This window comes from Variovorax beijingensis (genome assembly GCF_007828835.1).
Taxonomy (GTDB): Bacteria; Pseudomonadota; Gammaproteobacteria; order Burkholderiales; family Burkholderiaceae_C; genus Variovorax; species Variovorax beijingensis_A.
In genome coordinates, this window is the sequence record NZ_VIVL01000016.1 from 1 (window position 1) to 54,091 (window position 54,091).

The 54,091-nt window shown below is 68.0% G+C and carries 59 protein-coding genes (1 of these 59 cut by a window edge); 33 read left to right on the plus strand and 26 right to left on the minus strand.

All coding sequences use genetic code 11. The annotated features are described in order from the left end of the window. The coding region (locus tag FB547_RS29785; RefSeq protein ID WP_145747234.1) for a dienelactone hydrolase family protein at positions 1–658 on the minus strand (658 nt) is incomplete at its 3' end. A 61-nt stretch (positions 659–719) separates the two neighbouring features. Here FB547_RS29785 and FB547_RS29790 point away from each other — a divergent pair. Continuing rightward, positions 720–1,388 carry a DedA family protein gene (locus FB547_RS29790; protein ID WP_012748562.1) on the plus strand — a complete coding sequence of 223 codons (669 nt, stop codon included), beginning with the start codon at positions 720–722 and terminating at the stop codon, positions 1,386–1,388. Positions 1,389–1,446: 58 nt separating this feature from the next. Here the strand turns inward: FB547_RS29790 and FB547_RS29795 are convergent, their stop codons facing one another. The 3 genes from FB547_RS29795 to tsaE all read right to left on the minus strand — a co-directional run bounded on the left by FB547_RS29795 (position 1,447) and on the right by tsaE (position 3,931). Further along, positions 1,447–1,737 carry a glycine zipper domain-containing protein gene (locus FB547_RS29795; protein ID WP_225613234.1) on the minus strand — a complete coding sequence of 97 codons (291 nt, stop codon included), beginning with the start codon at positions 1,735–1,737 and terminating at the stop codon, positions 1,447–1,449. A gap of 131 nt (positions 1,738–1,868) precedes the next feature. Continuing rightward, positions 1,869–3,425, minus strand: a complete 1,557-nt coding sequence (locus tag FB547_RS29800; protein WP_145747235.1) for an N-acetylmuramoyl-L-alanine amidase — start codon at positions 3,423–3,425, stop codon at positions 1,869–1,871. Beyond that, the gene (gene tsaE / locus FB547_RS29805) at positions 3,422–3,931 is read right to left on the minus strand and encodes a tRNA (adenosine(37)-N6)-threonylcarbamoyltransferase complex ATPase subunit type 1 TsaE (protein ID WP_145747236.1); all 510 of its coding nucleotides are present in this window, start codon (positions 3,929–3,931) and stop codon (positions 3,422–3,424) included. Before tsaE ends, FB547_RS29800 begins: the two co-directional genes overlap by 4 nt. Between tsaE and queG the strand changes: the two genes are divergently transcribed. Then, positions 3,917–4,993 (plus strand): tRNA epoxyqueuosine(34) reductase QueG, encoded by a 1,077-nt coding sequence (gene queG, locus FB547_RS29810; protein ID WP_145747237.1) that lies wholly within the window; start codon positions 3,917–3,919, stop codon positions 4,991–4,993. The genes tsaE and queG overlap by 15 nt on opposite strands. A gap of 6 nt (positions 4,994–4,999) precedes the next feature. Here the strand turns inward: queG and FB547_RS29815 are convergent, their stop codons facing one another. Continuing rightward, positions 5,000–5,917 (minus strand): AEC family transporter, encoded by a 918-nt coding sequence (locus FB547_RS29815; RefSeq protein WP_145747238.1) that lies wholly within the window; start codon positions 5,915–5,917, stop codon positions 5,000–5,002. A gap of 107 nt (positions 5,918–6,024) precedes the next feature. On the opposite strand from FB547_RS29815, the gene FB547_RS29820 reads away from it, so the two are divergent. From FB547_RS29820 to FB547_RS29850, 7 genes are all read left to right on the plus strand, one after another. Further along, entirely contained in the window at positions 6,025–6,999 is a 975-nt protein-coding gene (locus FB547_RS29820) for a tripartite tricarboxylate transporter substrate binding protein BugE (RefSeq protein WP_145747239.1), read from the plus strand. A 66-nt stretch (positions 7,000–7,065) separates the two neighbouring features. Further along, entirely contained in the window at positions 7,066–7,977 is a 912-nt protein-coding gene (gene xerD / locus FB547_RS29825; protein WP_145747240.1) for a site-specific tyrosine recombinase XerD, read from the plus strand. Next, positions 7,952–8,716 carry a DUF72 domain-containing protein gene (locus FB547_RS29830; RefSeq protein ID WP_145747241.1) on the plus strand — a complete coding sequence of 255 codons (765 nt, stop codon included), beginning with the start codon at positions 7,952–7,954 and terminating at the stop codon, positions 8,714–8,716. Before xerD ends, FB547_RS29830 begins: the two co-directional genes overlap by 26 nt. A gap of 23 nt (positions 8,717–8,739) precedes the next feature. Continuing rightward, complete coding sequence (locus FB547_RS29835; protein WP_145747242.1) at positions 8,740–9,711, plus strand: Bug family tripartite tricarboxylate transporter substrate binding protein; 972 nt, start codon at positions 8,740–8,742, stop codon at positions 9,709–9,711. A 44-nt stretch (positions 9,712–9,755) separates the two neighbouring features. Continuing rightward, positions 9,756–10,346 carry a TetR/AcrR family transcriptional regulator gene (locus FB547_RS29840; protein WP_145747243.1) on the plus strand — a complete coding sequence of 197 codons (591 nt, stop codon included), beginning with the start codon at positions 9,756–9,758 and terminating at the stop codon, positions 10,344–10,346. A gap of 95 nt (positions 10,347–10,441) precedes the next feature. Next, a complete protein-coding gene (locus FB547_RS29845; RefSeq protein ID WP_145747244.1) occupies positions 10,442–11,575 on the plus strand; it encodes a thiolase family protein in 1,134 nt (377 codons plus the stop codon). A gap of 42 nt (positions 11,576–11,617) precedes the next feature. Beyond that, positions 11,618–12,094 carry a MaoC family dehydratase gene (locus tag FB547_RS29850; protein ID WP_145747245.1) on the plus strand — a complete coding sequence of 159 codons (477 nt, stop codon included), beginning with the start codon at positions 11,618–11,620 and terminating at the stop codon, positions 12,092–12,094. A gap of 9 nt (positions 12,095–12,103) precedes the next feature. Here FB547_RS29850 and FB547_RS29855 read toward each other — a convergent pair whose 3' ends face one another. After that, complete coding sequence (locus FB547_RS29855) at positions 12,104–12,916, minus strand: ferritin-like domain-containing protein (RefSeq protein ID WP_145747246.1); 813 nt, start codon at positions 12,914–12,916, stop codon at positions 12,104–12,106. A 37-nt stretch (positions 12,917–12,953) separates the two neighbouring features. On the opposite strand from FB547_RS29855, the gene FB547_RS29860 reads away from it, so the two are divergent. Then, on the plus strand, positions 12,954–13,478 hold the full coding sequence (locus FB547_RS29860; protein WP_062366495.1) for a gamma carbonic anhydrase family protein: 525 nt from the start codon (positions 12,954–12,956) through the stop codon (positions 13,476–13,478). A gap of 34 nt (positions 13,479–13,512) precedes the next feature. After that, on the plus strand, positions 13,513–14,511 hold the full coding sequence (locus tag FB547_RS29865; RefSeq protein ID WP_145747247.1) for an Hsp33 family molecular chaperone HslO: 999 nt from the start codon (positions 13,513–13,515) through the stop codon (positions 14,509–14,511). A 48-nt stretch (positions 14,512–14,559) separates the two neighbouring features. On the opposite strand, the gene FB547_RS29870 is transcribed toward FB547_RS29865, so the two are convergent. The 8 genes from FB547_RS29870 to FB547_RS29905 are packed head-to-tail and all read right to left on the minus strand — an operon-like array spanning position 14,560 to position 21,347. Beyond that, positions 14,560–15,525, minus strand: a complete 966-nt coding sequence (locus FB547_RS29870) for a hypothetical protein (RefSeq protein ID WP_145747248.1) — start codon at positions 15,523–15,525, stop codon at positions 14,560–14,562. A 3-nt stretch (positions 15,526–15,528) separates the two neighbouring features. After that, positions 15,529–16,233 carry an AAA family ATPase gene (locus FB547_RS29875; protein WP_145747249.1) on the minus strand — a complete coding sequence of 235 codons (705 nt, stop codon included), beginning with the start codon at positions 16,231–16,233 and terminating at the stop codon, positions 15,529–15,531. Beyond that, positions 16,230–16,856 (minus strand): nicotinamide riboside transporter PnuC, encoded by a 627-nt coding sequence (gene pnuC, locus FB547_RS29880; protein WP_145747250.1) that lies wholly within the window; start codon positions 16,854–16,856, stop codon positions 16,230–16,232. The genes FB547_RS29875 and pnuC overlap by 4 nt, the downstream gene beginning before the upstream one ends. 52 nt (positions 16,857–16,908) lie before the next feature. Next, positions 16,909–17,187, minus strand: a complete 279-nt coding sequence (locus tag FB547_RS29885) for a septum formation initiator family protein (protein ID WP_145747251.1) — start codon at positions 17,185–17,187, stop codon at positions 16,909–16,911. Positions 17,188–17,204: 17 nt separating this feature from the next. Continuing rightward, a complete protein-coding gene (eno, locus tag FB547_RS29890) occupies positions 17,205–18,488 on the minus strand; it encodes a phosphopyruvate hydratase (RefSeq protein ID WP_018905898.1) in 1,284 nt (427 codons plus the stop codon). Positions 18,489–18,526: 38 nt separating this feature from the next. Further along, positions 18,527–18,817, minus strand: coding sequence for a DUF1330 domain-containing protein (locus FB547_RS29895; RefSeq protein ID WP_124961069.1), 291 nt, complete (start codon positions 18,815–18,817; stop codon positions 18,527–18,529). Further along, entirely contained in the window at positions 18,814–19,671 is an 858-nt protein-coding gene (gene kdsA / locus FB547_RS29900; RefSeq protein WP_145747252.1) for a 3-deoxy-8-phosphooctulonate synthase, read from the minus strand. Before kdsA ends, FB547_RS29895 begins: the two co-directional genes overlap by 4 nt. Then, positions 19,668–21,347, minus strand: coding sequence for a CTP synthase (locus FB547_RS29905; RefSeq protein WP_145747253.1), 1,680 nt, complete (start codon positions 21,345–21,347; stop codon positions 19,668–19,670). The genes kdsA and FB547_RS29905 overlap by 4 nt, the downstream gene beginning before the upstream one ends. Before the next feature lie 123 nt (positions 21,348–21,470). On the opposite strand from FB547_RS29905, the gene coaBC reads away from it, so the two are divergent. From coaBC to FB547_RS29925, 4 genes are all read left to right on the plus strand, one after another. Further along, the gene (gene coaBC, locus FB547_RS29910) at positions 21,471–22,694 is read left to right on the plus strand and encodes a bifunctional phosphopantothenoylcysteine decarboxylase/phosphopantothenate--cysteine ligase CoaBC (protein WP_145747254.1); all 1,224 of its coding nucleotides are present in this window, start codon (positions 21,471–21,473) and stop codon (positions 22,692–22,694) included. Next, positions 22,694–23,143, plus strand: a complete 450-nt coding sequence (locus FB547_RS29915; RefSeq protein ID WP_145747255.1) for a hypothetical protein — start codon at positions 22,694–22,696, stop codon at positions 23,141–23,143. The genes coaBC and FB547_RS29915 overlap by 1 nt, the downstream gene beginning before the upstream one ends. Before the next feature lie 2 nt (positions 23,144–23,145). Continuing rightward, complete coding sequence (gene dut / locus FB547_RS29920) at positions 23,146–23,592, plus strand: dUTP diphosphatase (protein WP_145747256.1); 447 nt, start codon at positions 23,146–23,148, stop codon at positions 23,590–23,592. Between the two features lie 174 nt (positions 23,593–23,766). Next, positions 23,767–24,267, plus strand: coding sequence for a glycine zipper 2TM domain-containing protein (locus FB547_RS29925; protein WP_145747257.1), 501 nt, complete (start codon positions 23,767–23,769; stop codon positions 24,265–24,267). A 79-nt stretch (positions 24,268–24,346) separates the two neighbouring features. Here FB547_RS29925 and FB547_RS29930 read toward each other — a convergent pair whose 3' ends face one another. Further along, positions 24,347–24,871, minus strand: coding sequence for a peptidylprolyl isomerase (locus FB547_RS29930; protein ID WP_145747258.1), 525 nt, complete (start codon positions 24,869–24,871; stop codon positions 24,347–24,349). A 14-nt stretch (positions 24,872–24,885) separates the two neighbouring features. Here FB547_RS29930 and FB547_RS29935 point away from each other — a divergent pair, with 14 nt between their 5' ends. From FB547_RS29935 to FB547_RS33720, 3 genes are all read left to right on the plus strand, one after another. Further along, complete coding sequence (locus FB547_RS29935) at positions 24,886–26,031, plus strand: JmjC domain-containing protein (RefSeq protein WP_145747259.1); 1,146 nt, start codon at positions 24,886–24,888, stop codon at positions 26,029–26,031. Further along, positions 26,021–26,536 carry a hypothetical protein gene (locus FB547_RS29940; protein ID WP_145747260.1) on the plus strand — a complete coding sequence of 172 codons (516 nt, stop codon included), beginning with the start codon at positions 26,021–26,023 and terminating at the stop codon, positions 26,534–26,536. The genes FB547_RS29935 and FB547_RS29940 overlap by 11 nt, the downstream gene beginning before the upstream one ends. A gap of 93 nt (positions 26,537–26,629) precedes the next feature. Then, on the plus strand, positions 26,630–26,905 hold the full coding sequence (locus FB547_RS33720; RefSeq protein WP_145747261.1) for a hypothetical protein: 276 nt from the start codon (positions 26,630–26,632) through the stop codon (positions 26,903–26,905). Between the two features lie 81 nt (positions 26,906–26,986). Here the strand turns inward: FB547_RS33720 and FB547_RS29950 are convergent, their stop codons facing one another. The 6 genes from FB547_RS29950 to FB547_RS29970 all read right to left on the minus strand — a co-directional run bounded on the left by FB547_RS29950 (position 26,987) and on the right by FB547_RS29970 (position 31,940). Further along, positions 26,987–27,763 (minus strand): MBL fold metallo-hydrolase, encoded by a 777-nt coding sequence (locus tag FB547_RS29950; protein WP_145747262.1) that lies wholly within the window; start codon positions 27,761–27,763, stop codon positions 26,987–26,989. Between the two features lie 5 nt (positions 27,764–27,768). Further along, a complete protein-coding gene (gene bamC / locus FB547_RS29955) occupies positions 27,769–28,863 on the minus strand; it encodes an outer membrane protein assembly factor BamC (protein ID WP_145747263.1) in 1,095 nt (364 codons plus the stop codon). Positions 28,864–29,004: 141 nt separating this feature from the next. Continuing rightward, a complete protein-coding gene (gene dapA, locus FB547_RS29960; protein WP_370878963.1) occupies positions 29,005–29,931 on the minus strand; it encodes a 4-hydroxy-tetrahydrodipicolinate synthase in 927 nt (308 codons plus the stop codon). 43 nt (positions 29,932–29,974) lie between these two features. Further along, positions 29,975–30,544, minus strand: coding sequence for a class I SAM-dependent methyltransferase (locus FB547_RS29965; RefSeq protein ID WP_145747264.1), 570 nt, complete (start codon positions 30,542–30,544; stop codon positions 29,975–29,977). A gap of 8 nt (positions 30,545–30,552) precedes the next feature. Beyond that, a complete protein-coding gene (locus FB547_RS33425) occupies positions 30,553–30,693 on the minus strand; it encodes a hypothetical protein (RefSeq protein WP_186454299.1) in 141 nt (46 codons plus the stop codon). 23 nt (positions 30,694–30,716) lie between these two features. After that, a complete protein-coding gene (locus FB547_RS29970) occupies positions 30,717–31,940 on the minus strand; it encodes an MFS transporter (RefSeq protein WP_145747265.1) in 1,224 nt (407 codons plus the stop codon). Between the two features lie 180 nt (positions 31,941–32,120). Between FB547_RS29970 and FB547_RS29975 the strand changes: the two genes are divergently transcribed. The 5 genes from FB547_RS29975 to FB547_RS29995 are packed head-to-tail and all read left to right on the plus strand — an operon-like array spanning position 32,121 to position 38,831. Continuing rightward, entirely contained in the window at positions 32,121–34,118 is a 1,998-nt protein-coding gene (locus FB547_RS29975) for a DNA topoisomerase IV subunit B (protein ID WP_145747266.1), read from the plus strand. A 26-nt stretch (positions 34,119–34,144) separates the two neighbouring features. Next, positions 34,145–35,035, plus strand: a complete 891-nt coding sequence (locus tag FB547_RS29980) for a lytic transglycosylase domain-containing protein (RefSeq protein ID WP_145747267.1) — start codon at positions 34,145–34,147, stop codon at positions 35,033–35,035. Between the two features lie 43 nt (positions 35,036–35,078). Further along, positions 35,079–36,200, plus strand: a complete 1,122-nt coding sequence (locus tag FB547_RS29985) for a Kelch repeat-containing protein (protein ID WP_145747268.1) — start codon at positions 35,079–35,081, stop codon at positions 36,198–36,200. Between the two features lie 46 nt (positions 36,201–36,246). Further along, positions 36,247–38,643: a DNA topoisomerase IV subunit A gene (parC, locus tag FB547_RS29990; RefSeq protein WP_145747269.1), complete on the plus strand. Its 2,397-nt coding sequence runs from the start codon at positions 36,247–36,249 to the stop codon at positions 38,641–38,643. Beyond that, entirely contained in the window at positions 38,643–38,831 is a 189-nt protein-coding gene (locus FB547_RS29995) for a hypothetical protein (RefSeq protein ID WP_145747270.1), read from the plus strand. The genes parC and FB547_RS29995 overlap by 1 nt, the downstream gene beginning before the upstream one ends. 11 nt (positions 38,832–38,842) lie before the next feature. Here the strand turns inward: FB547_RS29995 and FB547_RS30000 are convergent, their stop codons facing one another. Continuing rightward, positions 38,843–39,946: an MBL fold metallo-hydrolase gene (locus tag FB547_RS30000; RefSeq protein WP_145747271.1), complete on the minus strand. Its 1,104-nt coding sequence runs from the start codon at positions 39,944–39,946 to the stop codon at positions 38,843–38,845. 198 nt (positions 39,947–40,144) lie between these two features. Here FB547_RS30000 and FB547_RS30005 point away from each other — a divergent pair, with 198 nt between their 5' ends. Further along, a complete protein-coding gene (locus tag FB547_RS30005; protein WP_145747272.1) occupies positions 40,145–41,737 on the plus strand; it encodes an esterase/lipase family protein in 1,593 nt (530 codons plus the stop codon). Between the two features lie 69 nt (positions 41,738–41,806). Then, positions 41,807–42,337, plus strand: a complete 531-nt coding sequence (locus tag FB547_RS30010; protein ID WP_145747273.1) for a cysteine hydrolase family protein — start codon at positions 41,807–41,809, stop codon at positions 42,335–42,337. Positions 42,338–42,341: 4 nt separating this feature from the next. Here FB547_RS30010 and FB547_RS30015 read toward each other — a convergent pair whose 3' ends face one another. After that, on the minus strand, positions 42,342–44,042 hold the full coding sequence (locus FB547_RS30015; RefSeq protein ID WP_145747274.1) for a hypothetical protein: 1,701 nt from the start codon (positions 44,040–44,042) through the stop codon (positions 42,342–42,344). Positions 44,043–44,177: 135 nt separating this feature from the next. Between FB547_RS30015 and FB547_RS30020 the strand changes: the two genes are divergently transcribed. From FB547_RS30020 to FB547_RS30055, 8 genes are read left to right on the plus strand one after another with little or no spacing between them, the layout of a single operon-like run. After that, positions 44,178–44,849 (plus strand): amino acid ABC transporter permease, encoded by a 672-nt coding sequence (locus tag FB547_RS30020; protein ID WP_145747275.1) that lies wholly within the window; start codon positions 44,178–44,180, stop codon positions 44,847–44,849. A gap of 29 nt (positions 44,850–44,878) precedes the next feature. Then, positions 44,879–45,532 (plus strand): amino acid ABC transporter permease, encoded by a 654-nt coding sequence (locus FB547_RS30025; protein ID WP_021008076.1) that lies wholly within the window; start codon positions 44,879–44,881, stop codon positions 45,530–45,532. Between the two features lie 49 nt (positions 45,533–45,581). Then, complete coding sequence (locus FB547_RS30030; RefSeq protein ID WP_145747276.1) at positions 45,582–46,388, plus strand: transporter substrate-binding domain-containing protein; 807 nt, start codon at positions 45,582–45,584, stop codon at positions 46,386–46,388. A gap of 32 nt (positions 46,389–46,420) precedes the next feature. Continuing rightward, positions 46,421–47,176, plus strand: coding sequence for an amino acid ABC transporter ATP-binding protein (locus FB547_RS30035; protein ID WP_145747277.1), 756 nt, complete (start codon positions 46,421–46,423; stop codon positions 47,174–47,176). Continuing rightward, positions 47,176–47,919, plus strand: coding sequence for a sugar phosphate isomerase/epimerase family protein (locus tag FB547_RS30040; RefSeq protein WP_145747278.1), 744 nt, complete (start codon positions 47,176–47,178; stop codon positions 47,917–47,919). The genes FB547_RS30035 and FB547_RS30040 overlap by 1 nt, the downstream gene beginning before the upstream one ends. A gap of 10 nt (positions 47,920–47,929) precedes the next feature. Then, on the plus strand, positions 47,930–48,883 hold the full coding sequence (locus FB547_RS30045; RefSeq protein ID WP_145747279.1) for a sugar kinase: 954 nt from the start codon (positions 47,930–47,932) through the stop codon (positions 48,881–48,883). 2 nt (positions 48,884–48,885) lie between these two features. Further along, a complete protein-coding gene (locus FB547_RS30050) occupies positions 48,886–49,869 on the plus strand; it encodes a 2-hydroxyacid dehydrogenase (RefSeq protein WP_145747280.1) in 984 nt (327 codons plus the stop codon). Positions 49,870–49,900: 31 nt separating this feature from the next. Further along, positions 49,901–50,926, plus strand: a complete 1,026-nt coding sequence (locus FB547_RS30055; protein ID WP_145747281.1) for a LacI family DNA-binding transcriptional regulator — start codon at positions 49,901–49,903, stop codon at positions 50,924–50,926. Positions 50,927–50,937: 11 nt separating this feature from the next. On the opposite strand, the gene FB547_RS30060 is transcribed toward FB547_RS30055, so the two are convergent. The 3 genes from FB547_RS30060 to FB547_RS30075 all read right to left on the minus strand — a co-directional run. Continuing rightward, the gene (locus FB547_RS30060; protein WP_145747282.1) at positions 50,938–51,396 is read right to left on the minus strand and encodes a RidA family protein; all 459 of its coding nucleotides are present in this window, start codon (positions 51,394–51,396) and stop codon (positions 50,938–50,940) included. Next, a complete protein-coding gene (locus FB547_RS30065) occupies positions 51,393–52,379 on the minus strand; it encodes a transglutaminase N-terminal domain-containing protein (protein WP_145747283.1) in 987 nt (328 codons plus the stop codon). The genes FB547_RS30060 and FB547_RS30065 overlap by 4 nt, the downstream gene beginning before the upstream one ends. 129 nt (positions 52,380–52,508) lie before the next feature. Next, positions 52,509–54,091, minus strand: partial view of a circularly permuted type 2 ATP-grasp protein gene (locus tag FB547_RS30075; protein WP_145747285.1) — the 3' portion only. Its footprint extends 1,150 nt past the window's final position; 1,583 of the gene's 2,733 nt are visible here — the last part of the coding sequence; its start codon lies off the right edge, out of view; it ends in the stop codon at positions 52,509–52,511.

The window sequence follows — 54,091 nt, forward strand, 5'->3', positions numbered from 1 at the left end:
TGAGGGCCGAGGGCTTGTGGAAGTGCTCGCCGCCGGCGCGGGCGAAGGCATGGTCGACGCCGGGGTAGACGTGCAGCGTCACGCCGGGGCGGCCCCGCAGCGCCTGCACGATGCGCTCGCGGGCTCCGGGCGGGCAGAACTTGTCGAGCTCTGCGATGTGCAGCGTCAGCGGCCGCTTGATCTGGTCGGCCTCGTCGAGTGCGGCCTCGATGCCCACGCCGTAGTAGCCCACCGACACGTCCGCGTCGGTGCGGCAGGCCGCCAGGTAGGCCAGCTTGCCGCCCAGGCAGAAGCCGAGCACACCGACCTTGGCGCCGCTCACTTCGGGCCGGGCACGCAGCGCGCTGATGGAGGCCTGCATGTCTTCCATGCCACGGGCCTCGTCGAAGCCCTGGTAGAAGCCGAAGGCGCGCTGCCAGTCGGCCTCGCTGTAGCCGAGCTCCACGTCGGGCTGCTGGCGCCAGAACAGGTCGGGCACGAGCGTCACGTAACCTTCCTCGGCGTAGTAGTCGGCCACCTCGCGCATCGTGTGGTTGATGCCGAAGATCTCCTGCGCAATCACGAGGCCGGGGCCGCTGCCCGAGCGTGGCACGGCCAGGTAGCCGCGAAACGTGCCGCTGCCGTCGGTGGCCTCGATCTGGATGTATCGACCTGTCATGTTGGATCTCCGAATTCGTCATGGGACGCCATGCGGCGCGCAGCAAGGATAATCCGCGACCATGGAAATCATCAGCTTTCTCGTCGACTTCATCCTGCACGTCGACAAACACCTCGAGGCCTTCGTCGTGGCCTACGGCCCCTGGGTCTATGCGCTGCTCTTCCTGATCGTGTTCGTGGAGACCGGCGCGGTGGTGATGCCCTTCCTGCCCGGCGATTCGCTGCTGTTCATCGTGGGCGCTCTGTGCGGCGTGGGGCTCATGAGCTTTCCGCTGGCTTGCGCGGTGCTCATTGCCGCGGCCATCCTGGGCGATCAGTGCAACTACAGCATCGGCCGCTACTTCGGGCCCAAGGTCTTCAAGTGGGAGGACTCGCGCTTCTTCAACCGCAAGGCCTTCGACCAGGCCCACGCGTTCTACGAGCGCTATGGCGGCATCACGATCATCCTTGCGCGCTTCATGCCCTTCATTCGCACCTTCGCACCCTTCGTGGCCGGCGTGGCGGAGATGAGCCGCGCGAAGTTCACCATGTTCAATGTGGTGGGCGGGCTGATCTGGGTGCTGGGCATCGCGACGGCGGGCTACTTCTTCGGCAACCTGCCGTTCGTGCGCGAGCATCTGGACAAGATCATCTGGGCGCTGATCTTCGTGCCGGGCCTGATCGCGATCTTCGGTGCCTGGCGTGCATCGCGCGCAGAGAAGGCGCGCGCGCAATTGCCTTCGAAGGCTTGATCGGTACCGGAAAAAAAAAAGCGCGCCCGTGGCGCGCTCCGATGAGAGTGGAATCGGATCAGTATCTCGGCCCGTTGTAGGGGTAATAGCCGCTCGGCGGATAAGCGCGCTGGCTCTCGTAGTAGTTGCGTTCGTCCACACTGCGACCCACTTGATTGCCGATCACACCACCAATGGCTGCACCACCCAGCGTGCTGCCGGTGTTGCCGCCGATGGCGTGGCCCACCGCCGCACCGCCAAGCGCGCCAATGCCGGTGCCCAGGTTCTGGTTGGGACCGGATGCGCAACCCGCCAGCGCCATGACCGCGGTTGCCGCTGCCGCGGTCATCCAGATTCGTGCCTTCATCATCATGGTGTCCACCTTTCTAGAGTGATGCAGCCATGATGGACAAAAGGCACCACCCCGCCGTGTAGGAGCCTGCCGCGCCTGGCTGTGCGTTGCCACGGGCCGCTCGGCGTGGGACAGCAGGGCGAGCGAGCCTAGAGCTGGCGGCTGCGCGCGAGCGGCGGGTTCTGCGCAAAGTAGCGCTGGATGCCGCGCATCAGCGCATCGGAAAGGCTCTCCTGGTAGCTGACGCTGCGCAGGTTCGCTTCTTCTTCGGGGTTGCTGATGAATGCCGTTTCGACCAGCACACTGGGAATGTCGGGCGCCTTGAGCACCGCGAAGCCGGCCTGCTCGACCGCGGGCTTGTGCAGCCGGGCACCGATGCCGCGGATCTCGCCGAGCATGGCGCCGCCGAGCTTGAGGCTGTCGTTGATCTGCGCCGTGGTGCTCATGTCGAGCAGCGCGCGCTGCACCTGCACTTCATGGTTGCCGACGTTCACGCCGCCCACTTTGTCGGCTTCGTTTTCCTTGTTGGCGAGCCAGCGCGCGGCGCTGCTCGAGGCACCGCTCTGGCTGAGCGCAAAGACGCTCGCGCCGCGCGCGGCGGGCGTGGTGAACGCATCGGCGTGGATGCTCACGAAGAGGTCGGCCTGCACGCGCCGCGCCTTCTGCACGCGCACACCCAGCGGCACAAAAAAATCGGCGTCACGCGTGAGAAACGCGCGCATCGGGTTGCCGTTGACGCTGCTGGCGTTGATGCGGTCGCGCAGGCGGTGCGCGATCTGCAGCACGATGTCTTTTTCGCGCGTGCCGTTGGGGCCGATGGCGCCCGGATCTTCGCCGCCGTGGCCGGGATCGAGCGCCACGATGATGATGCGGTCGGTGCGGCTTGCGGTGGCGCCGCCGCGCGCGGACGCGACGGGCGCGGGAGGTGCCGCAGGTACGGCAGCCGCAATGGGCGGTGCGGGCGGCACGACGGGGCCGGGCCGCGTCGACTGCTGCGCCATCAGCTCGCCCAGCGGGTCGGGTGCGGGCCCGGCCGCCGTGGCCGGCGGGCGGGCCGGAGATGGTGCGATGCTGTCGGGCACAGGGCGCGGCGCGGGCACGTTGGGCGAAGGCCGCACGAGAATCGGCGGCCCGCCGTCGGGTGCGAGGCCCGAGGAGGGCGCGGCCGGCGGCGGCACCGCGGGCGCGCTCGCCACGGCACCGTTGTTGCCGCCGGAGCTGCTGCCGCGCGGTGCTTCGCGCAGGCGCTCGGTGATCAGCGCTTCCATCGGGTCGATGGCTTTTTCGGGGTAGAGGTCGAGCACCAGCCGGTGCTTGTACGCGGCAATGGGCGCCAGCGAGAACACCTGCGGCACCACGGCCTGCTTGAGATCGAACACGATGCGCACCACCTTGGGTGCGTTCTGGCCGACGCGCAGGCCGTTGATGTACGGGTCGCCCGGCTTGATCTTGCCGACCAGGTCGCGCAGCTCGGGGTTGAGGTCGATGCCTTCGATGTCCACCGCCAGCCGCGGCGGACTGCCCACGACCAGCTGCTGCGAATGCAGCCGCGCGTCGGATTCGATGGTCACGCGCGTGTAGTCGGCCGCGGGCCACACGCGCACCGCGAGGATGGTGGCGCCGCGCGCGATCTGGTGCACGCCGAGCATCAGCGCGATGCTGCCGCCCTGCAGCAGCACACGCCGTTTGAGGCCGCTGGCCTTCATGCGCCGAGCTGCGTCAGCAGGTCGCTGCCGCGGGGAGTGTTCGCCAGGAGGGTCACGCTGCGTGTGTCGTCTGTCATCGCTTCTATTTTAATAGCGAGGTCGGCAATTGGTGTGCGGCCGGCAGCGTTTTCTGGCCACTCCGCGAGCTTGAGGCCCGGTCCCGCGAAAATGTCACGGAAGCCGGCGTCGTCCCACTCGCGCGGATCGTTGAAGCGGTAGAAGTCGAAATGGAAGATGGCAAGGCCGTCGGGCGCTTCGTGCGGCTCGACCACGGCATAGGTCGGGCTCTTGATGCGGCCCTCGATGCCGAGCGCGCGCAGCAGGTGCCGCACGAGGGTGGTCTTGCCGGCGCCGAGGTCGCCGTGCAGCGCGATGAATGCATCGCGCAGCGCGGGCGAGGCCGCCAGCGCGCGCGCGAAGGCGCCGGTGTCGTCCTCGCTGCGCCAGTGCAGCGTGCGGCCGGCATTCTTCGGCGTTTCTACAATCGGCAAGTGATCGTCAGCCATCCACTCGTTGCTCGTATTCAGGCATTGGCCCGGGAACTCGGATTCTCCCAAATCGGAATCGCGGGTGTCGATTTATCGAGCGCCGAGGAAGGTCTGATGCAATGGCTGGCCCATGGGTTCCATGGCGAGATGAAATACATGGCAACGCACGGCACGCGCCGCGCCAGGCCGGCCGAGCTGGTGCCGGGCACGGTGAGCGTCATCACGGCGCGCATGGACTACCTGCCGCGCGGCACGCCGCCGGGTGACTGGCAGGCCGTGGAGTTCGATCGCCTCGCGCGCCCCGGCGAAGCCATCGTCTCGGTCTATGCGCGCGGCCGCGACTATCACAAGGTGATGCGTGCGCGGCTGGCCAAACTGGCTGCGCGCATCGCCGAGGAAGTGGGCCCGTTCGGCCATCGCGCCTTCACCGATTCGGCGCCGGTGCTCGAAGCCGAGCTTGCCTCGCGCAGCGGCCAGGGCTGGCGCGGCAAGCACACGCTGGTGCTGGACCGCAGCGCGGGCTCGATGTTCTTCCTGGGCGAGATCTACGTCGACATGGCGCTGCCCGAGAGCGAGCCGGTCAGCGCGCACTGCGGCAGTTGCAGCGCCTGCATCGACGTGTGCCCGACAAAGGCCATCGTCGCGCCATACCGGCTCGATGCGCGGCGCTGCATTTCGTATCTCACCATCGAGCACGGCGGCCCGATCTCGCTGGAGCTTCGGCCCCTGATGGGCAACCGCATCTACGGCTGCGACGACTGCCAGCTGATCTGCCCCTGGAACAAGTTCGCGAAGAAGAGCGCGCTGCCCGACTTCGATGCGCGCGAAGGGCTGACCGGCCAGTCGCTGGCCGCGCTCTTTGCCTGGAGCGAGGAAGATTTCCTGCGCTTCACCGAGGGCAGCCCGATCCGCCGCATCGGGCATGAACGCTGGCTGCGCAACATCGCCGTGGCCCTCGGAAACGCACTGCGCGCGGGCGAGAGCGGCGCCGCAGAGGCACTGGCCACGCGGGCATCGGACCCGAGCGAACTGGTGCGCGAGCACGTGGCGTGGGCGCTGGCGCAGCGCCCCGGGCGCTGAACCAACTCAGCGCGGCAGCGCCAGCGCAAACGGCAGGCTCGCCACGCCCAGCAGCGTGGACAGGGTCACGAGACCCGCCACGTACGGACCGTTGTAGCCCATGCGCGCCGCCAGCACATAGGCGCTCGAGGCCGTGGGCACGGCGGAAAACGCCATCAGCACGGCGGCCTGTGTTGCGTCCAGCCGCAGCGCGAGAGACAGGCCCCACGCCACCAGCGGCAGCAGCAGGTGCCGTATGGACAGCACCGACACCGCAAGCACCTTGCCGCGCCCCAGGCTCGCGAACTGCATGCCCGCGCCGGCGGCCAGCAGGCCGAGCGCGAGCGATGCGGCGCCGATGCGCGCGAGCGTGGGCGTGGCCCAGTTCGGAACGGTGAAGCCCAGCACGTTGGCCAGCAGACCGGCCAGCGTGGCGACGATCAGCGGATTGCGCACCAGCTGTCGCGCGAAGCCGCTCTGCGCATGCCGCGCCATCGGCCAGACGGCCGCGATGTTGAACATCGGCACGCACACGCCGATCAGCACCGCGATCAGCAACAGGCCCTGCGCACCGGCCAGCCGCTCGGCGAGCGCAAGGCAGATGAAGGAGTTGAAGCGGAACCCGATCTGCGCGCTGGCCGCATGGTCGCGGCGGTCGATGTGAGAGCGCAGGCCGGGCACATGGGGCAGCGCGTAGGCCATCGCGATGCCGCTGAGGCCGATGCCCACGCCCGCAGTGAGCAGGCTCGAGGTGGCGGCAAAATCGAGCGGGCTGCGCACGATGGAGTGGAACAGCAGCACCGGAAATAGAAAGTAGTAGACCAGGCTTTCGACCTGGTCCCAGACGCGGCGGTCGAGCGCCGTGTAGCGGCAAAGCAGCCAGCCGATGGCAATGAGCGAAAAATCCGGAAAGAGCAGCTGTGCGAAGTTCACCGCCTCGAGCATAAACCGCGGCGGACCATGGGTAATCCACAGCACCGGCGAGGTGCGAAGCCGCTAGCATCCGGGGCTTTGGTTTTTCGACAATCAATCAGTCAATCAAGGAGTTATAGATGCAACGTCGTCAATGGGGCGCCATGGTGGGAGCCGCCGCGCTGGTCGCGGCTGCGGGCCAGAGCTTCGCGCAGGGCTACCCGAACAAGCCGGTCGAACTGAGCGTGCCCTTTGCTCCGGGCGGCACGACCGACATCGTGGCGCGCGTGATTTCCGACCCGCTCGGCAAGGTGCTGGGCCAGCCGGTGGTGGTGATCAACCGCGCGGGCGGCGGCGGCATCGTGGGCGCGGCCGAAACGGCGCGCGCCACGCCCGACGGCTACAAGCTGGGCGTGGCCACGGTATCGAGCACGGCCGCCAACCCGGCCATCAACCCCAAGGTGCCGTACGACCCGATCAACGACTTCACGCCGATCATCAACATCGCGGCCACACCCAACATCATTGCGGTCAACCCGAGCTTCCCGGCCAAGAACTACGCGGAGTTCGTGGCCGAGCTCAAGAAGAACCCCGGCAAGTACTCGTATGCCTCGTCGGGCACGGGCGGCATCGGCCACCTGCTGATGGAGCTCTACAAGAGCCTCACCAACACCTTCGTCACGCACATTCCCTACCGCGGCGCGGGCCCTGCGCTCAACGACGTGGTGGCCGGCCAGGTGCCGATCATGTTCGACAACATCCCCTCGGCCATGCCTTTCATCCAGAGCGGCCGGCTGGTGCCCATCGTGGTGTCGGCGCCGCAGCGCCTGGCCGCGCTGCCCAACGTGCCGACCTTCAAGGAAGTAGGGCTCGAGCCGGTCAACCGCATGGCGTACTACGGCATCCTCGGCCCCAAGGGCCTGCCGAAGGAAGTGGTCGACAAGATCAGCGCCGGCGTGAAGAAGGCGGTGGAAGACCCGGCCGTGAAGAAGCGCATCGAAGACACGGGTTCGCTGATCGTGGCCAACACGCCCGAGCAGTTCGCCGCGCAGATCAAGGCCGAATACGAGGTCTACAAGCAGGTCGTCGCCAAGCAGAAGCTCAAGCTGGACTGAGCCTCGCCAACCCTGCCGAAGCCGCCCGCGCCACGGGCGGCTTTTCTTTTTGTTATCTTGCAGCGCATGACCGAGGCCGCCGCCACACAAACCCCCGAGATCGACGACTTCATCGATGCCCTCTGGCTCGAGGACGGGCTGTCGAAGAACACGCTGGCCGCCTACCGCCGCGACCTCGCGCTGTTCGCGCAGTGGCTTGGCAGACAGCGCAGCGGCGGCGCGCTCGATACGGCGCAGGAGTCCGACCTGCAGGCCTACATGGGTGCGCGCCTGTCGACCAAGGGCAAGGCCACCTCGGCCAATCGGCGGCTCACGGTGTTCAAGCGCTACTACCGTTGGGCGCTGCGCGAGCGCCGCATCGCGGCCGATCCGAGCATCCGGCTTGCGCCCGCGCGGCAGATGCCGCGGGCCATCAAGACGTTGTCGGAAAAACAGGTGGACGACCTGCTGGCCGCACCCGACGTGGAAACCCCGCTCGGCCTGCGCGACCGCGCGATGCTCGAGCTGATGTATGCGAGCGGCCTGCGCGTGAGCGAGCTGCTGGCGCTCAAGGTCATCGACATGAGTTTGAACGACGGCGTGCTGCGCGTGCTCGGCAAGGGCAGCAAGGAGCGCCTCGTGCCCTTCGGCGGCGAGGCGCGGCGCTGGATCGAGCGCTACCTGGAAGAGTCGCGCCCCGCCATCCTCGATGGGCAGCAGACGCCCGACCTGTTCGTGACCGCGCGCGGCGCGGGCATGACGCGCGTGATGTTCTGGATCATCGTGAAGAAGCAGGCCGCCGCGGCCGGCATCCACGTGCCGCTGTCGCCGCACACGCTGCGCCATGCCTTCGCCACGCACCTGCTGAACCACGGCGTGGACCTGCGCGCGGTGCAGCTGCTGCTCGGCCATGCCGACATTTCCACGACCACCATCTACACCCACGTGGCGCGCGAACGGCTCAAGCAACTGCATGCCGCACACCATCCACGCGGCTGAGCCGCTGTCCGCATCGCAGCGCATCGGTTGCGCGGGCTGGAGCCTGCCGCGCGCGCTGTGGAGCGAGTTCCCGCCCGAGGGCTCGCACCTGCAGCGTTATGCACAGCGCTTTGGCGCGGCCGAGATCGACACCTCGTTCTACCGCCCGCACCGGCGCGAGACCTACGCGCGCTGGGCCGCGAGCACGCCCCCGGACTTCCGCTTCGCGGTCAAGCTGCCCAAGGCCATCACGCATGAACGGCGGCTGGCCGGCGCAATGCCGGCCTTCGATGAATTCCTGGCGCAGGCCATGGGGCTGGCCGAGAGGCTCGGCTGCCTGGTCGTGCAGCTGCCGCCGAGCCTGGTCTTCGACGAGCGCGTGGTCCGCCGGTTCCTTGCCGACCTGCGGCGAAGGCACGGCGGGGCGGTGGCGCTGGAGCCGCGGCACCGCAGCTGGTTCGTGCCCGCGGCAGAGTCGCTGCTGGCGCGCTGGCGCATCGGGCGGGTGCTGGCCGATCCGGTGCTGTTCGACGAAGCGGCCGCGCCCGGCGGATGGCCCGGCCTCGTCTATCTGCGGCTGCACGGATCGCCGCGGCGCTACTGGTCGGCCTACGACAATGCGCTGCTCGCGCGGCTCGCACAGCGCTTGATGCAAGCGCGGGAGGAGGGCGCCGCGTGCTGGTGCATCCTCGACAACACCGCGGGCGGCGCGGCGGTGGGCAATGCGATGACGCTCGCGCGCCTGGTTCAGAATGGCTGATCCGTTCAGCTTTTTTCGAGATCATGTATTTTCCGTTCAAGCCTTCGTGGCTCTTCGCCGCCGCGACGCTCTGCACTGCCGCCGTGGCCCAGGCCCAGGCCGTTCCCAAGACCATCCGCCTCATCGTGGCGTATCCCGCAGGCGGCGTCAGCGACGTGGTCGCGCGTGCGCTCGGCGACAGGCTCGCCGCGCAGATGGGCACCACGGTGGTGGTCGACAACCGCGCCGGCGCCAGTGGCGCCATCGGCATGGATGCCGTCGCCAAGGCGGCACCCGACGGTGCCACGCTGGGCTTCTCGGCCATCAGCCCGCTGGTGCTGAGTCCGCACCTCGGCAAGCTGCCTTTCGATCCGCTGAAGGACATCGCACCGGTGGCGAGCGTGATGTATTCGCCGGTGTTGTTGATCGCCACGCCGGCCAGCAGGGCGCGCGACTTCCGCGCGCTGATCGCCGATGCCAAGGCACAGCCCGGCGCGGTGCGCTGGGCCACCTCGGGGCCGGCATCGCTCGGCCACATCGTGCTCGAGCAGGTGAAGGCGGCCACGGGCGTGGACATCACGCACGTGCCCTACAAGGGCGGCGGCCAGCAACTCAACGATGCGCTTGGCGGCCAGTTCGAGATTCTCTCGAGCAACGCGAGCCCCACGCTCACTTCGCACATCCGGTCGAGCAAGCTGCGTCCGCTGGCCGTGGGTGCGCCGGCGCGGCTCGAGAGCCTGCCGCAGGTGCCCACGCTGGGCGAGCTGGGCTTCAAGGCGGCGAACATCAATTCGGTGTTCGGCGTCTTTGCGCCCGCGGCCACGCCGCCCATATTGATCGAGAAGTACAACGCCGAGATCAACAAGGCCCTGGCCAGCCCCGAGCTGCGCGCCAAGCTCACGGCCACCGACAACGTGCCGACCGGAGGCAGCCCCTCGGCCTTCGCCGCGGAGATCGCCTCGGAGTTCGAAGGCAATGCGCGCATCGTGAAGGCCGCGAACATCAAGGCCGATTGACCCTGCGGCTTGCGCGCTCAATTTCCCTACCTTATAGTAGGTAGATGAGCAGCGCCATCGCCTCCTCGACTGCACTCGCCGCCGGCAGCACCCGGGAGCAGATCCTCGGGGTGGCGCGGCACCTGATCGAAACGCGCTCCTACCTGGGTTTCAGTTTCCAGGACGTGGCCGATGCGGTCGGCATCCGCAAGGCGAGCCTGTACCACCACTTTCCGACCAAGGAAGCGCTCGGCATCGCGGTGATCCGCCAGGCCACGCAGCTCTTCAAGGACTGGGACGCGGTGCGGGTGCGCACGCCGAAGGACGCGCTCGAATCCTATTTCCGCATGTACCGCGACACGCTCAAGGCGGGCTCGGGCATGTGTCCCGCGGGGGCACTGACGCCCGGCTGGGACTGCATCGACAAGGAACTGCGCCAGGCCGTGCAGGAACTGCGCAACACGCAGGTGTTGTGGCTCACCGGCGTGCTGGGCACGCTGGCGCCGACCCGGCAGAAGAAGGGTGCATCGCTTGCATCGCAGGCGGCCTATGTGTTTGCGGTGTGCCAGGGCGCGCTGCTCGCATCGCGCATGACGGGACGCGTCGAGGACTTCGACGAGGCCATTGCGCAGCTCAGGAGTTCATTGCCTGGCTGATCGCCGGGCGGCATCGCGGGCACGCAGCGCGTGCCTATTTTTTGACCTCGTTGCCTACCGATTGGATGGTAGGGTTTTGATCAAGGAGCGTTCCCATGAAAGCCGTCATTTCCGCCTATGCGCGCTCGCCTTTCCACTTCGCGAAGAAGGGCGTGCTCGCCGAGGTGCGCCCCGACACGCTGGCCGCCGGCGTGGTTCGCGGCCTGCTGCAGCGCACCGACCTCGATCCCGCGCTGCTCGAAGACATCATCCTGGGCTGCGCCTACCCCGAGGCCTCGCAGGGCAACAACCTCGCGCGCATCGTCGGCCTGTTGGCCGGCCTGCCGCACGAGGTGGGCGGCATGACGGTGAACCGCTTCTGCGGCTCGTCGATGCAGGCGGTGCACATTGCCGCGGCGCAGATCGAGGCGGGCATGGGCGAGGCCTTCCTGTGCGTGGGCGTGGAGTCGATGACGATGGTGCCGCAGGGCGGCTTCAACTTCTCGCCGAACCCGGAGCTGAAGGAAAGCACCGATGCCTACATCTCGATGGGTGACACCGCCGAGAACGTCGCGCAGCGCTGGAACGTGAGCCGTGCCGACCAGGAGGCCTTCGCCGTCGAGTCGCACCGCAAGGCCGCCGCCGCGCGCGCGCAAGGGCGCCTGGCGGGCGAGATCGTGCCGGTGCGCCTGGCTTCGGGCGAGGTGGTCGATGTCGATGGCTGCATCCGCCCGGCCACCTCGGCCGAGGCGCTGGCGGGCCTCAAGCCGGCGTTCCGTGCCGATGGCGTGGTGACGGCCGGCACCTCTTCGCCGCTCACCGACGGCGCCGCCGCCGTGCTCGTGACCAGCGATGCCTTCGCCGCGAAGCACGGCCTGCAGCCGCTCGCGCGCATCCGGTCGTTCGCGACCGTGGGCGTCGATCCGGCCGTCATGGGCATCGGCCCGATTCCCGCAACGCGCAAGGCGCTGGCGCGCGCCGGGCTCGGGGCCGCCGACCTCGACGTGATCGAACTGAACGAGGCCTTCTCGTCGCAGGCGCTGGCCTGCATCCGCGATCTCGGCCTCGATGCGGCCAAGATCAATCTCGACGGCGGCGGCCTTGCCATCGGCCACCCGCTGGGCGCGACCGGTGCGCGCATCACGGGCAAGGCGGCGTCGCTGCTCGCGCGCGAGAAGGGCCGCTATGCGCTGGCCACGCAATGCATCGGGGGCGGGCAGGGCATTGCCACGATTCTCGAGCGCGTCTGAGCGCTTGTTCGAGAATGCGCGCAGGCACTACAAGGAACTCCCATGGCGGCACTCCCTGACGACACGGACGCCAAGCGCGCGCTGTATCTCGAAGACCTGTCGGTCGGCGACCGCTTCCAGAGCGGCGAACACGCGCTGGACGCGGCGCAGATCAAGGCCTTTGCATCGCAGTTCGATCCGCAGCCTTTCCACACCGACGAAGAGGCCGCGAAGGACACCTTCTTCGGCGGCCTTGCGGCCAGCGGCTGGCACACGGCGGCGCTCACCATGAAGCTGATGGTGGAAAGCGGCATTCCGCTGGCTGAAGGCATCATCGGCTCGGGCGGCGAACTGCAGTGGCCCAAGCCGACGCGGCCCGGCGACGTGCTGCACGTGGTGAGCGAGGTGCTCGACATCACGCCCTCGCGCTCCAAGCCCGGCCGCGCGATGGTGACGATGCGCTGCCGCACGCTCAACCAGCGCGGCGAGGTGCTCCAGTACTTCACGCCCAAGCTGGTGGTGCACGCCAGGCCCGCGTAGGCCTCCCGTTCAGTCCTTGGCGGCGGCCGAGAGCGCGCGCAGCTCCTCGGCACTGAAGCCCGCCCGGCCGCGGGCTTCGAGGTTGAAGGGTGGCTTCAGGCGCGGCGCTTCGTAGCGCGCCACGAGTTCGGGATAGGTCGTCTCGGGGTCGCGGCCCGCGCGCTCGCAGAGCCAGCGGTACCAGCGATTGCCGATGGCCACATGGCCCACCTCGTCGCGCAGGATGATGTCGAGGATCTCGACCGCGCGCAGCGCATCGGGCGTGTCGACGCGCCTGAGCTTGGCCTGGATGAGCGGCGTGGCGTCGAGCCCGCGCGCTTCGAGCGTGCGCGGCACCAGCGCCATGCGCGCGAGCACGTCGTCTTTCGTCTTCTCGCACATGCTCCAGAGCCCGTCGTGGCCCGGGAAGTCACCGTAGCGCCAGCCCATGTCTTGCAGGTGCGCATGCAGCAGCGTGAAGTGCTGCGCTTCCTCGTCGGCCACGCGCAGCCAGTCGCGGTAGTAGGCCTCGGGCATGCCGTCGTAGCGCCAGACGGCGTCGAGCGCGAGGTTGATGGCGTTGAACTCGATGTGGCAGATCGAATGGATCAGCGCGGCGCGGCCTTCGGGCGTGAAAGGCGAGCGCTTTTGCACGGCGGTGGCGGCCACGCGCAGCGGCCGTTCGGGGCGGCCCGGCACGCCGATGTCATCGCCCACGACGCGCAGAGGGTCGGTTGCTATGGAATCGGTAGCGGCGAGGGCAGCGGTGGCGCGCGTTGCGGCCACCTTCTGTTCAGGGTCGGTGAGTCGCAGCGCGGCCAGCGCGCTCAATCGGGGGTGCATCCCTACAATTCTAGGTTTTGCCCCCGGAGACTCCACGATGGCCCTCTATGAACTCGACGGCGTTGCGCCGCAACTCGGCACCGGTGCATGGGTCGCCGACAGCGCGGAGGTGATCGGCAACGTGCAGTTGGGCGACAACGCGAGCATCTGGTTCGGCGCGGTGCTGCGCGGCGACAACGAGAAGATGACCATCGGGCGCAACAGCAACGTGCAGGACATGTCGATGCTGCATTCCGACCCCGGCAGCCCGCTCACCATCGGCGAGAACGTCACCATCGGCCACCAGGTCATGCTGCATGGCTGCACCATCGGCGACAACTCGCTGATCGGCATCCAGGCCGTGGTCTTGAATAACGCGAAGATCGGCCGCAATTCGATTGTTGGCGCCGGCAGCGTCGTGACCGAGGGCAAGGAGTTTCCCGACAACTCCCTGATCTTCGGCTCGCCCGCCAAGGTGATGCGCACGATCAGCGACGAAGACGCTGCCCGACTGCGGCACGGCTCCGACCATTACGTAGCAAATGCCATTCGCTATGCGAAGGGCTTGAAGAAAATCGCCTGACACTGCGCAGGCCCAACAGAAAGAAGAATCCGTTTTGAGCGAGCTGCACAAATTCCTGTTCGATGGCTTGCCGGTGCGCGGCATGATCGTGCGCCTGACAGATGCGTGGCAGGAAATCCTGGCGCGGCGCGCCTCCAACACCGCCACCGGCGCCTACCCGCCGCCGGTGGCCGAACTGCTCGGCGAGATGACGGCCGCGGCCACGCTGATGCAGGCCAACATCAAGTTCAACGGTGCGCTGATCCTGCAGATCTTCGGCGACGGCCCGGTCAAGGTGGCCGTGGCCGAGGCCAAGCCCGACCTGAGCCTGCGCGCCACCGCCAAGGTGATCGGCGACCTGCCGGCCGATGCGCGCCTGCCCGAGATGGTCAACGTCGGCAACAAGGGCCGCTGCGCCATCACGCTCGACCCCAAGGACAAGCTGCCGGGCACGACGCCCTACCAGGGCGTGGTGCCGCTGTTCGACGACGAGGGCGAGAAGCTCGGCCGGCTTAGCGACGTGCTGCAGCATTACATGCTGCAGAGCGAGCAGCTCGACACCACGCTGGTGCTCGCGGCCGACGACCAGGTGGCGGCCGGCCTGCTGATCCAGCGCCTGCCGATGAAGGGTGAAGGCAATCTCGAAGGCACGTCCGGCAAGGACCACGACCAGACCAACCAGGACCAGATCGGCCGCAACGAGGACTACAACCGCATCTCGATCCTCGCCTCGAGCCTCACGCGCGACGAACTGCTCACGCTCGACATCGAGACCATTCTTCGCCGCCTGTTCTGGGAAGAAAAGCTGCTGCGCTTCGAGCCGCAGGCGGGCCTGCTGGGCCCGCACTTCGCGTGCACCTGCGGGCGCGACCGCGTGGCGCAGATGATCCGGGGGCTCGGCGTCGAGGAGGCGGAGGAAATCCTGGCCGAGCGCGGCGACATCGAGGTGGGCTGCGACTTCTGCGGCAAGCAGTACCGCTTCGATGCAGTCGATGCAGCGCAGATCTTCAGGCCGCCGACGGATCAGATTCCGGGCAGCCCGATCGTCCAGTAACGCTCTTCGCCGGGCGAGGTTCGGCGCGCCGGTGTGCCGGCCGCTCGCTCAGCGCGGCGCCTTGTCGTCGAAATCGCTGAACGCGATGTCGGGTGCGCTGGTGTTGTGGCGCGAAGGCAGGCTGCGGCCGAAGCGCACCTGCGTGGCGTTCAGCGTCTTCACCTCGGGCAGCGGCAGAACCTGTTCCGCGGCCCCGGGCGATTCCTGCCAGCGCAGCTCGCTCACGTCGGCGTTGTCGGGCGCCACGTACATCGAGCGCAGCACGGCAAAGGGCCGCGCGCTGGCCGTGGGCTTGGAAAGCGTCACGTCGAGCGCGGTGCGCTCGCGGCTGATCTCGGACACCTTGGCCACGGCGCTGCCGCCGCCGACGAAGCGCAGGTGGATGGCCAGCGGCTTCGGCACGATGCGGATCGACGCGATGTCGACCACCGGCCGGCTGCCCTGTTCGACCGGGCCGAGCAGGAACGACGAGCCATACACCCCGTCGCCGAAGCGCGCCTGCGGCAGCGGCTTGATGCGCCAATAGCCGTCGGCCGGGTAGAGCACCAGCGCTTCGAGCGCCTTGCCTTCTTCCTTGCGGAAGATCTGCAGCAGGTGGAAGCCGCGGTCCGTGCGCGCACCCACGCGCACCGGCACCTGCTGCGGCCGCCAGAAGCTGGGCAGCGTCATGCCGACGATGCGCCACTGCGCGTCGTCGAGCAGCACCACGCGGCGCGGCTTGAACTTGTGCGCGGGATCGGTGGGATGCGCGCCGCCGTCGAAGTTGCAGCCCGAGAAATCGGGCGCAGTGGTGTCGTTGCCGATGCTGTCGAGATAGGCCGGCTGCAGCGCCTCGATGCGCATGCGCCGGATGCCTTCGCCGCGCAGCACCAGCGAGACATTGTCTTCCTCGGCGCAGGCGGTGGCCGTGGTGGCGTTCTCCACGGTGGCCGCGACGGGCGCGGCCGTGGCAGCCGTGGCCAGCAGCGCGGCCAGGAGGAAGCCGCAAGGGCGAGAGAAACGAGGCGGGAACATCGATCAGGTCTCCGAACTGGGGGTTGAAGGCGTGTCGTCGCGGCGTCCGATCAGGTCGCTGAAAAGCCGATGCTCGCATTCCGGATCGGAGCATTTCTCGCAAGGCCATGACCAGGAGGCGGGTTTCGATTCGGCGCGGCCGCGTGCGCGGGTCCGGCCTTCGCTGCCGGCGATGGAATTGATGGCGTTCCACGCATTGGAGAGCCTTTCGCTGCCGGTGCCATGCACCACGGCGAAGGAAAGCCCCGCACGCGCCAGCGCCGCGCGCACCAGCGCATCGGTGGGTTCGCGCGCGTGGTCGCCATCGCGCAAGGGGTCTGCGATCCACGGGATGTCGAGCGCGGTCAGCAGGGTGATCGCGCAGCGCGCCTGCGCTGCCAGCGCGTCGGCGTGCAGCGAGGTGTCGCCGAACAGCAGTTCGCTGTAGACCGCGGTCATGAGAGCCGTGGTGTCGGCCACCACCACCACACCCGAAACGGCCGCGGCTTCGATGCGGCGCGTCTGCTCCTGCGCGATGGCCTGCTGTTCGTCAGGGCGCGGCGTGCGGCCTTCGCGCTCGCACCATTCGCGCAGGTATTCGCCCACCAGCGTGGTGGCAATGCCGCGTTCCTGCAGGCGCTGCGCGAGCGCGCCGGCGAGTTCGGTCTTGCCGGTGCTCTCGGCCCCGAGCAGCGCGATCACGCATCCGGACGGCAGGGTGGGCGTCATGCGCGCGCTGCCGCCCGGCCGTGCATGCGCGCGCGCCACGCAAGAAAGCCCGCCACGCTGAGCACCGCGAACACGGCATAGAGCCCGACCGTGAGCCACAGGCCCTTGTGGATGAACAGGCCCACGCTCGCGACGTTCACCGCCAGCCACACCAGCCAGTTCTCGATGAACTTGCGCCCGAGCAGGAATTGGCCGACGAGGCTGAGCCCGGTCGAGAACCCGTCCCACCAGGGCACGTCGGTGTCGGTGAAGCGGCGCAGGAAGAGGGCGACCGCGGGCCATGCCAGCGCGCAGGCTGCGAGTGCCAGCGCGATGCCGCGCGGCGAAAGCCGGCTGACCCGCAATGCGCTGCCATCGGCACGGTGGCCGCGCAGCCATTGCGCCCAACCCCAGAGCGCGACCACGGCGAAGAAAACCTGCAGCGAGGCGTCGCCGTAGATGCGCGCCTGCGCGAACACGGCCACGTAGAGCAGCGAACTGATGATTGCCAGCGGCCAGCCCCAGTGGATCTCGCGCATGTTGCAGCCGACCATCGCGAGCGCCAGCACCGCGGCCACGAGTTCGAGCCAGCTGACCGGTGAGCCCCAGAGCGCAAATGCGGGGGCCGAGAAGAACTCGGGCATCAGCGCACCAGCGGTCGGCCCCGTGCAAACATACCGAGTGTGGGGGTCATGTTCAGTGGGTGACCTGAACGAATACTTCGTTGGGCTTGACCATGCCCAGCTCTTGCCGCGCACGCTCTTCGACCATCTCGAGGCCGATCTTGAGATCGTTGACTTCGGAGGCCAGCCGCTCGTTGTTGACCACGGCCTTGGCGTTGGCCGCTTTCTGGTCCGCCAGCTTGGACTGCAGCTGCGCCACGTCGCGCACGCTGCCGCGCCCGTTCCACAGCTGCCACTGCAGGATGGCCAGCAGCAGCAGCAGCACGATGGGTGGAACGAGGCGCGAGCGCATGCCGCCGGCTTCGCGTGCTACTTCAGGTTGTAGAACGCGCCGCGGCCGGGGTAGCTGGCGATGTCGCCGAGGTCTTCCTCGATGCGCAGCAGCTGGTTGTACTTGGCGATGCGGTCCGAGCGCGAAAGCGAGCCGGTCTTGATCTGGCCCGCGTTGGTGCCCACCGCGATATCGGCGATGGTGCTGTCTTCGGTTTCGCCCGAGCGGTGGGAGATGACGGCCGTGTAGCCCGCGCGCTTGGCCATCTCGATGGCGGCGAAGGTCTCGGTCAGGGTGCCGATCTGGTTGATCTTGATCAGGATCGAGTTGGCAATGCCCTTGTCGATGCCTTCCTGCAGGATCTTGGTGTTGGTGACGAACAGGTCGTCGCCCACCAGCTGCACGCGCTTGCCCAGGCGGTCGGTCAGCAGCTTCCAGCCGTCCCAGTCGCCTTCGTGCATGCCGTCCTCGATGCTGATGATCGGGTACTTGTCGACCCAGGTGGCCAGCATGTCGGCCCAGTTGCCGGCCGACAGCGTGAGGTTCTCGCCGGAGAGCACGTAGTTGCCGTCCTTGTAGAACTCGCTGGCGGCGCAGTCGAGGCCGAGCGCAATCTGCTCGCCCGCCACGAAGCCGGCCTTGTCGATGGCTTCGAGGATCAGCTGGATGGCCGCTTCATGGCTTTCGACGCTGGGCGCGAAACCGCCTTCGTCGCCGACTGCCGTGCTGATGCCGCGGTCGCCCAGGATCTTCTTGAGCGCATGGAACACCTCGGCACCGTAGCGCACGGCTTCGCGGAAGCTCGGCGCGCCCACGGGGATGATCATGAACTCCTGCAGATCGAGGCTGTTGTTGGCGTGCGCGCCGCCGTTGATGACGTTCATCATCGGCACCGGCAGCTGCATGCCGCCCATGCCGCCGAAGTAGCGGTACAGCGGCAGGCCCGACTCTTCGGCCGCGGCGCGTGCCACGGCCATCGAAACGGCGAGGGTGGCATTGGCACCCAGGCGGCCCTTGTTGTCGGTGCCGTCCAGGTCGATCATCGTGCGGTCGAGGAAGGCCTGCTCGCTGGCGTCCAGGCCGAGCACGGATTCCGAAATCTCGGTGTTGATGTTCTCCACCGCCTTGAGCACGCCCTTGCCAAGATAGCGCTTCTTGTCGCCGTCGCGCAGCTCGATGGCTTCGCGCGAGCCGGTCGACGCGCCCGAGGGCACGGCCGCGCGGCCCATGGTGCCCGATTCGAGCAGCACGTCGCACTCGACGGTGGGATTGCCGCGGCTGTCGAGGATTTCGCGGCCGACGATGTCAACGATTGCACTCATGCGTTTCTCTTCTTTCTTTTCAGTCTCTATTCAATTGATCAAAGGCCTTCGACTGCGACCATGCGCATCACCGCGGCACCGGCACGGGCTTCGCGCGCCTTCAGGTATTCGGGCGTTTCGTAGAAGGCCTTGGCCTTCTCGAAGCTCGGAAATTTCAGGATGACGAGGCGCGAGGGCGACCAGTCGCCCTCGAGCACTTCGACCTGGCCTCCGCGCACGCACACTTCGGCGCCGTGCGCCTGCATGGCGGCACTCGACCACTTCTTGTATTCCTCGTACTGCGCCGGGTTCGTGACCTCGACGTGGGCGATGACATAACCACTGCTCATGATTGAAAGACGTCCTCTAGAAATGCGTTCTTCTTGGTGACCTGGTCGAGCGCGAGCAGCGTTTCGAGCAGGGCCTTCATGTGCTTGAGCGGCACGGCATTGGGGCCGTCGCTCAGTGCCTTGGCGGGATCGGGGTGCGTTTCCATGAAGAGGCCGGCCACGCCCACGGCCACGGCCGCGCGCGAGAGCACCGGCACCATCTCGCGCTGGCCGCCCGAGCTCGTGCCCTGGCCGCCCGGCAGCTGCACCGAGTGGGTGGCGTCGAACACCACGGGCGCGCCGGTCTCGCGCATGATCGCAAGCGAACGCATGTCCGACACCAGGTTGTTGTAGCCGAAGCTCGCGCCGCGCTCGCAGGCCATGAAGCTGTCTTCGGGCAGGCCGGCTTCCTTGGCGGCAGCGCGCGCCTTGTCGATCACGTTCTTCATGTCGTGCGGCGCAAGGAACTGGCCCTTCTTGATGTTCACCGGCTTGCCCGACTGCGCCACTGCGCGGATGAAGTCGGTCTGGCGGCACAGGAAGGCGGGTGTCTGCAGCACGTCGACCACCTTGGCGGCCTCGGTGATGTCTTCCTCGGTGTGGACGTCGGTCAGCACGGGCAGGCCGAGCTGGCGCTTCACCTTGGCCAGGATCTCCAGGCCCTTTTCGCGGCCCGGGCCGCGAAAGCTGGTGCCCGAGGAACGGTTGGCCTTGTCGAAGCTGCTCTTGAAGATGAACGGAATGCCGAGCGAGGAAGTGATTTCCTTCAGCGTGCCGGCCGTGTCCATCTGCAATTGCTCGGATTCGACCACGCAGGGGCCTGCAATTAAGAAAAAGGGCTGGTCGAGCCCGATGTCGAATCCGCAAAGTTTCATGCCACCGCCTTCAGGTTCTTTGCACCGCCCGCGCTCTGGGCCTTGTGGTCGAGCGCCGCCTTGATGAAGGCGTTGAAGAGCGGATGGCCGCTCCACGGCGTCGATTTGAATTCGGGGTGGAACTGCACACCCATGTACCACGGGTGCACGTCCTGCGGCAGCTCGACGATCTCGGTCAGGTGCTCGCGCTGGGTGAGCGCCGAGATCACGAGGCCGGCAGCGCGCAGTTCGTCGAGGTAGTTGACGTTGGCTTCGTAGCGGTGGCGGTGGCGTTCGGTCACCACGTCGCCGTAGATGCTGTGGGCCAGCGTGCCGGCCGAGACGTCGGAGCTTTGCGCGCCCAGGCGCATGGTGCCGCCGAGGTCGGACTTCTCGTTGCGCGTCTTCACGGTGCCGTCGGCGTCCTTCCACTCGGTGATCAGCGCGATCACGGGGCAGGGCGTCTCGGGGTCGAATTCGGTGCTGTTGGCGTTCTTCAGGCCCGCCACGTGGCGCGCGTATTCGATGGTGGCCACCTGCATGCCCAGGCAGATGCCGAGGTAGGGCACCTTGCCTTCGCGCGCGAAGCGGGCGGCCGAGATCTTGCCCTCGACGCCGCGCTGGCCGAAGCCGCCGGGCACCAGGATCGCGTCGTACTTGGCGAGCCGCGAAACATCTTGCGGGGAGATGGTTTCGGAATCGATGTAGTCGATCTTCACGCGCGCATGGTTCTTCATGCCGGCGTGGCGCAGCGCTTCGTTGAGCGACTTGTAGCTGTCGGACAGGTCGACGTACTTGCCGACCATCGCAATGCTGACTTCCTGCTGCGGATGCTCGACCTCGTACACCAGCTCGTCCCAGCGCTGCAGCTTGGCCGGCGGCGTGTTGATGCGCAGCTTGTCGCAGATCAGGCCGTCCAGGCCCTGCTCATGCAGCATGCGCGGCACCTTGTAGATGGTGTCGACGTCCCACATGGAGATCACGCCCCATTCGGGCACGTTCGAGAACAGCGAGATCTTGGCCCGCTCGTCGTCGGGGATCGGGCGGTCGGCGCGGCACAGCAGCGCATCGGCCTGGATGCCGATGGCGCGCAGTTCCTTGGCGGTGTGCTGCGTGGGCTTGGTCTTGAGCTCGCCGGCGGCGGCGATCCAGGGCACGTAGCTCAGGTGCACGAAGGCCGAGTTGTTCGGGCCCATGCGCAGGCTCATCTGGCGCACGGCCTCGAGGAAGGGCAGCGATTCGATGTCGCCCACCGTGCCGCCGATCTCGACGATGGCCACGTCCACTTCATGCGCGGTGCCGAGGCCGGCGCCGCGCTTGATGTATTCCTGGATCTCGTTGGTGATGTGCGGAATCACCTGCACCGTCTTGCCGAGGTAGTCGCCGCGGCGCTCTTTCTCGAGCACGGTCTTGTAGATCTGGCCGGTGGTGAAGTTGTTGGCCTTGCGCATCCGCGTGGTGATGAAGCGCTCGTAGTGGCCGAGGTCGAGGTCGGTCTCGGCACCGTCGTCGGTGACGAACACCTCGCCATGCTGGAACGGTGACATCGTGCCGGGGTCGACATTGATGTACGGATCGAGCTTGATGAGGGTGACCTTGAGGCCGCGCGATTCGAGGATCGCGGCGAGGGAGGCGGAGGCGATTCCCTTGCCAAGGGAAGATACGACACCACCGGTGACGAAGACAAATTTGGTCATGCCAGTTCCGGACCAGAGATCCGGGCAGTGGGAAATTGCGATTATAGGTGTCCCCTTTGCGCCCCTCCGGGCCAAGGGCATCCCGTTCCTGATCTTGTCGGTATGTGAGCAACAATATGACTCATGCAAGATCTCGCCGGCAAACACATCGTCCTGGGCCTTACCGGTGGTATCGCCTGCTACAAATCGGCGGAGCTGTGCCGACTGTTCGTGAAGGCCGGCGCCACGGTCCAGGTCGTGATGACCGAGGCGGCCGAGCAGTTCATCACCCCGGTCACGATGCAGGCGCTCTCGGGGCGTACCGTCTACACCTCGCAGTGGGATGTGCGCGAGCCCAACAACATGCCGCACATCAACCTGAGCCGCGAGGCCGACGCCATCGTGCTGGCGCCCTGCAGCGCCGACTTCATCGCACGGCTGGTGCAGGGCAGGGCCGACGACCTGCTGAGCCTGATGTGCCTCGCGCGGCCGATGGACCGCGTGCCGCTCTTGATCGCGCCGGCCATGAACCGGGAGATGTGGGCGCATCCTGCCACCCAGCGCAACCTGAAGCAGGTGTCGGCCGACGGTGCCACGGTGCTGGGCGTGGGCAGCGGCTGGCAGGCCTGCGGCGAGACGGGGGACGGCCGCATGCTCGAGCCGGCGCAACTGCTCGAGGACATCACGGCCTTCTTCGTGCCAAAGCTCCTCGCGGGCCAGAAGGTGCTGGTGACCGCGGGCCCCACCTTCGAGCCGCTCGATCCGATACGCGGCATCACCAACCATTCGTCCGGGAAGATGGGATTTGCCATTGCGCGCGCCGCGCGCGAGGCCGGCGCCGAAGTCACGCTGGTGGCCGGTCCGGTGCACCTGCCGACGCCGCGCGGGGTGAGCCGCATCGACGTGCTTTCCGCGCAGGACATGCTCGAAGCCACCCTTCATGCCGCGCAGTCCGCTAGCATTTTTGTAGCGACGGCCGCGGTCGCCGACTGGCGGCCCGCCACCCACAGCGAGCAAAAGATCAAGAAGGACGGCAGCGGCAAGACGCCCGTGCTCAATTTCGTCGAGAACGCCGACATCCTGCTGGCGGTGGCCCAAAGCGAGCGCGCGCAGTCCCGCAAGCTGTTCTGCGTGGGCTTTGCGGCCGAGAGCGAGAACCTGGCCGAGCACGCCAAGGCCAAGCGCGAGCGCAAGGGAATTCCGCTGCTGGTCGGCAACATCGGTCCGCTGACCTTCGGGCAGGACGACAATGCGCTGCTGCTGGTGGACGCAACGAGCACGCGCGAACTGCCGCGTGCGCCCAAGCTCACCCTGGCACGCGAACTCATGACCGAGATTGCCGCCCGGCTGCCTGACTGGAGAGTCTGATGAACCCCCAATGGAACACGCCGCCCAATGGCGATTTCGCCAGCTACGTCGAGCGGCTGTCGGCCCAGGCCGCGTTGCCGAAGCGGGCAGCGCACGAGGGCGACCACGGGCTGGACGTGGGCATCACGCCCGCCCCGGGCGCGCAGGGCGCGGCGGCCGCCGCCGCCCAGCGGCGCGAATCGTCAAACGGCGATACCTCCGCGCCAGGCGCCGGAGCGTTGCCACCCGCGGCGCTCAAGATCATGGCCGCCGTGGGGGCTGTGGTGCTGCTGGCGCTGTGGTCGGCCGGCGTGTCGCTCGTCGTGCTGGTGTTGCTGGCGGGCGCGGCTTTCTGGCTCGCCAGCAAGTTGAAGGGGCTGAAGCTTTCACCCGGCGTCGCCAAGTGGCAGCAGGTGCTCGAGGAAGCCGCCCGCAAGCAAAGAGAACAGCAACAGAAGCAAGGCAAGTAGAAGTGAAAGTAGACGTTCGTATCCTCGACCCACGCATGGTGGACCAATTGCCCGCCTATGCCACCCCCGGCAGCGCAGGGCTCGACCTCAGGGCCTGCCTCGATGCGCCGGTCACGCTGGAACCCAACGCCTGGCAGCTCGTGGGCACCGGCATTGCGATCCACCTGGCCGACCCGGCCTATGCGGCGCTGATCCTGCCGCGCTCGGGCCTGGGCCACAAGCACGGCATCGTGCTCGGCAACCTCGTGGGGCTGATCGACAGCGACTACCAGGGCGAACTCAAGATCAGCGCCTGGAACCGCAGCGACACGCCTTTCGTGCTCCAGCCGATGGAGCGGCTCGCGCAGCTCGTGATCGTGCCGGTGGTGCAGGCGCAGTTTCGCGTGGTCACAGAATTTGCAGCTTCGCAACGCGGCGAAGGGGGCTACGGCTCCACCGGCAAGCACTGACCGTTCCTCGTCCTCGCCCGGCTTGGTGTCGGGCCCGTAAAGACCGGAACTGACGGTTCGCGGCGCGCTCTTACGTTTCGGTGTGTGTCTTGCGTCATCCCCACAGCGGGCAAGACGTTGGATACAGGCTTTGGCGCATCGGGATGCGCCGATTTATCCGAGGAGCCTCTCAACATGAAAATTTCAACGCGCTTCGTTTCCATTGCCGCTTCCGTGGTGGCGCTTGCCACGCTCACGGCCTGCGTTGCTCCCGCGCCGGTCTATCACACCACGCGCTATCCCTACCAGGCGCCGCCGCAGGCCGTTCCCTACCAGGAGGCGGCCTATGTCGAATACGGCCACGTGGCCAACATCGAGGTGCTGCGCAGCGAAACCGCGGGCACCGGCACCACCGGCGGCGGCGCCGTGGCGGGCGGTGTGCTCGGCGGCGTGGTGGGCAACCAGTTCGGGCACGGCAGCGGCCGCGCCGCGGCCACCGCCCTGGGCATCGTGGGCGGTGCGCTGCTGGGCAACACCATCGAGGGACAGGCCAGCGGGCCGCGCGCCTACGAGAGCTACCGCATCTCGGTGCAGACCGACCGCGGCGGCTACCGTGCCTTCGACGTGCAGCATCCGGGCGACCTGCGCATCGGCGACCGCGTGCGCATCGACAACGGCCAGATCTCGCGCATGTAGCAGCGGGTGTGCCGCAGCAAGCAAAAAGCCGGGCACTGCCCGGCTTTTTGCTTGCTGCCGTGGTTTGCTCAGCCGGCAGTCAGTGCAGCAGGTCGTTGCCCGGCGCGGTTGGCGGCACCTTGAAGAAGGCTGTGCCCGCCGTGCCGCGGCCGACTTCTTCTTCGGTGGCCTCGCGCACCGAGCGAACCGTGATGTCCAGCCGGACAGCGATGCCGGCGAGCGGATGGTTGCCGTCGAGCACCAGGTGGTCCGGATAGATCTCGGCCACCGTGTAGATCACGTCCTTGGGCATGGCGTCGCTCACGCCTGCGGGCAGGGCGGCACCGTCGAAGGTCATGCCTTCCTCGGTGCCTTCGGGGAACAGCGAGCGCGGCTCCAGAAAGAGCAGCTGGTCGTTGAAGTCGCCGAAGCCCTGTTCGGGCTCGAGCTGCAATTGCACCCGTGCGCCGGGCTCGTGGCCCATCAGGGCAGCTTCGATCACGTCGAAGAGGTCATCGCCCCCCACCATGAATTCCACCGGTTCGTCGAGCACGTCCAGCACTTCGCCCAGGGTGTCTTTCATCGTCCAGGTCAGGCCGACCACGCATTGTTCAGAGATTTCCATTGCAGAATTCTCCCATGGAGATTACACAACCGCTGCCGTTGCTCGGCGGCCTGAGCGCCGCGCAGTTCATGCGGCGGCATTGGCAGAAGAAACCGTTGCTGGTGCGCCAGGCCATACCCGCCATGGTGCCACCGATAGAGCGCAGCGCGCTCTTTGCCCTGGCCGAGCGCGAGGACGTCGAATCGCGCCTCATCCGCCACGGCAAGGCCGGCTGGACGCTCAGGCACGGGCCGCTCGCACGGCGCGCGCTGCCGCCGCGCAAGCAGCCGGCCTGGACGCTGCTGGTGCAGGGCGTCGACCTGCATCACGACGGCGTGCATGCGCTGCTGCAGCAGTTCCGCTTCCTGCCCGATGCGCGGCTCGACGACCTGATGATCAGCTATGCGAGCGATCAGGGCGGCGTGGGCGCGCATTTCGACAGCTACGACGTGTTCCTGCTGCAGGCGCAGGGCAGGCGGCGCTGGTCGATCGGCCGGCAGAGCGACCTGCGCCTGCAGCAGGGCGTGCCGCTCAAGATCCTCGAGAACTTCGAGCCCGAGCAGAGCTTTGTGCTCGAACCGGGCGACATGCTGTATTTGCCGCCGCGCTATGCGCACGACGGCGTGGCGGTCGGCGACGACTGCATGACCTGCTCCATCGGCCTGCGATCCTCCGCGGCCGGCGAGCTTGGCGCCGACCTGCTGGCGCGCGTGGCGCAGGCGTATGCGGAGGCCCTGGAAGATGCAGGGCCCGCCGAGCTGGCGCGCTACCGCGATCCGACGCAGCCCGCGGTCGAGGCGCCGGCCGCCATGCCGGCCGCGCTGCAGGCTTTTGCGCGCAAGGCGGTCGATGCCGCGCTGCGCGATCCGGACGCCGTCGACCGCGCGCTAGGCGAATCGCTGACCGAACCCAAGGCCAATGTCTGGTTCGATCCGCAAGGCGCCGAGGTGCCGGCCGAACTGCACGCCGTGGCGCTCGACCGCCGCACGCGCATGCTCTACGACGCGCGGCACCTCTACATCAATGGCGAGAGCTTTCGCGCAGGCGGCGCCGATGCAACGCTGATGCGGCGGCTGGCCGACCGGCGCGCGCTCGGGCCGCGCGAACTGGCGCGCGCGAGCGACGGCGCACTCGCACTGCTGGCCGAGTGGTGCGAAGCGGGATGGGCCCATGCCGAGTGAGAGTTCCGCAGCGGCCGCGCCGGCCTTGCCCGAAGGGCGCTTCGATGGCCCCGAAGCCTTCGCAGGCATGGTGCGGGCCGCGCTGTCGAGCGCAGCCCGGCAGGGGTGGAGGGAGCTGGTCTTCTGCGATCCCGACTTCGCCGACTGGCCGCTCGGCGAGCGGGCCAGCATCGAGGCGCTCCAGGCCTGGTCGGCCACGGGCCGCCGCTTCGTGCTGCTGGCGCAGCGCTTCGATGCGGTCGAACGTTCACATGCGCGCTTCGTCGCATGGCGGCGCACCTGGGATCACATCATCGAATGCCGCGCGGTGCGTGCAGAGGCGGGCAGCACCGCGCTGCCGAGCGCCATCTGGACGCCCGGATGGTTCGCCCACCGCACCGATGCCGAGTACAGCCGTGGCCTGTGCGGCGCCGATCCGCGTGCGCGGCGCGAACTGCGTGAAACCATCGATGAGTCGTGGCGAGCGGGCGTTGCCGCATTTCCGGCGTCGACACTGGGCTTGTAAGCCAATGCCGCGAATGAGGCCACGAGACACAAACGGGCAGCGATGCGGGTCTAGAATTTTTTCGTTCTGACATCCATTGCCAAAGGAGTTTCCATGAAGAAGTCATCGTCCGTCCTGCTCGCTTCGTTGATCGCCGCTGCCGCGCTCGTGGCCTGCGGAAAGAAAGAGGACGCCGCGCCGGCGGTTGTGACACCCCCGCCCGCTCCGGTGACCGAGCCGGCACCGCCGCCGCCGGCAGCTGCGCCGGCCCCGTCGACCAGCACCGATTCGTCGGCCGCAACCACGCCTTCGCCGGGTGCATCCTCGGCGCTGGACGCCGCCAATGCCGCGACCGAGGCTGCCAAGAAGAACGAAGCACCGAAGCAATAAACCGGGTGTTCATTCACCCCAGCAAAAAGCCGCCTCGTGGCGGCTTTTTGCATGGAGGCGCGGAACAGGGCCGCACCGCGATCAGACGTCCAGCCAGGGCGAGCCTTCCGACGCACTGGCCGTGAGCATCTCGGCCTCGTGCCCGCCGAGGGCTTCGGCCATCAGGCGCCGCACGATGTCGGGACGGTTGTTCTGCTCGCTCAGATGGGCCGCGACCACGTGGCGCAGACCGTCGTGGCGCACCGCGCGCGCGATTTCCGCAGCCGCATCGTTCGAAAGGTGCCCGTGCCTGCCGCCGACGCGCAGTTTCAGGAAGGCCGGATAGGCCGAATTGGCGAGCAGTTCGCTGTCGTGGTTGAACTCGAGCAGCAGCGCATGCACGCCGTGGAGGCGGGCCAGCACATGTGCGGTGGCATGGCCCAGGTCGGTCAGCACGCCCAGCGTGCGCGCGCCGTCGGAGCAGCGAAGCTGCAGCGGCTCGCGCGCATCGTGCGGCACGGTGAAGGGTCGCACCGCAATGTCGCCGACCGCAAACTCGGCATCGTCCCGCGCCAGGTTGAGCCGGCCTTCGAAGTCGCGCGCCCCGGTGGCCAGCCAGGTGCCTTCGCTCATCCAGACGGGAATGCGGTTGCGCCGCGACAGCGAGTGGGCGCAGCCGATGTGGTCGCCGTGCTCGTGGGTGACGAAGACCGCATCGATGTCGCCGGCTGCGAGGCCGGCCCTGGCAAGCCGCAGATCGAGTTGCCGCAGGCCGAATCCGCAATCGATCAGCAGCCGCGAGGTGCGGCCGCCGCTGGTGGATTCCACCACCGCGGCATTGCCCGTGCTGCCGCTGCCGAGGCTTCGGAAGCGGAGCATGCGGCTTACTTCAGGTCGTCGGCAATGACCTGGACGATGCGCTGCGCGTTGGCCGAGGTTTCGGGCGCGCCGTTCGCGTTCAGCACCGAGACCGTGGTGCTCTCGCCCCGGCCGCCCTTCACGAGGATACGGAACTTGATCGGTGCTTCGTTCTTCTCGGAGCTGCCGAACAGCTTGCCGAAGAAGCCGGGCTCCTTCTTGTCGGGGTTCGGGGTCACGTAGCGCACGTAGTAGATGCCGGCGCTGCGGTCGCGGTCTTCCACGGTGAAGCCGGTGCGGTCGAGTGCCAGGCCCACGCGGCGCCATGCGCGGTCGAAGCCTTCGCTGATCTGCACGACCGGCTGGCCGCCCACGTTGGCGACGGCGGCGGTCTTGGACGGTGCGGTGGTGGCGGCCAGGATCTTCGACTGCTCTTGCGTCACGCCGAGCTTGACCATCAGGCGGCGCAGGAACTCGGTCTCGAGTTCAGGGTCGCTCGGACGGGGCTGCCACACGGTCTGGTCCTGGCGGCTGTTGTTGTAGACCTCCTGCATGCCGCGGTGGCTGATGAAGATCTCGGTGCCCGTGGGCGTGCGCTCCAGGCGCGTGCGGAAGCGGTCGAGTTCGCCGGTCGAGTAGACCGAGTCGACCAGCTTGCCCAGCGTGCCGCGGATGATGTCCTGCGGCAGCTTGGCGCGGTTCTCGGCCCAGTCGGTTTCCATGATGCCGAGGTTGCGCTGCTCGGTGGTCAGGAGGAAGCCGCTTTCCTGCCAGAAGTCCTTCACCGGGTCCCAGAGCTGGTCGGGCGAGCGGTTGATGACGATCCAGCGCTGCGTGCCCGAGCGCTCCATGCGCACGTCGCCGATGTTGGCCACCGCGGTGGGAATGCCCGGCGCGTTGGCCGCGCCGGCCTGGTAGGCGTTGGCCGTGACCGCACCGCCCGGCACCGCGTAGCGGTTCTCGCGCGAGAGCTGCGACAGGTCGGGCGGGACTTCGAGCGTCGGGGCCTTGCCGGCGCTCTTGTAGTCGATCTTGTCGCTCTCGAGAACGGAGCAGGCGGCGAGGCTGACAACGAGGGTGGCCAGCAGTGCAGCTCGCGAAATGTGCGAAAGGTTCTTCAACGTCGTCTTCCTTGTTGGAATGGGTTCGGTCAATCTGTGGGCCGCTTTGCCCGCACTCTCTGAGCGCGGTTCAGGCAAAAGGTTGCGTAACCTCGATGCGGCAGGGGGAAAGAGATCGGGGGTGTCGGGAAGAATGCCGGGTCAGCCCTTGAGCAGGCCGGTGGCGCGCAGGGCGGCTTCGACCACGGGCCGGTTCGTTTCCGCCAGCTCGGTGAGCGGCAGCCGCAATGCGCCGCCGCACAGGCCGAGCCTGGACATGGCCCACTTGAGCGGGATCGGATTGGGTTCCACGAACAGGTGGCGGTGCAGCGGCATCAGCTCGAACTGGATCTGCATGGCCCGCCGCACGTCGCCCGCGATGGCCGCGACGCACAGCTCGTGCATCTTGCGCGGCGCGATGTTGGCCGTGACGCTGATGTTGCCCTGGCCGCCGCAGAGCATGAGTGCCACCGCGGTCGGGTCGTCACCCGAGTACACGGCAAAGTGCTTGGGCAGGTCGCGGATGAGCCATTGCGCGCGCTCGATGTTGCCGGTGGCTTCCTTGATGCCGATGATGCCCGGCACCTGCGCGAGGCGCAGCACGGTGTCGTGCGCCATATCGGCCACGGTGCGGCCGGGCACGTTGTACAGCACGGTGGGCAGGTCGCCCACGGCTTCGGCGATGGCCTTGAAGTGCTGGTACTGGCCTTCCTGCGTCGGCTTGTTGTAGTAGGGCACGACCTGCAGCTGCGAATCGGCGCCCACGCCCTTGGCGAACTTGGCGAGCTCGATCGCTTCCTTGGTCGAGTTGGCGCCGCAGCCGGCCATCACGGGCACGCGGCCCTTGGCCTGTTCGACCGCCACGCGGATGATTTCGCAATGCTCTTCCACGTCGACCGTGGGCGATTCGCCGGTGGTGCCGACCACGCCAAGGCAATCGGTGCCTTCGTCGATGTGCCAGTCGATCAGCCGGCGCAGGGCGGGGTAGTCGACACTGCCGTCGTCGTGCATCGGCGTGGCAAGAGCGACGATGCTGCCTGTCAGTTGCTCCAAGGGGAATCTCTCTGTCGGGTGGACGAAAGCGCCGATTCTACTTACTCCGGCGTCCCCGGAAACGGCGGCCCCGACGGGCTCAGTTTCCCTGCAGCAGATGGCGTGGGGGCTGGCCCGCGCCGGCATCGCCGGCACGGATGGCCGCGATGCGCTGCACGAAGCGCGCCGGTTCGGCAAGGAAGCCATCCTCGTAGGCCACCACGCGCAAATCCTTGCATGCGGCCAGCAGTTCGCCGGGCTGCAGCAGGAAGTCGGGCCGCGAGGGCTTGCCCACCGTCTCATTGCCGGCCGCAAAGGTTTCATACAGCAGCACGCCGCCCGGCGCGACCGCGGCCACGATGTCCGCCATGCGCGGGCGCCACAGGTAGTTGGTGACGACCACCGCGCCGAAGGCCTGGCCCGCGAACGGCCAGGGGCCGGCCTCGATGTCGGCGGCCAGCACGCGGCCGAAGGCGCCCGCGGCTTCGGCGGCTTCCACCGAGCGGTCCACGCCCGTCACCGCATGCCCGCGCGCCGCGAACCACCGCATGTGCCGTCCGTGGCCGCAGGCCACGTCGAGCACGGCAGCCCCGGGGGCGAGCAGGTGCGACCACCGCACGATCCATTCCGACGGCGCTGTTCCGCCATGCGGAGGTGCTGCATTTTTCATAGCAATCATCAGAAGCAGGACCAGACCTGGTCGACCAGCGTCACCAGGAAATCCGGGTGCACGTAGAGCGCAAAGACGCCGCCCAGCGCCGCCAGCGCGGCCGCCAGCCAGCCGGCCTGCACGAGGCGGTGGCGCATCTGCGGAATCATGGGGCCATTGTCCTTCGCCAGGATCAGCCGGGCACGGCGACCGGCCGGCCGCCGCGCGCAATGGCGCTTTCCTTCACCGGCAGGTTGATCAGCGCCGCGAACACGCCCAGCGCGATCGCGATGTACCAGACGATGTCGTAGCTGCCCGTGGTGTCGTACAGATAGCCGCCCAGCCAGACGCCGATGAACGAGCCGACCTGGTGGCTCAGGAACACGAAGCCGCTGAGCATCGACAGGTGCGCCACGCCGAAGATGCCCGCGATGATCGCGTTGGTGGCGGGCACCGTCGACAGCCACAGGAAGCCCATGGCCGCCGAGAACACGTACACGCTGAGCGGCGAGATCGGCGCCAGCAGGAACAGCGCGATCGAGACCGCCCGCGCAAGGTAGATGGCCGCCAGGATCTTTCGCTTGGCCAGCTTCTGGCCCAGCAGCCCGACCGTGTAGGTGCCGAACACGTTGAAGAGCCCGATCAGCGCGAGTGCATAGCCCGCCACCTCGGCCGGCAGGCGCTGGTCGCGCAGGTAGGTCGGCATGTGGATGCCGATGAAGGCGAGCTGGAAGCCGCAGACGAAGTACCCCGCCATCAGTAGCCCGAAGCTCGGATAGCGGAAGGCCTCGCCCACCGCCTGCAGCACCGACTGGTCGCGGTGCCCCGCGAGCGCGCCGCGCTGCGGCTCGCGCAGGCCGAAGGCCAGCGGCAGGATCACCAGCGCCAGCATCGCCACCGCCGCGAGCGCGCTCTGCCAGCCCAGCTGCCTGATGAGCAGCCCCTCGATCGGGGCCAGCAGGAACTGCCCGAAGGAGCCGGCCGCCGCCGCCACGCCCATGGCCCAGGAGCGCCTTTCGGCCGGAATCTGGCGCCCGATCACGCCATAGACGACGGCATAGGTGGTGCCGGCCTGCGCCGCGCCGATCAGCACGCCGGCGCTCAGCGTGAACAGCAGCGGCGTGGGCGAATACGCCATGCCCAGCAGGCCCAGCGCATACAACGCCGTGCCGGCGACAAGCACCCGGAAGGCGCCGAAGCGATCGGCCACCATCCCCGCGAACACGCCGAAGATGCCCCACGACAGGTTCTGCACGGCCAGCGCGAACGAAAAGGTCTGGCGGCTCCAGTCCTGCGCCTGCGTGATCGGCTGCAGCCAGAGGCCGAAGCCGTGGCGGATGCCCATGGAAAGCGTGACGATCATGGCGCCGCAGATCAGCACCTGCTTGACCGAGAGAGTGGGAGAGGAGGCTTGCATGCCGTCGAATGTAGCGACTCGGGTACTTTGGCGGGCGCGCTGGCGGCCAAGGCCATTGATGATTTGTGGCGCCGGCTTTGATGCGCGCCGCGCATCAAAGCCGGCGGCCCGGCCGTGAACGCGCAGTGTGCCTGTATGGGTATCCAGTTGTTTGGTGGCGACTGACTACAATCCGCCCCCATGGCGACTCCCCCCAAGACTCCCCCCAGTTCATCGTCCGCGTCCTCCGGGTACTCGGAAGGTTCCATCCGCGTGCTCAAGGGCCTCGAGCCCGTGAAGCAGCGCCCGGGCATGTACACCCGGACCGACAACCCGCTGCACGTCATCCAGGAAGTGCTCGACAACGCCGCCGACGAGGCGCTGGCGGGCCATGGCAAGAAGATCAAGGTCACGCTGCATGCCGACAACTCGGTCAGCGTCGAGGACGACGGCCGCGGCATTCCCTTTGGCCTGCACCCTGAAGAAAAAGCCCCGGTGGTCGAACTGGTCTACACCCGGCTGCACGCCGGCGGCAAGTTCGACAAGGGTTCGGGCGGCGCCTACAGCTTCTCGGGCGGCCTGCACGGCGTGGGCGTGTCGGTGACCAACGCGCTGTCGAAGCGCCTCGAAGTGACGACGCACCGCGAGGGTTCGGTCGCCAGGCTGGCCTTCAGCGGCGGCGACGTGATCGAGCCGCTGCAGGTGCGCAAGCTCGAGGCCGGCGAGCGCAAGCAGGGCACCACCGTGCGCGCCTGGCCCGACGCCAAGTATTTCGAGACCGCGGCGCTGCCGATGGCCGAGCTCACCCACCTGCTGCGCAGCAAGGCCGTGCTGATGCCGGGCGTGAGCGTCACCCTCACGGTCGAGAAGACCAAGGAAACGCAGCAGTGGCTCTACAAGGGCGGCCTGAGCGACTACCTCATGCAGACGCTCAACGGCGACCCCGTGATCCCGCTGTTCGAAGGCAGCGGCCATGCCGACAAGAACGCCGACAACTTTGCCGAGGGCGAGGGCGCCGACTGGTGCGTGGCCTTCACCGAAGACGGCCAGCCGGTGCGCGAGAGCTACGTCAACCTGATTCCCACCAGCGCCGGCGGCACGCACGAGAGCGGCCTGCGCGACGGCCTGTTCACCGCGGTGAAGGGCTTCATCGAATTGCATTCGCTGCTGCCCAAGGGCGTGAAGCTGCTGCCCGAGGACGTGTTCGCGCGCGCCTCGTACGTGCTGAGCGCCAAGGTGCTCGACCCCCAGTTCCAGGGGCAGATCAAGGAGCGCCTCAATTCGCGCGATGCCGTGCGCCTGGTGTCGAGCTTCGTGCGCCCGGCGCTCGAGCTCTGGCTCAACCAGCACGTCGACTATGGACGCAGGCTCGCCGAACTCGCCATCAAGGCCGCGCAGACGCGCCAGCGCGCCGGCCAGAAGGTCGAGAAGCGCAAGGGCTCCGGCGTGGCCGTGCTGCCCGGCAAGCTGACCGATTGCGAGAGCAAGGACACCAGCCACAACGAAGTCTTCCTGGTCGAGGGCGATTCGGCCGGCGGCAGCGCCAAGATGGGCCGCGACAAGGAGAGCCAGGCCATCCTGCCGTTGCGCGGAAAGGTGCTCAACACCTGGGAGGTGGAGCGCGACCGGCTTTTTGCCAACACCGAAATCCACGACATCTCGGTGGCCGTGGGCGTCGATCCGCACGGCCCCGCCGACACGCCCGACATGAGCGGCCTGCGCTACGGCAAGATCTGCATCCTCTCCGATGCCGACGTGGACGGCTCGCACATCCAGGTGCTGCTGCTCACGCTGTTCTTCCGCCACTTTCCGAAACTCATCGAAGCCGGCCACGTGTATGTCGCAAAGCCGCCGCTGTTCCGCGTCGATGCGCCCGCGCGCGGCAAGAAGCCGGCTTCCAAGGTCTATGCGCTCGACGAGGGCGAACTCACGGCCACGCTCGATAAACTGCGCAAGGACGGCGTGCGCGAAGGCGCCTGGAGCATCAGCCGCTTCAAGGGCCTGGGCGAAATGAGCGCGGAACAATTGTGGGAAACCACGCTCAATCCCGATACCCGGCGCCTGATGAAGGTCCAATTGGGGCGCTTCGACTTCAGCTCCACCCAGGGCGAGATCACCAAGCTCATGGGCAAGGGCGAGGCAGCCGCCCGGCGCGAATTGATGGAACTGCGCGCCGACGATGTCGATATCGATGTTTGACCACCCTCGTGAAAATTCCAGACCTCATGCGTCCGTTGCTCCTGGCCCTGCTGCTGTGTGCGCAGCAGGGGCTCGCGCACGCCGCTGACGTCTACGGCTACATCGACAGCAAGGGCGTGGCGCACTTCGCGTCGGAAAAGATCGACGAGCGCTACCAGGTCTTCTTTCGCCGCGGCCAGAGCTTCGATACCGCGCAGGGCCTGGCGCCGTTCGCGCGCGGAGGGCGCAAGCTCGACGGAAAGGTGCCGCAGGCCTCGCAGACCCTGCTGGCGCTGTTCGAAGCCTCGCCAAGCTACAAGACCGCCAAGGCCGCGCTGCGCGATGCGGCCAACAAGCATTCGATCGACTACGAATTGCTGCAGGCGCTGATCGCCACCGAATCGGGCTTCGATGCCCAGGCCGTTTCGCCCAAGGGCGCGATGGGTCTCATGCAGCTCATGCCGGCCACCGCGCAGCGTTATGGCGTCGCGGCCGACAAGCGCAGCACCATCGAGAAAAAGCTGTTCGATCCGCGCGTCAACATTGCCGCGGGCTCGCGCTACCTGCGCGACCTGATCGCGATGTTCCCGGGCCAGATCGAACTGGCGCTGGCCGCCTACAACGCAGGCGAAGGCGCGGTACAGCGCGCGGGCAACAAGATTCCCAACTACAAGGAAACGCAGAACTACGTGCAGACGGTGCTGCAGCTCTATGCCTACCTGAAGCCGTCGGCGGCGGGATCGTCGGCCGTGGCAGGCGGCAGCGGGCGCGGCGGCAAGACGCCGGGGCGCATCCGCATGGAGCTCACGGTGCCCAAGGGCGGCGCCCTGGGCCGTGGCAACATGCCGCCCGATTCGCCGGGCGCCATGCCGGCCATGCCCGATGCGCCCGAGTCATCGACGGTGCCGGACGGCGGTTCGGACACGCCGGTGTCCTGATGGCCCGCCCCGCCTTTGCTCGCCGATGAAGGAGCCCTTTTTCGTGCACCGCCGAAGCTTCGTTCTTGCGACTGCCGCCTGCGCGGTGGCCGGTGCCGCGCGCGCGCAGCACGCGGCCACGCATGACACGCTGCCGCCGGCGTCTTCGTCGAAGGAGCCCTACGCGCGGCTGCAGGGTGGCGTTCCGCACCACATGACGCCCGAGCAGGAAGCCCAGCGCGTCACGGACAGCCCCGCACCGGCCGGCCCGGCGGGGCGCTGGGAGCCGCGCGCGGCGCTGCCCATTCCGCGCAGCGAGATGGCCTGGGCCACCGCGGCGCAAGGGCGCATGCACGTGGTCGGCGGCTATGGCGAGGGCGCGGTCAACCGCGACTACCACCACATCTACGATCCCAAGGCCGACCGCTGGCTCGACGGCGCACCGCTGCCGCGCGGCGCCAACCACGTGGCGGTGGCGGCCGATGGCGACCGGGTCTACGCCCTGGGCGGCTTCGTCGAGCAGAACCGCCGCTCCGACACCCACGCCTACGTCTACGAGATCGCAGCCAACCGCTGGAGTGCCATCGCACCGCTGCCACGCCCGCGCGGTGCCGCGGCCGCGGTGATGCAGGGCGGCGTGCTGCACCTGATCGGCGGCGCCTCCGAGCCTGCCGCCGAACGCGCGAGCGTCGGCTGGCACGAGGTCTACGACCCCAAGACCGATCGCTGGTCCTCTGCCAAGCCGCTGCCCGGCGCGCGCGATCACGTGGGCTGCGTGGCGCACGGCGGCCAGATCCACGTGATCGGCGGGCGCTTCAACACCTTCGAATACAACACCGACCTGCACCACGTCTACCTGTCCGCGCGCGACACCTGGGAGCTGCGTGCGCCGCTGCCCACGGCGCGCTCGGGCCATGGCCTCGTGGTGTACCGCGGCCGCTTCTTCGCGATGGGCGGGGAGGGCGGCTTTCTGGTGGGCGGCGTGCCGCGGCAGGCCAAGGTGTTCGGCCAGATGGAAAGCTACGATCCCGTGGCCGACAGCTGGCAGCGCCATGCGCCGATGCCCACGCCGCGCCATGCGGTGGGCGCCGCGGTGATCGGCGACTGGATCTACGTGGCCGGCGGCGGCGCGGTGCTCGGCGGCGCCGTGCAGTCCGCCGTACACGAGGCTTTCACACTGGGCTGAGCGCGCAAGCGCACGGCCCGCAACCGTTTCTCTTTCTCTCTTCTCCATGGACGACTCCCAACCTCCGCTCGATCTCCAGGGTCCCACCGACGGCGACACCACCCTCACGCTGGCCGACTACGCGCAGACCGCCTACCTCGAATACGCGCTCAGCGTGGTCAAGGGCCGCGCGCTGCCCGACGTGTCCGACGGGCAGAAGCCCGTGCAGCGGCGCATCCTGTATTCGATGTCGCGCATGGGCCTGGGCTTCGGCGGCGCCAACGGCACCGTGGGCGCCAAGCCGGTCAAGAGCGCGCGCGTGGTCGGCGACGTGCTCGGCCGCTTCCACCCGCACAGCGACCAAGCCGCCTACGACGCGCTGGTGCGCATGGCGCAAGACTTTTCGCAGCGCTATCCGCTGGTCGACGGCCAGGGCAACTTCGGCAGCCGCGACGGCGACGGCGCCGCGGCCATGCGCTACACCGAAGCGCGCCTGGCCCGCATCACCAGCCTGCTGCTCGACGAGATCGACGAAGGCACGGTCGACTTCATTCCCAACTACGACGGCAGCACCGAGGAGCCGCGCCTGTTGCCCGCGCGGCTGCCTTTCACGCTGCTCAATGGCGCGAGCGGCATCGCGGTCGGCCTGGCCACCGAGATCCCGAGCCACAACCTGCGCGAGATCGCCGATGCCTGCGTGGCGCTGATCAAGTCGAACGGCAAGCTCAGCGACGAGGAACTGCTGCAGATCGTGCCCGGCCCCGACTACCCGGGCGGTGCGCAGATCATCAGCGGGCCGGCCGACATCGCCGACGCCTACCGCACCGGCCGCGGCTCGCTCAAGGTGCGCGCGCGCTGGAAGATCGAGGACCTCGCGCGCGGCCAGTGGCAGCTCGTGGTCAACGAGCTGCCGCCGGGCGTGAGCACGCAGAAGGTGCTCGAGGAAATCGAGGAAATCACCAACCCGAAGGTCAAGGCCGGCAAGAAGGCGCTCTCCGCCGACCAGACCCAGCTCAAGGCCGCGATGCTCTCGGTGCTCGACGTGGTGCGCGACGAATCCAGCAAGGACGCCGCGGTGCGCCTGGTGTTCGAGCCCAAGACCTCGCGCATCAGCCAGGAAGAGTTCATTACCACGCTGCTCGCGCAGACCTCGCTCGAGACCTCGTCGCCGATCAATCTCACGATGGTGGGCATCGACGGCAAGCCCACGCAGAAGTCGCTGCGCCAGATGCTCAACGAGTGGATCGCGTTCCGCGAGGTCACGGTCGAGAAGCGCTCGCGGCACCGGCTGGGCAAGGTGCAGGACCGCATCCACATCCTCGAGGGCCGGCAGCTGGTGCTGCTGAACATCGACGAGGTGATCGCGATCATCCGCGCGGCGGAAGACCCGAAGGCCGCGCTCATCGCGCGCTTCAACCTCAGCGAACGCCAGGCCGAGGACATCCTCGAAATCCGGCTGCGCCAGCTCGCGCGGCTCGAAGCCATCAAGATCGAACAGGAGCTCAAGGGCTTGCGCGACGAGCAGAAGAAGCTCGAAGACATCCTCGGCAGCCCGGCGGCGCTGCGCCGCCTGCTGGTGAAGGAAATCGAGGCCGATGCCAAGACCTTCGAGGACCCGCGCCGCACGCTGATCCAGGCCGAGAAGCGCGCCGTGGCCGAACTGAAGGTGGTCGACGAGCCGGTGACCGTGATCGTCTCGCAGAAGGGCTGGGTGCGTGCGCAGAAGGGCTGGGCCAGCGAGAAGAACGGTGCCAACGGCACTGCGGCGCCCGAATACAGCTTCAAGTCCGGCGACGCGCTCTACGGCGCCTTCGAATGCCGCAGCGTCGACACGCTGCTGGTGTTCGGCTCGGCCAAGGACAAGAGCGTGCGCGTCTACACCGTGCCCGTGGCTTCGCTGCCCGGCGCGCGCGGCGACGGCCAGCCCGTGACCACGCTGATCGAGCTCGATGCCGGCACGCACGTCACGCATTTCTTCGCGGGCCCGGTAGGCGCCAGCCTGCTGCTGGCCAACACCGGCGGCTACGGCTTCATCGCCACCGTCGAGAACATGATGTCGCGCCAGCGCGGCGGCAAGGCCTTCATCGACGTGGGCGAGGGCGAGCAGCTCTGCCGCCCCTCGCTGGTGGGCGGCGCGAGCGGCGCGGAGCCGATGCCGGCCGCCACGCACGTGGCCTGCGCCTCGACCGGCGGCCGCATCCTGACCTTCGACATTGCCGAGCTCAAGAGCCTGCCCAAGGGTGGCCGCGGGCTCACGCTGATCGACCTCGACGCCAAGGACACGCTGGCGGGTGCCGCGGCCTACACGCGCAGCGTGAAGATCGAAGGCATCGGCCGCGGCGGCAAGGAGCGCGATGAAACCCTGGAAATCCGCACGCTCAACAATGCGCGCGGCAGCCGCGCGCGCAAGGGCAAGGCGGCCGACCTCGGCTTCAAGCCGACGGGCATCGTGCGGGTGCTGTGATGGGCGGCATCGACATCAGCGTCATCGGCCTCGTCGTTGCACTGGTCACGGGCCTTGCCAGCTTCTGGTTCGGCCGCCGCATGCGCCTGAAGCGCGGGGCCAGGAAGCGCGAGAAGGACCGCATCGCGGCGCAGGCCAGCGAGACCCGGCAGCAGCGCCGGGCGCGCGAGCGCAAGGAACGCGGCTAGCGCCTGTTTTCCTAGCGCAGGCCCTGCCACCAGCGCTCGTTGGTGCGCGCCTTGCCCACCGTCAGCACCTCGCCGATCACCGGCGTGGCCAGCTCGATCTTCTTTGCCTGCGAAAGATCGGCAATACGGTCCAGCGGATCGTGCCAGGTGTGGAAGGCGAGGTCGAAGGTGCTGTTGTGCACCGAATAGAGCACCTTGCCGCGCAGGTCCTCGAAGGCCTGCACGCTCTGCTCGGGCGTCATGTGGACGGCGGGCCAGTAGGCGTCATAGGCGCCGTTTTCCATCAGCGCCAGGTCGAAGCCGCCGAAGCGTTCGCCGATCTGCTTGAAGCCCGCAAAGTAGCCCGAGTCGCCGCTGTAGAAGATGCGCTGGCCGCCGCTTTGCACCACCCATGAGGCCCACAGTGTGCGGTCGCGGTCGGTCAGCGTTCGGCCCGAGAAGTGCTGCGCCGGCGTGGCGGTGAGCTTCACGCCGTCGTGTTCGCCGCCTTGCCACCAGTCGAGCTCCGTCACCCGCTCCGCGGGCACGCCCATCGCCACCAGCCGCGCGCGCACGCCCAGCGGCACGAAGTAGCGCTGCACGCGCTGCGCGAGGTACTCGATGGTGGCCACGTCGAGGTGGTCGTAGTGGTCGTGCGAGAGGATCAGGCCTTCGATCGGCGGCAACTGCTCGAGCGTGAGCGGCGGCTTGTGGAAGCGCTTGGGGCCCACAAAGGTGAACGGCGATGCGCGCTCGCTGAACACCGGGTCGATCAGCCAGTACTTGCCCTGCAGCTTGAGCAGGTGCGACGAATGGCCGAGCCGCACCACGTGGTTGGCCTTGGGGTCGAGCGCTTCCAGGTCGGCGGTGGCCAGCATGCGCACCGGAATCGGATCGACCGGCACGGTGCCCACCTTGTCGCCGACGATGAAGCGTGACCAGATCCGCCAGCCGCTGGCCGAAGGCAGCACGTCCGGATTCGGCAGGTTCTGGAAGCTGCAGCCCTTGAACTGCGGCGATGCGTCGTAGCGCGCCTCGCATCCGCTGTTGCTGGAACAGCCCGCGACCAGTGCGCAGCCGGCCGCAAAGAGCGAGGTGCCATAACTGCGAAGACGGTGCTTCAGAAAGGAGATCATGGCGAGGTGTTGTCGGGTTTTTGCGGCGCGAGCTTAGCCGCCGCGTGGCGGCCAATGGTTTCAACGGCAGAAACATTCGGCGCACAGGGGCATTCCCGTGCCGCTTGTCGTAGGCCATGCGTTCTATGGCTGCCTGCGGGATCGCGCGGCACACTGAAGCGCGCCACGTTCCGCGGGCTTCAAGGAGGCGATCACACCATGAGCAGCAACCGCTATCCCATCATCTACGTGCGCGGCTATGCCATGACAGAGGCCGAGCGCGACGACACCGCCGCCGATCCGTTCTGCGGATTCAACGTGGGCTCCACGGTCTACCGCGCCACAGTGAAGAAGGATGCGCCGGCGCAGAAGTTCGTCTTCGAATCGCCGGTGGTGCGCCTCCTGGCCGACTTCCAGTACCAGAGCGTCTACCAGAACGGCCTGGACATTCTCGACAACGACTGGAAGCCTTCGCCCGACGAAACCGGCAAGGACGTGGACGGCATTCCGGCCGCCTCGATCGTCATCTACCGCTACTACGACAGCGGATCCGAATTGCTCGGCGACGGCAAGTCGCGCGACGTGAAGGTGTATGCGCAGGGTCTGAGCAAGCTGATCCTTCGCGTGCGTGACCTGGTGGCGCTGCGCGAGGGGCCCGCTTTTGCAGCGGCCGATTTCCGCTGCTACCTGGTGGCGCATTCGATGGGCGGGCTGGTGGTGCGTGCCTTCCTGCAGAACCCGGCGCTCGGCGATGCGGCGGCGCGCGCCTGCGTCGACAAGGTGTTCACCTACGCCACGCCGCACAACGGCATCGACATGGGCGGCATCAACGTGCCGGCCTGGCTCACGGCCAACGAGATGAACACCTTCAACCGCGAGCGGATGTCGGAGTTCCTGGCCACGGCGCCGGTCGACGGCCGCATGGACTACCTGCCGGCGGCCGCATTTCCGGCCGAGCGCTTCTTCTGCATGGTGGGCTCCAACCGCGGCGATTACGAGGCCGCCAAGGGCCTCTCGCGCATGTTCGCGGGCCACGGCAGCGACGGACTGGTGCGCATCGAGAACGCCTCGCTCTGGTCCATCGACGATGCGAAGCGCAGCAAGCCGGTGGCCACCGCCTACGCCTTTCGTTCGCACTCGGGCTACTTCGGCATCGTCAATTCCGAGGAGGCCTACCAGAACCTGGTGCGTTTTCTCTTCGGCGACGTGCGCGTCGATCTCTGGTTCGAGGTCGAGGGCGTGACCCTGCCGCCGGACCTGCCCAAGGACGCCGATATCGACGCGCTCTACCAGGTCGAGCTTTTGGCCGCGCCGCGCGGCAAGCGCTGGTACCTGAGCCGGCGCGTGGCCGAAGAGGATTCGCCCGCCTGCCGCACGCACAAGGAGCTGACCGACCCCGAGAAGCCCGAGCGCCGCTCGATCTATCTCTCGACCGTGTTCCTCGCCAACAAGGCGCGCGTGAAGCAGGACCGGCCGACGCTGGCCTATGCCATGACGCTCGGCGTGCGCGTGCCCGACTACCAGGTGAACAAGAAGTTCTGGCTCGACGGCCATTACGAAGGCAGCTCGCTGTTCCGCGACACGCTGGTGATCGAGATCGCGCCGCCCCGGGCCGACGACCCGGCGCAGAACTGGAACGTGAAGTACGGCTGGCAGACAGACACCGCGGGGCAGGCGTCGCTGCCGATCAGCCCGAAGCAGCTGGCCGACGGCAAGCTGCAGTTCATCGTGCCGCTGTCGAGCCTGGGCGCGGCACCGGCGGCGCCCGGCATCAGCGGCAAGGTGCGGCTGGAGGTGAGCGCCTGGAGTTGAAGAAAGCGCCCTCCGGCGGGCACCGGCGTCATACTCGGGGCGGTCCAGGGTCCTGCCTTCTCCTCCCCCATGAAAACTGCCGTTCTCGTCATCGACATGCAGCGTGGCCTCTATGACGACCTGCCGCGTCCCCACGAGGCCGCCGAGGTTGCGCAGCGGATCAATGGCCTCACCGCGCGTGCCCGTGCCGCGGGCGTGCCGGTGGCTTTCATCCAGCACGAGAACGCCGTCGACCTCGAATTCGATTCCGAGCGCTGGCAGCTTTCCGGCGCGCTGGAGGTCGATCCAGGCGACACCAAGATCCGCAAGGCCACGGCCGATTCGTTCCTGCGCACGCCGCTGCAGGCATGGCTCGCGGGGCATGGGGTGCAGTGCGTGGTGCTCTGCGGCTACTCGTCGGAGTTCTGCGTGGACACCACCGCGCGGCGTGCCGCTGCGCTGGGCTACGAGGTCGTGCTCGCGGCCGACGCGCACACCTCGCACGACAAGCCGCACGCCACCGGCGACTTCATCCGCGCCCACCACAACGCCACGCTGTCGGACATCACGAGCTTCGGCGTGCCGATCCGCGCGGTGCCCAGCGCGAAGATCGTGTTCTGACCGTTCAATCCGCGCCGCGCCGCCACACGCGCGCGAGCGCGGCCAGCTTGCCCCTGAAGCTCAGCCGGTCGTTCGACAGCGCGTCGATGAAGTCCGACAGCCGCTGCGACTTCACCATGGTGTAGATCGTGAGCCAGGTCGTGAAGACGAACACCACGCCGAACCAGAGCGCCTTGCGCCACAGCGGCGCATCGGCCTCGGCCAGCAGGTTCATGCCGAGGAAGCCCGTCGTCACCGTGCCGATCAGGCCGAACAGCGTGACCACCGTGAGCCGCACCACGGTACTGGCCTGCCGGCGCAGGCTGTCGGCGTCCAGGTAGGTGTTCATGTCGGCGATGCGCGCCTTGACCTCGTCGTAGAGTGGGTCGAGCCCGAGGTGCGCGGTGCACATGTGGGAGAGCGCGCGCACCTGCGCCTGCTCCGAGATCTCGTGGAACCAGTAGCGGTGCGTGAAGCGCAGGAAGCGCTCGAAGCTCGAACGGATCGCGCGCTTGAACTGCTTCACGCTCGGCGTGCTGTGGATGTCGAGCCGCTTGAGCGCCTCGACCAGCTGGTCCGAGAACATCAAGAGCGCCGCCTTCTGGAAATGCGCAATCAGGAACAGCAGGAAGTGCTGGTGGCGGAACTGCGCGAGCACGCCGCGGTCGCGGCAGCAGAAGAACTCCGAGCGGGCATCGCCCACCACGATCAGCGCATGGCCGTTGCACAGGTAGCGCGTGTTCGGCGCGGCGCCCGCATCGACCCAGAAGCGGTCGTAGCAGTAGCGGCGTTCGAAGTCCTCCAGATGCTGCTCCGCGTAGGGCAGGTGGGCGCGTTGCGCTGCATCGGCCTCGGCGGCGCCGGTGACGAGCCCGAGCCGGATGAAGTCGTTGCGCGAGAGGCGCTTGGGATCGTCGAGCGAAAGGTAGGCCATCAGCGGCATGCGGTAGTACTCGATCTGCCGGTAGCGCAGCGCGCCGGGCTCGTCGGAATGGTCGCTCACGAGCGGCTGCATCAGGTAGGCCCAGTGGGCCGAGATGCGCGGTGCGCGGTGCTGGGCCACGTGCGAGAGAAAGGCTTCGCGCTGCTGCGCATCCGAGCGCGCGAGCACACGGCCGTCGGCGGCCAGCCATTCGACGCTGGCCATGCAATGCAGCGCGCCGCCCTCGGCGTTCCAGCCCGCGGGGTAGGCGCGGCCGAAGCGGTAGAGCAGGTCCTGCGCCTGTGCAAGGCTCAGGTGGTTGGCGCCGACCTCCAGGTTCAGCAGCACCACGTCGATGTCGAAGAAGAAATACAGGTCGCAATGCACCACGTCGAGCGTGATCGGCGCGTCGCCCTGCTGTGCCACCACGCGCACGGCCGCGATGTCGTGGCGGCGGAAGATGCGCATCGGCGAATCGCCGTCGCTGCCGGTGTCCGCGCCGTCCTTGTTCTTCGAGCGGCCCTCGCCGTAGAGAAAGCGCTGCACGTAGGGCAGGAAGCTCACGAACTCGTTGTAGTGCCGCTCGTGGAAGCGGCTGCTGTCGCCGGTGTATTCGTCGATCTCCTCGCGCCAGGGCGAGGCTTCGCCCATCTCGCGCAGCAGGTGCCAGGGGCCGTGGTGCGTGGGCTTGGCGTCAGGCGCCGGCACCAGCCGCAAGGGCCAGAGCAGGGCCTGCCGGAAATGCTGCACGGCAGGGGGTGCAACTGTCCCTGCGGACGCGATGGCCTCGGATGTATTCAGCATCGCGCGAGTGTAGGCAGAAGGGCTGTCGAAACACTGACCTAGGGAAATCCCTGGCTTGGCCTGAAACCGGTTTCATATAAGCTGCAAGCATTGCTTTCGAGGCATGCGCGCGGCCATGCCGTGCTCGCCCCACCCATGAACTACCAGTTTCAATTCGACGCCGTCTTCGCTGCCTGGCCGCTGCTGCTCAAGGGCACCTGGATCACGATCCAGCTCTCGCTCGTGGCCACGCTGCTGGGCCTCGTGGTCGCGATTTTTTGCGCCTGGGGCAAGACCTCGGGGCCGGGCTGGCTGCGCTTCATCGTCAACGCCTACATCGAGGTGATCCGCAACACGCCGTTCCTCGTGCAGCTGTTCTTCTTTTTCTTCGCGCTGCCGGCCATCGGGCTGCGCTGGTCGCCGCAGACGGCGGCGCTGGTGGCCATGGTGGTGAACCTTGGCGCCTACGCCACGGAAATCATCCGCGCGGGCATCGAGTCGATTCCCAAGGGGCAGATCGAGGCGGGCAGGGCGCTCAACCTCAAGCCCTGGGAGATCTTCCGCTTCGTGATCATCAAGCCCGCGCTCAAAGCCATCTACCCGGCGCTCACGAGCCAGTTCATTTTGCTGATGCTGAGCTCGGCCGTGGTGTCGGTCATCTCGGCCGACGACCTGACCTCGGTGGCCGCCAACCTGCAGTCGCAGACCTTCCGCAGCTTCGAGATCTACATCGTGGTGGCCGCCATCTACCTGGCGCTGGCGCTGGCCTTCTCGGCGATGTTCAAGCTGATCTACAAGCGCACGCTCAACTACCCGGACCGCCGGTAGCAGGCCCCAGAGCGGAGCAGGAAAAAAACATGCGTACCTTCGGCTTTCCCGAATTCCTTTTCATCCTCGAAGCGGCCAAGTGGACGCTTGCGCTGTCGGCCATCGCCTTCGTGGGCGGCGCCATCCTGGGGTTGATCATCGCGCTCATGCGCACGTCGGAGTCGGCGTGGGCGCGCGGCGTGTCGACCACCTTCATCCAGATCTTCCAGGGCACGCCGCTGCTGCTGCAGCTGTTCCTGGTGTTCTTCGGCGCGCCGGTGCTGGGGCTGGACATCAACCCCTGGGTGGCGGCCGGCGTCGCGCTCATCCTGAACAGCGCCGCCTTCCTCGGCGAGATCTGGCGCGGCTGCATCGAGGCCATTCCGCGCGGCCAATGGGAAGCCGCCGAGGCGTTGAGCCTCAAGTACAGCGCCCGCATGCGCGACGTGGTGCTGCCGCAGGCGCTGAAGATCGCGCTCGCGCCCACGGTGGGCTACGTGGTGCAGATCATCAAGGGCACGTCGCTTGCCGCAATCATCGGCTTCGTCGAGGTCACGCGCGCCGGGCAGATCGTCAACAACGCCACCTTCCAGCCGCTGGTTGTGTTCTCGGTGGTGGCTGCCATCTACTTTGCGATCTGCTGGCCGCTGTCGCTGCTTGCTGCGCGCATGGAGCGCAAGCGTGCCCGTGCGTTGGCCCGCTGATTCCTTTCCCTTTCTCATTGCTTCCTTCTTTATCCAGGAGACACTTTCCATGACCCGTATCACCACCCGCCGCGCAGCGCTGGCAGCCCTCGCATCCCTGGGACTGGGCGCCGCGCTCACCGTGTTCGCACCCTTCGCCTCGGCACAGACCGTGGCGGACATCAAGAAGAAGGGCGAGATCACCATCGGCATGCTGGTCGACTTTCCGCCCTACGGCACCACCAATGCGCAGAACCAGCCCGACGGCTACGACGCCGACGTGGCCAGGCTTCTGGCCAAGGACTGGGGCGTCAAGGCCAACATCGTGCCGGTGACCGGCCCGAACCGCATTCCCTTCCTGCTGACCAACAAGGTCGACGTGCTGGTCGCCTCGCTGGCCATCACGCCCGAGCGCGCCAAGCAGGTGCAGTTCTCGCAGCCCTACGCGGCCGCGACCATCGTGCTGTATGGCGCCACCAAGACGCCCATCAAGGCGGCCGGCGACCTGAAGGGCCTGCGCGTGGGCGTGGCCCGTGCTTCCACGCAGGACGTGGCCGTGACCAAGGCCGCGCCCGAAGGCACCGAGATCCGCCGCTTCGACGACGACGCCTCGGCCATGCAGGCGCTGATCTCGGGCCAGGTCGACGCGATCGGCTGCTCGGTCACCGTGGCGGCGCAGATCGCCAAGCGCGTGCCGGCCGGCACCTACGAAAACAAGTTCACGCTGGTGCAGCAGTCAATGGGCATCGCGATGCGCCCGGGCCAGGAAGAGCTGACCAAGGCCGTGAACGAATTCGTCGCGAAGAACACCGCCAACGGCGAGCTCAACAAGCTCTACCAGAAGTGGCTGCAGGCCGACCTGCCCAAGATGCAGTGAGCCGCCGAGGCTGAAGAAGAAGGAATCCTGGCATGACGACGGAATCGATCATCCGCATGGAAGCGGTCAACAAGTGGTACGGTGAATTCCAGGTGTTGACCGGCATCGACCTGTCGGTGCGCCAGGGCGAGCGCATCGTGATCTGCGGGCCTTCGGGCTCGGGCAAGTCCACGCTCATCCGCTGCATCAACCGGCTCGAAACGGTGCAGAAGGGCCGCATCGTGGTCGACGGCATCGACCTCACGGCCGGTGGCAAGAACGTCGACGCGGTGCGTGCCGAAGTGGGCATGGTGTTCCAGCAGTTCAACCTGTTCCCGCACCTCACCATCCTGGAGAACTGCACGCTCGCGCCGATGCGTTCGCGCGGCATGACCAAGGCGCAGGCCGAAGAAGTGGCCATGAAATACCTCACGCGCGTGCGCATTCCCGAGCAGGCGAACAAGTACCCGAGCCAGCTCTCGGGCGGACAGCAGCAGCGCGTGGCGATTGCGCGCGCGCTGTGCATGTCGCCCAAGATCATGCTGTTCGACGAGCCCACCTCGGCGCTCGATCCCGAGATGGTCAAGGAAGTGCTCGACACCATGATCGGCCTGGCCGAAGACGGCATGACCATGCTGTGCGTGACGCACGAGATGGGCTTTGCCCGCAGCGTGGCCGACCGGGTGATCTTCATGGCCGACGGTAGGATCGTCGAGCAGGCGCCGCCGCAGGAGTTCTTCGGCCACCCGAAGGACGAGCGCACGCGCCAGTTCCTCGGCCAGATCCTGAGCTCGCACCAGGCGCACTGATGACCCTTCAGGTATTGGTTTCTCTGTCGTCCTTCGGTGCGGCCGAGGTGGGGCGGCATGGCCAGCTCTGGTGCGCGCAGATGGCGCTGGAGGCCGGCGCCGATTCGGTCGAGGTGCGCGGAGAGATGCTGCGCAACGCCGAGGCGGAGCTGCCTTTGCTGGCGGGCCTGGCCTCGGTGTATTCGAGCCCCGAGGGGCTCTGGGCCGAAGGCGGCTGGCTCGACAGCGCAGCGCTGGCACGCGGCATTGCCGCCGCAACCCGGCTGGGTGCCCGGCGGCTCAAGATGTCGATCGGCGACTTTCGCGCGTCTTCGCATGGCTCGCTCTGGGGCCTGAAGGTGCAGCTTGCCGAAACCCGCGTCGAACTGCTGATCGAAAACGACCAGACCGTGCGCGCCGGCACGCTGCCCGCGCTGCAGGCCTTCTTCGATGCGGCAGACCGCGCCGGTGTCGAACTGGGCATGACCTTCGACATGGGCAACTGGCACTGGCTCGGCGAGTGTCCGCTGCAGGCCGCACAGGCGCTGGGCCGCCGCGTGCGCTACGTGCATTGCAAGGGCGTGCAGCGGCTGCCGCACAAATGGGTGGCGGTGCCGCTGGCCGACTCGGCCGCGCCGTGGCGCGCGGTGCTGCGTGCGCTGCCGGCCGACGTGCCGCACGCCATCGAATATCCTCTGGCGGGAGACGACCTGCCGGCCGTCGTGCGCGCGCAGGTCGACTTCATCCGCGCCGCGCGGGCCTAGGGAGAAACACATGACAGAACCCACTGCTTTCGACGTCGCCCTGTTCGGCGAAGCCATGCTACTGCTCGTGGCCGACCGGCCCGGTCCGCTGGAGGACGCGCAGGCGTTCCACAAGCGCACGGCCGGCGCCGAGACCAACGTGGCCATCGGGCTTTCGCGCCTGGGGCTCAAAGTGGGCTGGGCCAGCCGCCTGGGCACCGACTCGATGGGGCGCTACCTGATCGCGGCGATGAAGGGCGAGGGCATCGACTGCTCGCACGTCATCTGCGATCCGGCGCAGCGCACCGGCTTCCAGTTCAAGGGCCGCGTCACCGACGGCAGCGATCCGCCGGTCGAATACCACCGCAAGGGCTCGGCCGCGAGCCAGATGGGTCCGGCCGATATCGACGAAGCCTGGCTGCGCTCGGCGCGCCACCTGCATGCCACGGGCGTGTTCGCGGCCATCTCCGACACCAGCCTGCAGGCTGCGCTCAAGTCCATGGAGGTGATGCGCGCGGCCGGCCGCACGATCTCGTTCGACACCAACCTGCGGCCTACGCTGTGGCCGTCGACCGAGACGATGCGCCACTGGATCAACGAACTGGCCTCGCGCGCCGACTGGGTGCTGCCGGGCATTGAGGAAGGCCTGCTGCTGACCGGCCATGACAAGCCCGAAGACGTGGCGAGGTTCTACCGCGACCGCGGCGCGAAGCTCGTGGTCGTCAAGCTCGGCGCCGCAGGCGCCTACTACGACAGCGACGTGGCCGGCACCGGGCATGTCGACGGCTTCCCGGTGAAGGAAGTGATCGACACCGTGGGCGCGGGCGACGGCTTTGCGGCCGGCGTGGTGAGCGCATTGCTCGAAGGCAGGAGCGTGCCCGAGGCCGTGCGCCGCGGCGCCTGGATCGGCGCGCGCGCGGTGCAGGTGCTGGGCGACACCGAAGGCTTGCCGACGCGCGCGCAACTCGAAGAAGCGGGACTCTGACCATGACGACAAGAAAGAACGTGCTGGTCTTCCGGCCATTGCCCGAAGACCAGCTCGCGCGCCTGCAGGCCGCCCACCACGTGACCGTGGCCGATCCGCGCAAGGAGCCTGAGGCCTTTGCCGCCGCGCTCGCCACCACGAACGGCCTGATCGGTGCGAGTCACACGGTCGATGCGGCGCTGCTCGACGCGGCGCCGCAGCTCGAGGTGATTTCGAGCGTGTCGGTCGGCGTCGACAACTATCCGCTCGTGGAACTGCACAAGCGCGGCATCGTGCTGTGCCACACGCCCGACGTGCTGACCGAGACCGTGGCCGACACGGTGTTCGCGATTCTCATGGCCACGCAGCGCCGCGTGGTCGAGCTCTCGAACCTCGTGCGCGAAGGCCGCTGGACGAAGAACATCGGCGAAGAACTCTTCGGCACCGACGTGCATGGCAAGACGCTCGGCATCCTCGGCTTCGGCCGCATCGGCCAAGCCGTGGCACGGCGCGCCGCGCTGGGCTTCGGCATGCCGGTGCTCTACCACGCGCGCCGCCCGGTCGATCTGGCCAAGCAGGCGCCCGAGCTGCAGGGCCGTGCCACGCACACGCCGCTCGACGAGTTGCTCGCGCGTTCGGACATCGTGCTGGCGATGCTGCCGCTGACCGACGCCACGCGTGGCATGATCGACGCCGCCTTCTTCGCGCGCATGAAGCCCGGCGCGGCCTTCATCAACGGCGGCCGCGGCGCCACCGTGAATGAAGAAGCGCTGCTGCACGCGCTGGACCACGGCACGCTGCGCGCGGCCGGCCTCGACGTGTTCGCGAAGGAGCCGCTGCCCGCCGATTCGCCCTTGCGCACGCATCCCCGCGTGACGCCGCTGCCGCACATCGGTTCGGCCACGCACGAAACACGGCACGCCATGGCGGAACTCGCGACGACCAACCTGCTGCAGGTGCTGGCGGGCGAGAAACCGACGGCGCCGTACGACACGGCGGCCGCATGAGTCCCTTGAGGATTTTCTCCCTCCCCAATCCATGAACCCCAGCGGCCGCGCCACCATCGCCGACGTCGCCGAGGCGGCGGGCGTTTCCAAGGCCACGGTCTCGCGCTTTCTCAACCACCGCGAGCGGCTGCTGAGCCGCGATATCGCGGCGCGCGTGGAGGCGGCCATCGCCAAGCTGGCCTACACCCCCAGCCCGATGGCGCAGGCCCTGAGCCATGGCCGTTCGCGGCTCATCGGCCTGATCGTGGCCGACATCACCAACCCGTATTCCGTCGCGGTGCTGCGCGGCGCCGAGAAGGCCTGCCAGGACGCCGGTTACCTCGTGATGCTGTTCAACCTGGGCAACGAGAGCGAACGCGAGCGCGAGGCCATCGATGCGCTCGCGGGCTACCAGGTCGACGGCTTCATCCTCAACACGCTGGGGCGCGGCAGCAACGTGGTCGATGCGGTCACGCTGCACGGCAAGCCCGCGGTGCTGGTGGACCGGCGCCACACCGGCATGCACACCGACTTCGTCTCGCTCGACAACCACTCGGCCATGCGCGACACCTGCGGCCACCTCGTCGAGGGCGGCTACCGCGAGCTGCTCTACATGACCGAGCCGCAGAAGGGCGTGAGCTCGCGGCGCGAGCGCACGGCCGCCTTCGGTGCCTGCGTGGCCGCGCACGAGCCGCGCGTGGCGGGCGAGGTGTTCGAAAGCGTGGAGGGCGACAGCGATGCGCTCGACGAGGCCTTGCGCGCGCTGCGCCGGCGCGCCGGGCGGGGGCGCCGCGCGGCCGTGGTCGCGGGCAATGCGGTGGTCACGCTGCGCGTGGCGCAGTCGATGGCGCGGCTGGGCTGGCGGTTCGGGGAGGACCTGGGCTTCGTCGGCTTCGACGATCCCGAATGGGCTTCGCTGATCGGCCCCGGCCTGAGCACCGTGGCCCAGCCCACCGACGCCATCGGCCGCACGGCCGCCACCTGCCTGATCGAGCGGCTGCAGGGACTGGACGCCGCGCCGCGCCAGCTGCTGCTGCCGGGGCAGCTGGTGGTGCGGGGCTCGTCGCAGCCGGCGTAGGCGCCGGCCGCTCAGGCGACTTCGGCGATCAGCTCGATCTCCACGCAGGCGCCCATCGGCACTTGCGCCACGCCGAACGCGCTGCGCGCATGCGCGCCCTTCTCGGGGCCGAACACTTCGGCGAAGAACTCGCTCGCGCCATTGGTCACCAGGTGCTGTTCGGTGAACGTGCCCACGGAGTTGACCAGGCTCATCACCTTGACGATGCGCGTGACCTTGTTCAGGTCGCCCACGGCCGCATGCAGCGTGCCGAGCAGGTCGATGGCAATGGCGCGCGCGGCCTGCTTGCCTTCTTCGGTGCCGATGTCCGCGCCGAGCTGGCCGGCCCAGACCTTGCCGTCCTTCTTGGCGATGTGGCCCGAGAGAAAAACGAGGTTGCCGGTGCGCACGAAGGGCACGTAGGCCGCGGCGGGGGCGGCGACCGGGGGCAGGGTGATGCCGAGGCTGGAAAGCTTGTCGTAAACGCTCATTGAAGATCCTTGTCAGGGGGTTGCGGTTGAACCTGTGATTGTGACTGCGCCGCCTGCGCGGCCTGCGCGCGCAGCTCTTCGATCGGCCGCACCGTCACGCCCACCTTGAGCGTGTGGCGCGCGCCGCCATGCAGCACGCCGCGCATCGGCGAGACGTCGGAATAGTCGCGCCCGATCGCGAGTGCGACGTAGTCCTCGCCGGGCTGGCGGCCGTTGGTGGGATCGAAGTCGGCCCAGCCGCCGGCGCTTTCATGGCCGTCGCCGTCGCCTTCGCCCGGCAGGTAGACCGACACCCAGGCGTGCGAGGCATCGGCGCCCACCAGCCGCGGCTGGCCCGGCGGCGGCTGCGTGAGCAGGTAGCCGCTCACGTAGCGCGCCGGCAGGCCCATGGCGCGGAAGCAGGCGATCATGATGTGGGCGAAGTCCTGGCACACGCCCTTGCGCTGCGCGAGCGCTTCAACGGCGGGCGTGTTGATCTCGGTGCTGTCGGCGTCGTAGGCGAAGTCGCGGTACATGCGCTCGGTGAGGTCCATGGCCACGTCGAAGGTCGGCCGCTCCGGCGCGAAGCTCGCGCGCGCATAGGCCGCGAAGTCGTCGTGGCGCGGCACGTAGGGCGACGGAAACACGAACTCCGAGGCCGGGTCGAAGGTGGCGTCCTTGCGGTAGCGGAAGCGCTCGCGCACGGCCTCCCAGGGCAGCTCGCGCGCAATGCCGGGCGCAAGCTGCGGCGTTGAAGTCTCGACCACGCTTTCGGCCGTGACGACGAGGCTGTCGTGCGTGGCCTCGAGCGCGAAGAAGGCGCGCGTGTTGCCGTAGACATCGGGCACTTCGCTGCGCTGCGCGGGTTGCGGCTCGATCGCGAGCCTGTGGCTCACGAGCCGCTGCGAACCGGTGGCCAGCGGCTTCAGGTGGGCCAGGTGCTGTGCCGTTTCGACCGCGGGCGAATACTCGTAGCGGGTTTCGTGCGTGACGTGGAGCAGCATGGCGAAGTCGGTCTCCCTGGATTCATCGTGGAACGCCGCGGAACCGGCTTTGCCGGGCCGCTGGCGTTGCCCCCTCGAAGGGGGTTGGCGAAGCGACACGAAGTGCGCGAAGACTGGGGGTGAGCATATTCAGGCGCCGACCGAGCGCAGCGATTCGGAAGTGAGCGTGAAATAGCGCGTGCCGATGGCGTCGGACACATGGTAGGCCGCGGTCTCGCAATGGGCCAGCAGCTCGACCAGTGCCGGGTAGCTGGCCTCGGCGCCGGCCGCGCAGAGATGCTCGAGCGTCCAGCTGGCGGGATCGGAAAGTTCGTACGACAACGCTGTGAGCTTGCCGGGCGCGCTGCCGGCTAGGCGCGCTATGCGCCCGCGCAGCGTTTGCGTGACCCAGGCCAGCGAGCGCGGGTTCTCGGCATCGAGCACCAGCAGGTCGACCAGCGTGGCGACGTCGCGCCGCTGCTGGTAGCGCGCGTGGAAGGTGATGGTGCTGTCGAACAGCGCCACCATGGCTTCGAAGCCGCTCACCTCGTGCACGGCGCCGTTCTCGAAGCCGGCCTCCAGCGCGCTCGAAAGAAAGCCCAGGCGCTCGATGTGGCGGCCGATCGACAGCAGGCGCCAGGCGTCGTCGCGCGTCATGCGGTCGGTCTGCGCGCCGGTCATGGCGGCGAGCGCGGTGCTTGCGGATTCGAGCGCGCGCAGCGCAGCGCCGGTGGCAAAGCTGCCTTCCCCAGCCTGTTCGGCCGCGCGCCGCAGGAAGTCGGCTTCGGCGCGCACGATCTGGTTCCAGGTGTCCTGCGAGAGCCGTTCGCGCACGGCGGCGGCCGCCTGCCGGATGCAGCGCAGGCTGAAGCCCACGCTGCCGCCGCGTTCCACGTCGCCGAGCTCGGCGATCAGCGCGCGTTCGAACACGCGGCGTGACTGCGGCGCGCTCGGCACTTCGGCCGGCACCAGCGCATTGCGCAGCGCCATGCGGTGCAGCCAGTCGAGCAGCGGCCGCGAGGACTGGTCTTCGCTGCCCAGCAGGTTGAGCGTGAGGCGCGCGAGGCGCACTGCGTTCTCGGCGCGCTCGGTGTAGCGGCCGAGCCAGAACATGTTTTCGGCCGCGCGGCTGGTCACGGGCGCGCGGTGCCGCGCGAGCGAGGCCGGGGTGGCATGCGGCTGCAGCAGGGTGGTGCGGTCGACCTCGCCGTGCGTCTGCACCCACACGTCGGCGCTGCTGCCGCCGCGCTGCATGGACGCGATCTGCGCATCGCGGCCCGCCAGCCGGGCCAGCCCGCCCGGCAGCACGCGCCAGGACTGCGGCCCGTCGCTCACCGCGAAGACGCGCAGCAGCACCGCGCGCGGCGCGATGTGGCCGGGGCCCATGTCGTTGGCCCAGGTGGGCATCTGCGACAGCGGCAGGTAGCTCTGGACCGTGTGGGCCTCGCCCTCGCGCACGATGCGGCCGGCCCATTCGTCGAGCTGGCGCCGGCTCAGCTGGCTGCCGAGCACCGCATCGAAGCTGGTTTGTCCGTCGGACCCAGGGTAGGTGGGCTTGATGGCGCAGTCGCCAAGCTGCGGCAGCACCGCCTCGAGCGCGGCACGCTCGCCGCACCACCAGGTCGGCAGCGCCGGCAGCTTGAGCTTTTCGCCGATGAGGCGGCGCGCGAGCCCGGGCAGGAAGCCCAGCAGCGCGGGCGATTCGAGGAACGCCGAGCCCGGCATGTTGGCCA

What these genes read in the sequence shown, in the direction of transcription:
- FB547_RS29790 (WP_012748562.1), top strand. Translation starts at nt 720, where the DNA reads ATGGAAATCATCAGCTTTCTCGTCGACTTCATCCTGCACGTCGACAAA.
- FB547_RS29795 (WP_225613234.1), bottom strand. Translation starts at nt 1,737, where the DNA reads ATGATGAAGGCACGAATCTGGATGACCGCGGCAGCGGCAACCGCGGTC.
- FB547_RS29800 (WP_145747235.1), bottom strand. Translation starts at nt 3,425, where the DNA reads ATGAAGGCCAGCGGCCTCAAACGGCGTGTGCTGCTGCAGGGCGGCAGC.
- tsaE (WP_145747236.1), bottom strand. Translation starts at nt 3,931, where the DNA reads ATGGCTGACGATCACTTGCCGATTGTAGAAACGCCGAAGAATGCCGGC.
- FB547_RS29815 (WP_145747238.1), bottom strand. Translation starts at nt 5,917, where the DNA reads ATGCTCGAGGCGGTGAACTTCGCACAGCTGCTCTTTCCGGATTTTTCG.
- FB547_RS29820 (WP_145747239.1), top strand. Translation starts at nt 6,025, where the DNA reads ATGCAACGTCGTCAATGGGGCGCCATGGTGGGAGCCGCCGCGCTGGTC.
- xerD (WP_145747240.1), top strand. Translation starts at nt 7,066, where the DNA reads ATGACCGAGGCCGCCGCCACACAAACCCCCGAGATCGACGACTTCATC.
- FB547_RS29830 (WP_145747241.1), top strand. Translation starts at nt 7,952, where the DNA reads ATGCCGCACACCATCCACGCGGCTGAGCCGCTGTCCGCATCGCAGCGC.
- FB547_RS29835 (WP_145747242.1), top strand. Translation starts at nt 8,740, where the DNA reads ATGTATTTTCCGTTCAAGCCTTCGTGGCTCTTCGCCGCCGCGACGCTC.
- FB547_RS29840 (WP_145747243.1), top strand. Translation starts at nt 9,756, where the DNA reads ATGAGCAGCGCCATCGCCTCCTCGACTGCACTCGCCGCCGGCAGCACC.
- FB547_RS29845 (WP_145747244.1), top strand. Translation starts at nt 10,442, where the DNA reads ATGAAAGCCGTCATTTCCGCCTATGCGCGCTCGCCTTTCCACTTCGCG.
- FB547_RS29850 (WP_145747245.1), top strand. Translation starts at nt 11,618, where the DNA reads ATGGCGGCACTCCCTGACGACACGGACGCCAAGCGCGCGCTGTATCTC.
- FB547_RS29855 (WP_145747246.1), bottom strand. Translation starts at nt 12,916, where the DNA reads ATGCACCCCCGATTGAGCGCGCTGGCCGCGCTGCGACTCACCGACCCT.
- FB547_RS29860 (WP_062366495.1), top strand. Translation starts at nt 12,954, where the DNA reads ATGGCCCTCTATGAACTCGACGGCGTTGCGCCGCAACTCGGCACCGGT.
- FB547_RS29870 (WP_145747248.1), bottom strand. Translation starts at nt 15,525, where the DNA reads ATGTTCCCGCCTCGTTTCTCTCGCCCTTGCGGCTTCCTCCTGGCCGCG.
- FB547_RS29875 (WP_145747249.1), bottom strand. Translation starts at nt 16,233, where the DNA reads ATGACGCCCACCCTGCCGTCCGGATGCGTGATCGCGCTGCTCGGGGCC.
- pnuC (WP_145747250.1), bottom strand. Translation starts at nt 16,856, where the DNA reads ATGCCCGAGTTCTTCTCGGCCCCCGCATTTGCGCTCTGGGGCTCACCG.
- FB547_RS29885 (WP_145747251.1), bottom strand. Translation starts at nt 17,187, where the DNA reads ATGCGCTCGCGCCTCGTTCCACCCATCGTGCTGCTGCTGCTGCTGGCC.
- eno (WP_018905898.1), bottom strand. Translation starts at nt 18,488, where the DNA reads ATGAGTGCAATCGTTGACATCGTCGGCCGCGAAATCCTCGACAGCCGC.
- FB547_RS29895 (WP_124961069.1), bottom strand. Translation starts at nt 18,817, where the DNA reads ATGAGCAGTGGTTATGTCATCGCCCACGTCGAGGTCACGAACCCGGCG.
- kdsA (WP_145747252.1), bottom strand. Translation starts at nt 19,671, where the DNA reads ATGAAACTTTGCGGATTCGACATCGGGCTCGACCAGCCCTTTTTCTTA.
- FB547_RS29905 (WP_145747253.1), bottom strand. Translation starts at nt 21,347, where the DNA reads ATGACCAAATTTGTCTTCGTCACCGGTGGTGTCGTATCTTCCCTTGGC.
- coaBC (WP_145747254.1), top strand. Translation starts at nt 21,471, where the DNA reads ATGCAAGATCTCGCCGGCAAACACATCGTCCTGGGCCTTACCGGTGGT.
- FB547_RS29915 (WP_145747255.1), top strand. Translation starts at nt 22,694, where the DNA reads ATGAACCCCCAATGGAACACGCCGCCCAATGGCGATTTCGCCAGCTAC.
- FB547_RS29925 (WP_145747257.1), top strand. Translation starts at nt 23,767, where the DNA reads ATGAAAATTTCAACGCGCTTCGTTTCCATTGCCGCTTCCGTGGTGGCG.
- FB547_RS29930 (WP_145747258.1), bottom strand. Translation starts at nt 24,871, where the DNA reads ATGGAAATCTCTGAACAATGCGTGGTCGGCCTGACCTGGACGATGAAA.
- FB547_RS29935 (WP_145747259.1), top strand. Translation starts at nt 24,886, where the DNA reads ATGGAGATTACACAACCGCTGCCGTTGCTCGGCGGCCTGAGCGCCGCG.
- FB547_RS29940 (WP_145747260.1), top strand. Translation starts at nt 26,021, where the DNA reads ATGCCGAGTGAGAGTTCCGCAGCGGCCGCGCCGGCCTTGCCCGAAGGG.
- FB547_RS33720 (WP_145747261.1), top strand. Translation starts at nt 26,630, where the DNA reads ATGAAGAAGTCATCGTCCGTCCTGCTCGCTTCGTTGATCGCCGCTGCC.
- FB547_RS29950 (WP_145747262.1), bottom strand. Translation starts at nt 27,763, where the DNA reads ATGCTCCGCTTCCGAAGCCTCGGCAGCGGCAGCACGGGCAATGCCGCG.
- FB547_RS29965 (WP_145747264.1), bottom strand. Translation starts at nt 30,544, where the DNA reads ATGAAAAATGCAGCACCTCCGCATGGCGGAACAGCGCCGTCGGAATGG.
- FB547_RS33425 (WP_186454299.1), bottom strand. Translation starts at nt 30,693, where the DNA reads ATGATTCCGCAGATGCGCCACCGCCTCGTGCAGGCCGGCTGGCTGGCG.
- FB547_RS29970 (WP_145747265.1), bottom strand. Translation starts at nt 31,940, where the DNA reads ATGCAAGCCTCCTCTCCCACTCTCTCGGTCAAGCAGGTGCTGATCTGC.
- FB547_RS29975 (WP_145747266.1), top strand. Translation starts at nt 32,121, where the DNA reads ATGGCGACTCCCCCCAAGACTCCCCCCAGTTCATCGTCCGCGTCCTCC.
- FB547_RS29980 (WP_145747267.1), top strand. Translation starts at nt 34,145, where the DNA reads ATGCGTCCGTTGCTCCTGGCCCTGCTGCTGTGTGCGCAGCAGGGGCTC.
- parC (WP_145747269.1), top strand. Translation starts at nt 36,247, where the DNA reads ATGGACGACTCCCAACCTCCGCTCGATCTCCAGGGTCCCACCGACGGC.
- FB547_RS29995 (WP_145747270.1), top strand. Translation starts at nt 38,643, where the DNA reads ATGGGCGGCATCGACATCAGCGTCATCGGCCTCGTCGTTGCACTGGTC.
- FB547_RS30000 (WP_145747271.1), bottom strand. Translation starts at nt 39,946, where the DNA reads ATGATCTCCTTTCTGAAGCACCGTCTTCGCAGTTATGGCACCTCGCTC.
- FB547_RS30005 (WP_145747272.1), top strand. Translation starts at nt 40,145, where the DNA reads ATGAGCAGCAACCGCTATCCCATCATCTACGTGCGCGGCTATGCCATG.
- FB547_RS30010 (WP_145747273.1), top strand. Translation starts at nt 41,807, where the DNA reads ATGAAAACTGCCGTTCTCGTCATCGACATGCAGCGTGGCCTCTATGAC.
- FB547_RS30015 (WP_145747274.1), bottom strand. Translation starts at nt 44,042, where the DNA reads ATGCTGAATACATCCGAGGCCATCGCGTCCGCAGGGACAGTTGCACCC.
- FB547_RS30020 (WP_145747275.1), top strand. Translation starts at nt 44,178, where the DNA reads ATGAACTACCAGTTTCAATTCGACGCCGTCTTCGCTGCCTGGCCGCTG.
- FB547_RS30025 (WP_021008076.1), top strand. Translation starts at nt 44,879, where the DNA reads ATGCGTACCTTCGGCTTTCCCGAATTCCTTTTCATCCTCGAAGCGGCC.
- FB547_RS30030 (WP_145747276.1), top strand. Translation starts at nt 45,582, where the DNA reads ATGACCCGTATCACCACCCGCCGCGCAGCGCTGGCAGCCCTCGCATCC.
- FB547_RS30035 (WP_145747277.1), top strand. Translation starts at nt 46,421, where the DNA reads ATGACGACGGAATCGATCATCCGCATGGAAGCGGTCAACAAGTGGTAC.
- FB547_RS30040 (WP_145747278.1), top strand. Translation starts at nt 47,176, where the DNA reads ATGACCCTTCAGGTATTGGTTTCTCTGTCGTCCTTCGGTGCGGCCGAG.
- FB547_RS30045 (WP_145747279.1), top strand. Translation starts at nt 47,930, where the DNA reads ATGACAGAACCCACTGCTTTCGACGTCGCCCTGTTCGGCGAAGCCATG.
- FB547_RS30050 (WP_145747280.1), top strand. Translation starts at nt 48,886, where the DNA reads ATGACGACAAGAAAGAACGTGCTGGTCTTCCGGCCATTGCCCGAAGAC.
- FB547_RS30055 (WP_145747281.1), top strand. Translation starts at nt 49,901, where the DNA reads ATGAACCCCAGCGGCCGCGCCACCATCGCCGACGTCGCCGAGGCGGCG.
- FB547_RS30060 (WP_145747282.1), bottom strand. Translation starts at nt 51,396, where the DNA reads ATGAGCGTTTACGACAAGCTTTCCAGCCTCGGCATCACCCTGCCCCCG.
- FB547_RS30065 (WP_145747283.1), bottom strand. Translation starts at nt 52,379, where the DNA reads ATGCTGCTCCACGTCACGCACGAAACCCGCTACGAGTATTCGCCCGCG.